The sequence below is a fragment of the Nonomuraea turcica genome (assembly GCF_030718205.1).
In the GTDB taxonomy this organism is placed as follows: domain Bacteria; phylum Actinomycetota; class Actinomycetes; order Streptosporangiales; family Streptosporangiaceae; genus Nonomuraea.
Map to the genome: position 1 here is coordinate 113583 of NZ_JAUZQF010000025.1, position 55367 is coordinate 168949.

General features: G+C 70.3%; 54 protein-coding genes and 2 pseudogenes (2 of these 56 cut by a window edge). 29 read left to right on the forward strand and 27 right to left on the reverse strand.

The window, feature by feature from the left end; genetic code table 11:
- Together Q9G87_RS46645 and Q9G87_RS46650 are read left to right on the forward strand one after the other, a co-directional pair.
- Positions 1-883 carry the 3' portion of an MFS transporter gene (locus Q9G87_RS46645; RefSeq protein WP_305923096.1) on the forward strand. Its footprint begins 152 nt before the window's first position, so 883 of the gene's 1035 nt are visible here — the last part of the coding sequence; the start codon falls outside the window, past its left edge; it ends in the stop codon at positions 881-883.
- A gap of 18 nt (positions 884-901) precedes the next feature.
- Positions 902-1078, forward strand: a complete 177-nt coding sequence (locus Q9G87_RS46650; protein ID WP_305923097.1) for a hypothetical protein — start codon at positions 902-904, stop codon at positions 1076-1078.
- A 68-nt stretch (positions 1079-1146) separates the two neighbouring features.
- Here the strand turns inward: Q9G87_RS46650 and Q9G87_RS46655 are convergent, their stop codons facing one another.
- Both Q9G87_RS46655 and Q9G87_RS46660 read right to left on the reverse strand, forming a co-directional pair.
- Entirely contained in the window at positions 1147-2184 is a 1038-nt protein-coding gene (locus tag Q9G87_RS46655; protein ID WP_305923098.1) for a trypsin-like serine peptidase, read from the reverse strand.
- A 388-nt stretch (positions 2185-2572) separates the two neighbouring features.
- Positions 2573-3232 (reverse strand): class I SAM-dependent methyltransferase, encoded by a 660-nt coding sequence (locus Q9G87_RS46660; RefSeq protein ID WP_305923099.1) that lies wholly within the window; start codon positions 3230-3232, stop codon positions 2573-2575.
- 253 nt (positions 3233-3485) lie between these two features.
- Between Q9G87_RS46660 and Q9G87_RS46665 the strand changes: the two genes are divergently transcribed.
- The gene (locus Q9G87_RS46665; RefSeq protein ID WP_371825931.1) at positions 3486-3746 is read left to right on the forward strand and encodes a MerR family DNA-binding protein; all 261 of its coding nucleotides are present in this window, start codon (positions 3486-3488) and stop codon (positions 3744-3746) included.
- A 4-nt stretch (positions 3747-3750) separates the two neighbouring features.
- Here the strand turns inward: Q9G87_RS46665 and hisD are convergent, their stop codons facing one another.
- The gene (gene hisD, locus Q9G87_RS46670) at positions 3751-5106 is read right to left on the reverse strand and encodes a histidinol dehydrogenase (protein ID WP_305923100.1); all 1356 of its coding nucleotides are present in this window, start codon (positions 5104-5106) and stop codon (positions 3751-3753) included.
- Positions 5107-5207: 101 nt separating this feature from the next.
- On the opposite strand from hisD, the gene Q9G87_RS46675 reads away from it, so the two are divergent.
- Positions 5208-5825, forward strand: coding sequence for a TetR/AcrR family transcriptional regulator (locus Q9G87_RS46675; protein ID WP_305923101.1), 618 nt, complete (start codon positions 5208-5210; stop codon positions 5823-5825).
- Positions 5826-5840: 15 nt separating this feature from the next.
- Here the strand turns inward: Q9G87_RS46675 and Q9G87_RS46680 are convergent, their stop codons facing one another.
- The 5 genes from Q9G87_RS46680 to Q9G87_RS46700 are packed head-to-tail and all read right to left on the reverse strand — an operon-like array spanning position 5841 to position 13866.
- A complete protein-coding gene (locus tag Q9G87_RS46680; protein WP_305923102.1) occupies positions 5841-7172 on the reverse strand; it encodes a UDP-glucose dehydrogenase family protein in 1332 nt (443 codons plus the stop codon).
- Positions 7173-7212: 40 nt separating this feature from the next.
- Positions 7213-8391: a right-handed parallel beta-helix repeat-containing protein gene (locus tag Q9G87_RS46685; RefSeq protein ID WP_305923103.1), complete on the reverse strand. Its 1179-nt coding sequence runs from the start codon at positions 8389-8391 to the stop codon at positions 7213-7215.
- A 3-nt stretch (positions 8392-8394) separates the two neighbouring features.
- Positions 8395-10308 carry a right-handed parallel beta-helix repeat-containing protein gene (locus Q9G87_RS46690; protein ID WP_305923104.1) on the reverse strand — a complete coding sequence of 638 codons (1914 nt, stop codon included), beginning with the start codon at positions 10306-10308 and terminating at the stop codon, positions 8395-8397.
- Positions 10305-12605, reverse strand: a complete 2301-nt coding sequence (locus Q9G87_RS46695; RefSeq protein WP_305923105.1) for a right-handed parallel beta-helix repeat-containing protein — start codon at positions 12603-12605, stop codon at positions 10305-10307. The genes Q9G87_RS46690 and Q9G87_RS46695 overlap by 4 nt, the downstream gene beginning before the upstream one ends.
- A 1-nt stretch (position 12606) precedes the next feature.
- Complete coding sequence (locus tag Q9G87_RS46700; RefSeq protein ID WP_305923106.1) at positions 12607-13866, reverse strand: glycosyltransferase family 2 protein; 1260 nt, start codon at positions 13864-13866, stop codon at positions 12607-12609.
- A gap of 230 nt (positions 13867-14096) precedes the next feature.
- Between Q9G87_RS46700 and Q9G87_RS46705 the strand changes: the two genes are divergently transcribed.
- The 5 genes and pseudogenes from Q9G87_RS46705 (at position 14097) to Q9G87_RS46720 (ending at position 18881) form a co-directional block, all read left to right on the forward strand.
- Complete coding sequence (locus tag Q9G87_RS46705; RefSeq protein ID WP_305923107.1) at positions 14097-15155, forward strand: LLM class flavin-dependent oxidoreductase; 1059 nt, start codon at positions 14097-14099, stop codon at positions 15153-15155.
- Positions 15156-15157: 2 nt separating this feature from the next.
- Positions 15158-16726: an AMP-binding protein gene (locus Q9G87_RS46710; protein ID WP_305923108.1), complete on the forward strand. Its 1569-nt coding sequence runs from the start codon at positions 15158-15160 to the stop codon at positions 16724-16726.
- Positions 16727-16969: 243 nt separating this feature from the next.
- Positions 16970-17593: pseudogene (locus Q9G87_RS60985) on the forward strand (AAA family ATPase); the annotation flags it as partial.
- 71 nt (positions 17594-17664) lie between these two features.
- Entirely contained in the window at positions 17665-18708 is a 1044-nt protein-coding gene (locus tag Q9G87_RS46715; RefSeq protein WP_305923109.1) for a tetratricopeptide repeat protein, read from the forward strand.
- A complete protein-coding gene (locus Q9G87_RS46720) occupies positions 18612-18881 on the forward strand; it encodes a tetratricopeptide repeat protein (protein ID WP_371825930.1) in 270 nt (89 codons plus the stop codon). The genes Q9G87_RS46715 and Q9G87_RS46720 overlap by 97 nt, the downstream gene beginning before the upstream one ends.
- Before the next feature lie 69 nt (positions 18882-18950).
- On the opposite strand, the gene Q9G87_RS46725 is transcribed toward Q9G87_RS46720, so the two are convergent.
- Positions 18951-19535, reverse strand: a complete 585-nt coding sequence (locus tag Q9G87_RS46725; RefSeq protein WP_305923111.1) for a TetR/AcrR family transcriptional regulator — start codon at positions 19533-19535, stop codon at positions 18951-18953.
- A 91-nt stretch (positions 19536-19626) separates the two neighbouring features.
- Between Q9G87_RS46725 and Q9G87_RS46730 the strand changes: the two genes are divergently transcribed.
- Positions 19627-20766, forward strand: a complete 1140-nt coding sequence (locus Q9G87_RS46730) for a cytochrome P450 (RefSeq protein WP_305923112.1) — start codon at positions 19627-19629, stop codon at positions 20764-20766.
- Here the strand turns inward: Q9G87_RS46730 and Q9G87_RS46735 are convergent.
- Together Q9G87_RS46735 and Q9G87_RS46740 are read right to left on the reverse strand one after the other, a co-directional pair.
- On the reverse strand, positions 20753-21904 hold the full coding sequence (locus Q9G87_RS46735) for a phosphatidylinositol-specific phospholipase C1-like protein (protein ID WP_305923113.1): 1152 nt from the start codon (positions 21902-21904) through the stop codon (positions 20753-20755). The genes Q9G87_RS46730 and Q9G87_RS46735 overlap by 14 nt on opposite strands.
- A gap of 74 nt (positions 21905-21978) precedes the next feature.
- The gene (locus tag Q9G87_RS46740) at positions 21979-22887 is read right to left on the reverse strand and encodes a cyclase family protein (protein WP_305923114.1); all 909 of its coding nucleotides are present in this window, start codon (positions 22885-22887) and stop codon (positions 21979-21981) included.
- Positions 22888-22916: 29 nt separating this feature from the next.
- On the opposite strand from Q9G87_RS46740, the gene Q9G87_RS46745 reads away from it, so the two are divergent.
- Positions 22917-24158, forward strand: a complete 1242-nt coding sequence (locus Q9G87_RS46745; RefSeq protein ID WP_305923115.1) for a serine hydrolase domain-containing protein — start codon at positions 22917-22919, stop codon at positions 24156-24158.
- A gap of 5 nt (positions 24159-24163) precedes the next feature.
- Here the strand turns inward: Q9G87_RS46745 and Q9G87_RS46750 are convergent, their stop codons facing one another.
- Positions 24164-24904 carry an SDR family NAD(P)-dependent oxidoreductase gene (locus Q9G87_RS46750; protein ID WP_305923155.1) on the reverse strand — a complete coding sequence of 247 codons (741 nt, stop codon included), beginning with the start codon at positions 24902-24904 and terminating at the stop codon, positions 24164-24166.
- Complete coding sequence (locus Q9G87_RS46755) at positions 24904-25494, reverse strand: isochorismatase family cysteine hydrolase (RefSeq protein WP_305923116.1); 591 nt, start codon at positions 25492-25494, stop codon at positions 24904-24906. The genes Q9G87_RS46750 and Q9G87_RS46755 overlap by 1 nt, the downstream gene beginning before the upstream one ends.
- 168 nt (positions 25495-25662) lie before the next feature.
- Between Q9G87_RS46755 and Q9G87_RS46760 the strand changes: the two genes are divergently transcribed.
- The 7 genes from Q9G87_RS46760 (at position 25663) to Q9G87_RS46790 (ending at position 34697) form a co-directional block, all read left to right on the forward strand.
- On the forward strand, positions 25663-27453 hold the full coding sequence (locus Q9G87_RS46760; RefSeq protein ID WP_305923117.1) for a serine/threonine-protein kinase: 1791 nt from the start codon (positions 25663-25665) through the stop codon (positions 27451-27453).
- Between the two features lie 48 nt (positions 27454-27501).
- A complete protein-coding gene (locus Q9G87_RS46765; RefSeq protein ID WP_305923118.1) occupies positions 27502-27864 on the forward strand; it encodes a Zn-ribbon domain-containing OB-fold protein in 363 nt (120 codons plus the stop codon).
- Positions 27861-28184 (forward strand): VOC family protein, encoded by a 324-nt coding sequence (locus Q9G87_RS46770; RefSeq protein WP_305923119.1) that lies wholly within the window; start codon positions 27861-27863, stop codon positions 28182-28184. Before Q9G87_RS46765 ends, Q9G87_RS46770 begins: the two co-directional genes overlap by 4 nt.
- 18 nt (positions 28185-28202) lie before the next feature.
- Positions 28203-29723 (forward strand): class I adenylate-forming enzyme family protein, encoded by a 1521-nt coding sequence (locus tag Q9G87_RS46775; RefSeq protein WP_305923120.1) that lies wholly within the window; start codon positions 28203-28205, stop codon positions 29721-29723.
- Entirely contained in the window at positions 29720-31816 is a 2097-nt protein-coding gene (locus Q9G87_RS46780) for an acetate--CoA ligase family protein (RefSeq protein WP_305923121.1), read from the forward strand. Before Q9G87_RS46775 ends, Q9G87_RS46780 begins: the two co-directional genes overlap by 4 nt.
- Positions 31803-32552, forward strand: a complete 750-nt coding sequence (locus Q9G87_RS46785; RefSeq protein ID WP_305923122.1) for a glucose 1-dehydrogenase — start codon at positions 31803-31805, stop codon at positions 32550-32552. The genes Q9G87_RS46780 and Q9G87_RS46785 overlap by 14 nt, the downstream gene beginning before the upstream one ends.
- A gap of 261 nt (positions 32553-32813) precedes the next feature.
- On the forward strand, positions 32814-34697 hold the full coding sequence (locus Q9G87_RS46790; protein WP_305923123.1) for a CHAP domain-containing protein: 1884 nt from the start codon (positions 32814-32816) through the stop codon (positions 34695-34697).
- 18 nt (positions 34698-34715) lie between these two features.
- On the opposite strand, the gene Q9G87_RS46795 is transcribed toward Q9G87_RS46790, so the two are convergent.
- The 3 genes from Q9G87_RS46795 to Q9G87_RS46805 all read right to left on the reverse strand — a co-directional run bounded on the left by Q9G87_RS46795 (position 34716) and on the right by Q9G87_RS46805 (position 37667).
- Positions 34716-35537 (reverse strand): TIGR03619 family F420-dependent LLM class oxidoreductase, encoded by an 822-nt coding sequence (locus tag Q9G87_RS46795; protein WP_305923124.1) that lies wholly within the window; start codon positions 35535-35537, stop codon positions 34716-34718.
- Between the two features lie 61 nt (positions 35538-35598).
- The gene (locus Q9G87_RS46800; protein WP_305923125.1) at positions 35599-36567 is read right to left on the reverse strand and encodes an acyl-CoA dehydrogenase family protein; all 969 of its coding nucleotides are present in this window, start codon (positions 36565-36567) and stop codon (positions 35599-35601) included.
- Positions 36564-37667: an acyl-CoA dehydrogenase family protein gene (locus Q9G87_RS46805; RefSeq protein WP_305923126.1), complete on the reverse strand. Its 1104-nt coding sequence runs from the start codon at positions 37665-37667 to the stop codon at positions 36564-36566. The genes Q9G87_RS46800 and Q9G87_RS46805 overlap by 4 nt, the downstream gene beginning before the upstream one ends.
- A 67-nt stretch (positions 37668-37734) precedes the next feature.
- On the opposite strand from Q9G87_RS46805, the gene Q9G87_RS46810 reads away from it, so the two are divergent.
- Positions 37735-38787, forward strand: a complete 1053-nt coding sequence (locus tag Q9G87_RS46810; RefSeq protein WP_305923127.1) for a helix-turn-helix domain-containing protein — start codon at positions 37735-37737, stop codon at positions 38785-38787.
- Here the strand turns inward: Q9G87_RS46810 and Q9G87_RS46815 are convergent.
- Both Q9G87_RS46815 and Q9G87_RS46820 read right to left on the reverse strand, forming a co-directional pair.
- A complete protein-coding gene (locus Q9G87_RS46815; protein ID WP_305923128.1) occupies positions 38765-39739 on the reverse strand; it encodes an alpha/beta hydrolase in 975 nt (324 codons plus the stop codon). The two genes, Q9G87_RS46810 and Q9G87_RS46815, sit on opposite strands and share 23 nt — an antisense overlap.
- A gap of 97 nt (positions 39740-39836) precedes the next feature.
- A complete protein-coding gene (locus Q9G87_RS46820; protein WP_305923129.1) occupies positions 39837-40505 on the reverse strand; it encodes a type 1 glutamine amidotransferase domain-containing protein in 669 nt (222 codons plus the stop codon).
- Positions 40506-40578: 73 nt separating this feature from the next.
- On the opposite strand from Q9G87_RS46820, the gene Q9G87_RS46825 reads away from it, so the two are divergent.
- A complete protein-coding gene (locus Q9G87_RS46825; protein ID WP_305923130.1) occupies positions 40579-41478 on the forward strand; it encodes a LysR family transcriptional regulator in 900 nt (299 codons plus the stop codon).
- A 39-nt stretch (positions 41479-41517) separates the two neighbouring features.
- Here the strand turns inward: Q9G87_RS46825 and Q9G87_RS46830 are convergent, their stop codons facing one another.
- Entirely contained in the window at positions 41518-42264 is a 747-nt protein-coding gene (locus Q9G87_RS46830; RefSeq protein ID WP_305923131.1) for an SAM-dependent methyltransferase, read from the reverse strand.
- Between the two features lie 272 nt (positions 42265-42536).
- Here Q9G87_RS46830 and Q9G87_RS46835 point away from each other — a divergent pair, with 272 nt between their 5' ends.
- The gene (locus Q9G87_RS46835; protein ID WP_305923132.1) at positions 42537-42923 is read left to right on the forward strand and encodes a DoxX family protein; all 387 of its coding nucleotides are present in this window, start codon (positions 42537-42539) and stop codon (positions 42921-42923) included.
- A gap of 53 nt (positions 42924-42976) precedes the next feature.
- Here the strand turns inward: Q9G87_RS46835 and Q9G87_RS46840 are convergent, their stop codons facing one another.
- Entirely contained in the window at positions 42977-43855 is an 879-nt protein-coding gene (locus tag Q9G87_RS46840) for an SDR family oxidoreductase (RefSeq protein WP_305923133.1), read from the reverse strand.
- 85 nt (positions 43856-43940) lie between these two features.
- Between Q9G87_RS46840 and Q9G87_RS46845 the strand changes: the two genes are divergently transcribed.
- Complete coding sequence (locus tag Q9G87_RS46845; protein WP_305923134.1) at positions 43941-44429, forward strand: MarR family winged helix-turn-helix transcriptional regulator; 489 nt, start codon at positions 43941-43943, stop codon at positions 44427-44429.
- 269 nt (positions 44430-44698) lie between these two features.
- Positions 44699-45619: a zinc-dependent alcohol dehydrogenase gene (locus Q9G87_RS46850; protein ID WP_305923135.1), complete on the forward strand. Its 921-nt coding sequence runs from the start codon at positions 44699-44701 to the stop codon at positions 45617-45619.
- A 67-nt stretch (positions 45620-45686) separates the two neighbouring features.
- Here Q9G87_RS46850 and Q9G87_RS46855 read toward each other — a convergent pair whose 3' ends face one another.
- Positions 45687-46733, reverse strand: a complete 1047-nt coding sequence (locus Q9G87_RS46855) for an alcohol dehydrogenase (RefSeq protein ID WP_305923136.1) — start codon at positions 46731-46733, stop codon at positions 45687-45689.
- A 186-nt stretch (positions 46734-46919) separates the two neighbouring features.
- On the opposite strand from Q9G87_RS46855, the gene Q9G87_RS46860 reads away from it, so the two are divergent.
- Positions 46920-47804: a helix-turn-helix transcriptional regulator gene (locus Q9G87_RS46860; RefSeq protein WP_305923137.1), complete on the forward strand. Its 885-nt coding sequence runs from the start codon at positions 46920-46922 to the stop codon at positions 47802-47804.
- A 218-nt stretch (positions 47805-48022) separates the two neighbouring features.
- Here Q9G87_RS46860 and Q9G87_RS46865 read toward each other — a convergent pair whose 3' ends face one another.
- Positions 48023-48826 (reverse strand): SDR family NAD(P)-dependent oxidoreductase, encoded by an 804-nt coding sequence (locus tag Q9G87_RS46865; RefSeq protein ID WP_305923138.1) that lies wholly within the window; start codon positions 48824-48826, stop codon positions 48023-48025.
- Positions 48827-48909: 83 nt separating this feature from the next.
- Here Q9G87_RS46865 and Q9G87_RS46870 point away from each other — a divergent pair, with 83 nt between their 5' ends.
- Positions 48910-49725: a TetR/AcrR family transcriptional regulator gene (locus Q9G87_RS46870; RefSeq protein WP_305923139.1), complete on the forward strand. Its 816-nt coding sequence runs from the start codon at positions 48910-48912 to the stop codon at positions 49723-49725.
- 343 nt (positions 49726-50068) lie between these two features.
- Here Q9G87_RS46870 and Q9G87_RS46875 read toward each other — a convergent pair whose 3' ends face one another.
- The 3 genes from Q9G87_RS46875 to Q9G87_RS46885 form a co-directional block, all read right to left on the reverse strand.
- Positions 50069-50812 (reverse strand): TetR/AcrR family transcriptional regulator, encoded by a 744-nt coding sequence (locus Q9G87_RS46875; RefSeq protein WP_305923140.1) that lies wholly within the window; start codon positions 50810-50812, stop codon positions 50069-50071.
- A 62-nt stretch (positions 50813-50874) separates the two neighbouring features.
- Positions 50875-51276: a Rossmann-fold NAD(P)-binding domain-containing protein gene (locus tag Q9G87_RS46880; RefSeq protein WP_305923141.1), complete on the reverse strand. Its 402-nt coding sequence runs from the start codon at positions 51274-51276 to the stop codon at positions 50875-50877.
- 26 nt (positions 51277-51302) lie between these two features.
- Positions 51303-51884, reverse strand: coding sequence for a TetR/AcrR family transcriptional regulator (locus Q9G87_RS46885; RefSeq protein ID WP_305923142.1), 582 nt, complete (start codon positions 51882-51884; stop codon positions 51303-51305).
- A 101-nt stretch (positions 51885-51985) separates the two neighbouring features.
- Here Q9G87_RS46885 and Q9G87_RS46890 point away from each other — a divergent pair, with 101 nt between their 5' ends.
- Positions 51986-52885, forward strand: a complete 900-nt coding sequence (locus tag Q9G87_RS46890; RefSeq protein ID WP_305923143.1) for an SDR family oxidoreductase — start codon at positions 51986-51988, stop codon at positions 52883-52885.
- 187 nt (positions 52886-53072) lie between these two features.
- Positions 53073-53210, forward strand: a complete 138-nt coding sequence (locus Q9G87_RS46895; protein ID WP_305923144.1) for a hypothetical protein — start codon at positions 53073-53075, stop codon at positions 53208-53210.
- Between the two features lie 83 nt (positions 53211-53293).
- Here Q9G87_RS46895 and Q9G87_RS46900 read toward each other — a convergent pair.
- A pseudogene (locus tag Q9G87_RS46900) lies at positions 53294-53578 on the reverse strand (winged helix-turn-helix transcriptional regulator); the annotation flags it as partial.
- 142 nt (positions 53579-53720) lie between these two features.
- Here Q9G87_RS46900 and Q9G87_RS46905 point away from each other — a divergent pair.
- Together Q9G87_RS46905 and Q9G87_RS46910 are read left to right on the forward strand one after the other, a co-directional pair.
- Entirely contained in the window at positions 53721-54128 is a 408-nt protein-coding gene (locus Q9G87_RS46905; RefSeq protein ID WP_305923156.1) for a RidA family protein, read from the forward strand.
- A gap of 45 nt (positions 54129-54173) precedes the next feature.
- The gene (locus Q9G87_RS46910) at positions 54174-54578 is read left to right on the forward strand and encodes a RidA family protein (RefSeq protein WP_305923145.1); all 405 of its coding nucleotides are present in this window, start codon (positions 54174-54176) and stop codon (positions 54576-54578) included.
- Positions 54579-54599: 21 nt separating this feature from the next.
- On the opposite strand, the gene Q9G87_RS46915 is transcribed toward Q9G87_RS46910, so the two are convergent.
- Positions 54600-55367 carry the 3' portion of a helix-turn-helix transcriptional regulator gene (locus Q9G87_RS46915; RefSeq protein WP_305923146.1) on the reverse strand. 219 nt of this gene lie beyond the right edge of the window, so 768 of the gene's 987 nt are visible here — the last part of the coding sequence; its start codon lies off the right edge, out of view; the stop codon is at positions 54600-54602.

The following is a 55367-nucleotide window of genomic DNA, read 5'->3' on the forward strand; positions in this document are numbered from 1 at the left end:
CGTCGGCATGCCGACAGCCAGCCGCCTGGCATACCGCTTCGGCAGCCGGGCCGCCACCCGCGTCCTGCTCGCGTTGTGGTGCGCTGGACTGGCCTTTCCTGCGCTCGCACCGTCGCCCGCGTGGCTGTTCGTGGTGTTCCTGCTGTTCGGGGCAGCCGCGGGCATGTCGGACGTGGTGATGAACGCTCACGCCGTCGTCCTGGAACGACACCTGGGCCGCTCGATCATGTCCGGCCTGCACGGCATGTGGTCCGTCGGCAGCCTGGCCGCCGGCGGACTCGGCGCTCTCGCCGCCAGCGCGGACATCGACGCCAGAGTGCACCTCGGGGCTGTGTCGATCGTCTTGCTGGCCCTCGGCGCAGCAGCCGGCCACGGCCTCCTTCCCGACCACGCCGGCATTCCTGGCAGCGGGGCACCCGAGCGCAAGCCCGCCGACGCACCGCTGGCGCCGCCACGGCACTTCGCTCTGCCCACGCGCGGGATCCTGGCCATCGGCCTGGTCGGGTTCTGCGCGACCTTCGCCGAGGGGGCCAGTTCCAACTGGTCGGCCGTCTACCTCACGGAAGTCGCCGACGCAGGCCCCGGGATGTCCGCTGCCGGATACACCGTCTTCATGCTCTGCATGGCGGGCATGAGGCTGACGGGCGACCGTCTCATCCGGCGGGTCGGTCCCGTGGCGGCGGTCAGGACAGGCGGAATCGTGGCGGCCGCGGGTGGCATCGTCGTGGTCGCGGCACGTACACCAGCGCTGACCATGGCCGGATTCGCCCTGATCGGGCTGGGCTTGGCGGTGATCGTACCGCTGGTATTCACGGCAGCGGGCACTGTGGGAGCGACCCCGGGCGAGGGGGTGGCGGGCGTGGCCACGATCACGAACCTGTAAGGCATGATCGCCCCGGCCGTGACAGGCTGGCTCGCCGGCACGCTCGGCTACCCGGCGGCATTCGCCCTGATCACCGGCGTGATCGTGCTGCTGCCCCTGCTCGCCCCCGCCTTACGCCGCCCCTCACCAGACGCGCGCGCACCGCTCGCCCCCAAGGACCATGAGGAACCCGTAGACAGATGCCTCCCTGCGTGACTTCGGGCGCACTTCGGCGGATGAGCCACCGCCGCACCCGCCAGGATGGGGGGTGCGGCGTCGGCGGCCTATATGAGGATGGAACCGGACCAGTACTGGGCGGCAGCCTTGTAGATCGCGGCCGTCTCGCCGTCGAAGTACGGCGAGACGCCGGTGTCGTAACGGTTGTCGCCGTCGGTGTCGGAGACGCTGATCGTGATGCCGTTGAGGTAGCCGGCGCGCGCGTCCTTGCTGTAGTGCTCCAGCCAGGGTGAGCCGAGGGAGCCTGTGCCGGGGAACGGGGAGTCGACGCCGATGGGCCGGTCGGCGGGGAGATCGGAGAGCGTCATGGCGAACGTCGGCCCGGCGGACCCTTCGAGGGTCTCGCCCGTATAGGACTTGGTTCCGTCAGGATTGGAGCCTGCCGGGTAACCGAAGACGTCCCTCGAGGAACCTATCGGCTGGTTCCAGGAGAAGCCCTGCCCGCCGACGTTGTCGCCGAGCCTTCCGTTGTTGGTCAGCACGCCGTCAGAGGACAAGACGACGCCGTTGTACACGTTCACGAAGGCGAAGTCGCGGTCGTAGTCCTTGTACACGCCGAAGTCGTAATGGGCGAAGACCTGCTTTCCGACGTACAGGCCCCACGGGGTCGTGCCCTCGGAGTAACCGGGGATGAAGACCCACTTGTCGAACGTGGCATCAGAGCGCTCGATGTCGTGCACGCAGTGACCGGCCGTGGCGACGAGGTTGCGATATTGCGACTGTACGGCGGTACCCGTACACCAGTGCGGCTGACCGTCGGCGCCGACGAAGAACACCTTGCCCAAGGTCGTGGGCAGATTCCCGGACGCCGAGACCGGGCTCGCCACCGGCGAGACCTTGCCGGAGATGCCGTCCTGCACGTTGGACGAGCGCTGTCCCTGGACCACGGTCTGCACGGCGTAGGGCGTGGCATTCTTCAGGTTGGCGGCCCCGTCGGCGAGCCAGAAGTTCGCTACGTCTCGAGCGACCGTCGAAGTGGCGGCCAACGGGGTCGACACAACGTTCGCGGCGTGAGCCGGCGCCGTGACGACGGTTGAGCCCAGCAGACCCAACCCGATGCCTAACGCGATCACTGTGCGCCTCATATTGATCTCCCCATTCAGGCACGGGCGTCCTGCACGACGCCCTCGTCAGCATGAAAACCCGGCCCGAGTGATCAACCCGGCCGATCCGAGGATGATCGTAACTGGCACGGGAAGCGACGTGAAGACATTTCTCGATCACATGTTCGACATGAACATCACCAAGACACTCGTGCGATCAGCGATGGCTGTCGAACCGCTGGTCGTCGACGTGGTGACGCAAGAGTTGACCGGTCGTGCTGGTTCCTGTGAGTTTGCTGGCAATTGCGCCGATGTACTGATAGGTGATCTCCCGCCCTGCGTCCAGCTCTGGACAAGCCCACCCATGAACGGTGGTGCAGCAGCGCGACGTCGTCCCGGGTGGCAACGCGGACATCGGCCGGTCTCGCAGTCAACTGATGCGCGGTCGGCCGCGAACGAGGTCCGGATCGTTGACGGCGGGGACGCAGACGACGGGCGGGCCGAGGTCCAGGATTTCTGTTCTCGTCTTCGTGAAGCCGGCGTCCTGGAGCAGAGTCGTGATGTTGCGGGCGGCCTCGAGTGAGGTACTCCTTGTAGCTCCTGGGCAGCGGGGCTGGGAGGCGATGGCGATGCGTCCGCCGGGCGTCAGCCGCCGGCGCAGGTCGTCGAGCCGCTCAGCCGGCGCCGTCCAGAACCCGAGAGAGTTGACGGCCAGGATGATGTCGAAGGGGCCGTCGAGAGCGGGCGGCAGTTGTTCGACGCTGCCCAGGGTGAGCGTGACGCGTCCGGCCTGGACAGCGGCGGCGTTACGCTTGGTCGCCTGTCGGAGCATCACGTCGGAGCGGTCGACGCCATAGACGTGCCCCGAGGGACCGACGCGGCGGCTCAGCTCGGCGATGGCGAGACCGGGACCGAAGCCGATCTCCAGAACCCGGTCGGTGGGCCGCACGTCGAGCAGAGAGACGACCCAGCTGTTGCGCTGCCGGTTGGAGGCGCGGTGAGCCATAACCCAGCCGGCCACGTTCCCGGCCGTGCCACGGGGGTGACCGAACTGGCGGACAAGGGCGAGGATGGACCGCTTCAGCGTCATGGCGTACTCACCGTTCCCCGGGTTTCTGTCTCCACGGGCGACATCCAACGCCTTCAAGTACGCTTGAAGTCAAGCCGTCCGAGCTCGAGGTGGTGGAGAGCGATTGCTGACCATCGGGGAGTTTGCGGGTCACGCCGGTGTCGCCACCTCGGCGCTGCGCTACTAGGAGGAGCTCGGCCTGCTTCCCGCGCCCGCCAGAATCTCGGGGCAGCGGCGCTACCAGGAATCGGCGGTCGCGCTGGTCGGCATCATCCTGCTCCTGCGTGACGTCGGATCCTCGCTGGCCGAGCAGAAGGCGCTCATGACCACGAGTGGGATCGCGCCGGATGAGTGGCGACGGCTCGCTCAGCACAAGCTGGCCGAACTCGACGACCAGATCGCCAAAGCGCAGTCCGCCCGCGAGGCCATCGAACACGGCCTGCGCTGCCGCCACGAGGACATCGTGCAATGCCCCAACTTCCGCAGCCTCATCACCGCCCGCCTGGCCGGCCAGTCGGAAGCCCACTCGCACTAACAAGCTAGTGGTGCCGCGCCGGGTTGCGTCCCTCGCGGATGGACACCGAATTGGCATGAGCGGGAAAGCCCTCGTGCTCCGCCAACGTGCGGATCGTGGGGGCGAGCCGCCAGAACCCCTCCTCCCCCAGCCTGGCGACCGCGATGCGCGTCAGGTACGTGTGGACGGAGACGCCGCTGACCACTTTCGCGAACCCAGTGGTGGGGAGCGTCGCCGGGGTGCCGATCGCGAAGTTGGAGGCAGCCATCGTGGTCCACTGGCCGAGCAGGACCGTGCCCGCATGCCGTACGAGCGCAAGCCAGGCCTCCGGATCGGCCACGGCCAGCTGAAGGTGCTCGGGTGCGTAGGTGTTGGCGATGTCCATCGCCTCCTGCGGCGACCCGGCGAGCACGATGCCGCCGTTGTCGTGGATCGAGGCCCGCGCGTAGTCACGCCGAGGGGCGGGCAGGGCCGCAATCTGCTTGGCGACCTCCTCGGCGGCCCGTCTGAGCACGCCGAGGTCGGTGCCCACGAGGACCGCGGAGGAGTCGGAGCCGTGCTCGGCCTCGTTGACCAGATCCGCTGCCAGTAGCACAGGATCGGCTTGCGCGTCGCAGACGATCAGCGAGTCTGTCGGGCCGTAACCGACTTCGACCACGCAGCCGAGGCGCTGGACTTCCGTCATGGCGGCGCTCACGGCCGGGCTGCCAGGGCCGACGATCTTCCGGACTGCGGCGATCGTCTCGGTCCCACAGGCGAGGGCGGCGATCCCGGCAGGACCGTTGCAGCGATAGATCTCCGTGATTCCCAAAGCGTCGGCCGCGGCGAGCACAGCAGGATCGACGCGGCCACCGGTGCCAGGAGTCGGTGGTACGACCAGAGCAATGCGCCGCACTCCCGCTACCACCGCGGGCGTCGCCACCATGATCGCCACTGAGGGGAACGATCCCTTGCCCGCCGGCACGTACAGACCGGTGCTTTCCACCGGTTTGACGAGCTCACCGAGTTGGATGCCGCCTACCTCGTCACGCCACCCCGCTCGGGCCAGCGCCGCCTCGTTGAACGCCCGGACCTGCGCGACAGCAACCTTGATCGCCTCGATCGTCCGGGTGGGCAGCGAAGCGACGGCCTGCCGAACCTCCTGCTCGCTCACCCGCAGGCCCGCAGGCTCGACGTCGACGCCGTCGAACCGCGCCAGCGCCTCCACCAGCGCCTTGTCGCCTTCGGACCGCACGCGCTCGACCAGCTCGGCGATGGCCCGGGCCAGTTCCCCATGCGGGCCGAGGCGGTCAGCGACGCCACCCCGGCTGAACAGCCTGTGGCGCTCGGCATCGTCGGCCTCCCGCCAGTCGATGACGGCGGGGGACGTGATGGAGGTCATGGCTGGACTCCCGTCGCTCAACTCATGTTTGAACGAGCGTTCAAACTATCTCGGCTTGTGTCAATCTTCCACACGCGAACGGCATCCGCCATGATGGCTGTGTGAACGCACGCAGCCGATCGGATCACCGCCGCGCGGAGATGGTCGCGGCCGCCCATGAAACGATCTCCGATTTCGGCCTCCCCGCGCTCTCCATCAGGGGGATCGCAGCAAAGATCGGCATGTCACCGGGTTCCGTGCTCTACCATTACCCGGACATCGCCGACCTGTTGTACGACGTGCATCGCACGCTGGTCGACCGCTACGCGACCCGCCGCGTGCACACCACGGCGGCCATCCCAGAGCCGCCGCGAAAGATTGTGCATGCGTTCAGATCCGGACTCCCCTCCGGGCCCGACGACGAGGTGTGCAAGGTCCTTTACGAGCTGCATGACCTCGGCTCCCGCCACGACCGCCACGCCGCCCTGATGACGTCCCTGTGGGATCGGGAGAAGCTGCTCTTCGAGTCGATCGTGGTGGCCGGGATCGCCTCCGGCGATTTTCACCCCCGCAGGTCTCCGGGCGAGCTGGCGGCCTCGTTCCTGGCCATGGAGGACGGGCTTGGCCTGCACATCGTCAGCCAAAACGCCTCCCTGTCCGTCCCGATGGCGCTCGATCTGCTCGTCTCGTTCGCCTCGGCGGAGCTGGGCTTGGATCTGCCCCGCCCCGCGCTGCGATGACCGGTCATGGTCGCATCAGGGACGGCCCAGCGCGCGATACTCCCAGCCCGCCGAACGCCAGACGTCCGCGTCGAGCGCGTGACGGCCGTCCACGATCCGGGTGCGCCGGACCACCTGTGCCAGCACCGTGGGGTCGATCTGGCGGAACTCGGCCCACTCGGTGAGCAGAACCACGACGTCCGCGTCCCTGGCCACGTCCATCGCGCTCGTGCCGTACCTGAGTTCCGGATACATGCGGCGGGCGTTGTCCAGCGCGGCCGGGTCGTACACCCGGACGGTGGCGCCCAGCCCGTGCATGGTTCTGGCCACGTCCAGAGCCGGCGCGTCCCTGATGTCGTCGGAGTTGGGCTTGAAGGCCGCGCCCAGGCAGGCGATGCGCGCGCCGTCGAGACGGCCGCCGAGCAGTTCCCTTACCAGGTCGATGGTCCGGGAACGGCGGCGCCGGTTGATCGCGTCGACCTCGCGGAGGAACGACACGGCCTGTCCGACGCCGATCTCCTCCGCCCGGTGTGCGAAGGCGCGGATGTCCTTGGGCAGGCAGCCGCCGCCGAAGCCCAGACCCGGCTGGAGGAACCGGCCACCGATCCGGTCGTCGTAGGCGAGGGCCTGGGCCAGGTCGCGGACGTCGGCTCCGGTGGCCTCGCAGACCTCCGCCATCGCGTTGATGTACGAGATCTTGGTGGCCAGAAAGGAGTTGGCGGCCATCTTGACCAGCTCGGCGGTGGCCAGGTCGGTGACCACGGTCGGGGTGCCGAGGTCGAGAATCGGCCGGAACGCAGCGGTCAGCCGCTCGCGTGCCCACTCGGAGGTGACGCCGAAGACCAGCCGGTCGGGACGCAGCGTGTCATCGACCGCGAAGCCTTCCCGCAGGAATTCCGGATTCCAGGCCAGCTCCACCTCCACCCCGGCGGGCGCCAGCTCACGCAGGAGGCCGAGCAGGTGGGGGGCGGTGCCGACGGGCACGGTGGACTTGCCGGCCACCAGACAGCGGCGGGTCAGGTGCGGAGCCAGGCCGCGCACGGCCGCCTCGACGTAGCTGAGGTCGCAGGCGTCCAGACCGGGCTGCTGCGGGGTGCCCACGCAGATGAAGTGCACGTCCCCGTGCTCGGCCGCCTCCGCGTAGGAGGTGGTGAAGCGGAGCCGGCCCGACTCCAGGGTCTTGGCCAGCAGCTCGGGCAGGCCCGGCTCGAAGAACGGCACCTCTCCCGACCGCAGTTTCTGGATCTTGCGGTCGTCCACGTCGAGGCCGACCACGTCATAGCCCAGCGAGGCCATGCAGATGGCGTGCGTCGCCCCGAGGTAGCCGGTTCCGATCACGGTCAGCCGGGGGAGTTCGGCCTGGCTCATATCGGTGTCTTTCCTTTCGCGTGTGGCAGGGGTTCCCTGGTCAGGAACAGCCGGCTTTCTTGGTGAGCGGGCCGCCGGTGACCTTGTTGTCGCAGGAGATCGTGTTTCCTCCCGCTGTGTCGTTGACGCCGACGCCGCCCGAGTTGCCGAGGTGAATGACGTTGGCCCGGAACACGTTACGGGTGCCCCAGCCGTCCACGATCTCGTGGGTCTGGAAGCCGTCGGCGTTGGTGTTACTGCCGGTGTTGCCCTCGATGAGGTAGCCGTTGCCTTTGACGTCGACCCATGAGTCGTTGTGTTTGGAGCCCGCCAGGGTGGAGCCGTCGAAGATGTTGCCGATGATGCGGCCGTCGGAGGTGCCCTCCTTGATGTCGATCGCCTCGGCGGTGGCCCGGATGACGTTGCCGCGCACGATGTTGCGGTCGCTGCGGTCCATCTGCCCTCCGGAGAAGCTGTCCCAGTTGCTCTCGGCGGTTCCGAGGTAGACGCCCTCGCCGAACTTCTCCCGGCGCAGCCCGGTCGCGTAGATCATGCAGAACTGCACGGTGTTGTCGCTGCTGAAGTTGCGCAGGTGGACGGCCTCGTCTCCGATGTCGTGGACGGTCAGGCCCTGGATGATCGTGTTGCTGGTCCGGTCGGCCATGACACCCTTCTGGCTGTTGCGCACGGTGAAGCCGACGAGCCGCCAGTGGCTGACCTCCTTCAGGTGGAAGGCATAGCCCTTCTTGACGCCGCCGCCGTCGATGATCGCCTCGGATGGGCCGCAGACGAAGATCGGCTCAGCCTCCGTGCCGGCGGTCGCGGCCACGAACCTGCCCGCGTAGACACCCGGCTCCAGCTTGATCACCGCACCCGGCTCGACACCCTCCAGCGCCGCGGCCAGCTCCCCGGCGTCGCGAACCGTCACCGTGGCCTCGGGACAGTCGATCTTGCCCTCCCCCGTGGGGATCGCGATTGCGGGCGGCTCCTGCGACGGAGTGAACGCCTGAGCCTCCGCCTCTCCGTCGTCCTCCACCTGGGACTGCTGTCCCTCGTCCTCCGACTGGGACGCACCGCGCGAGTCCGACGTGCCCGTGCTCTTCGGCCGGATGTCCTCGATCGCGGTGCCCGGACCGTCGTCGCCGCCGAACAGGCCGCGGAGCAGCACCACGATCACCACCGTGATCGCCGCTCCGGCCACCATCCCCATCAGTGTCTTCCGGTCGATGTTCAGGCGCATCGCTCAACTCCTCCCAGCAGGGGTCTCGGAGCCGGCGGTGCGCAGGATCCAGGTCGGCCGCTCCTCCAACACCATCTGCTTGTCGTACGGGTTGACGAGACGGCGGCCGACCCGCGGACCGTCGCCGCGGAGCGCCCGGAGCGCCGCGATCACGATCAGGAGGATGACTCCGAACCAGATCAGGTTCATCGGCTTGGCGATCCGCTTGACCATCGTCCAGAAGCCGGCTGTGTTCTGCCACCCGACCGTGTTGTTCTGCGTGACGGCCAGTTTTCCCTTGGCCCGTGCGGTGTCGAGCGCGCTACGGCCGGCGCCGCCGAGGGTGTTGCCCGTGATCGCGGTGCCATCGGCCGCGCCGAGCACGGAGACCGCATGCAAAGACGCCGACTGCACCGTGTTGGCCGAAATGGTGGCCTTGGCGTCCCGGACATAGATGGCGGTCTGGGTATCCCGCACGATGTTGCCGCTGACCCGGGCCGACAGCACCCCGTCGCGGAGCGCGATGCCCTGGCTGCGCTGGCCCCTGAGGCGGTTGCCGGAGATCTGGACGTCGGTCGCGTCCTTGCTCACCACGATGCCCATCTCCCCGCCGACGACCTCGGTGGTCTGCACGACAGGTTTGACGCCACCCTGAATCTCCACCCCATAGCGGCCGTTGTCCCGTGCCGTGCTGCTGATCAACGAGCTGCCGCCGAAGCTGCGCAGCGACTCGCCGGACGCCGAGGGCCCCCGGGCCAGCGGCAGGCCGCTGATGGTGAAACCGTTGCCGATGTTGCGCTCGGCCCGCGATCCGGTGATCGTGACGTTCTGCGTGCCCCGGGACAGCACGAACCCGTCGCCCCTGCTGCCGGTTACGGTGGTGTTCTCGACGGAGGCGTTGCGCGCGAAGCGGTGCAGCAGCACGCCGTGGACCAGGCTTTCGGTGACCGACACGCCGGCGATCCTGGTCTCGTCGGAGGCCGTGATGAAGATCCCGTACGCGTTGCCAGTGATCTTGGTGTCGGTGATCACGCCGGTGACCAGGTTCGCCTCGGGGAGCCGATAGGCGACCTTTCTGGCGCCCATACCGTCCGTGATCTCGATCTCGTCGTCCCCGCCCCGGCTGGGCACGAGCAGGCCGTTCGGCAGCAGCATCCGCTGTCTGGTGGGCGCCGCCGACGCCTGCTCGGCGGGGACGACCTGATCCGCGGTCCGCGTCGGACGGTCGCTGCCGGTCAGCGCCACCCCACCGGTCGGGCCGCTCCAGAAGCCGAGGTGCTCCACCAGCGCGTGGCCCATCTTCAGCTCCCCGCCGACGGCGCGCAGGTAGGCCCGCCCGTCGGAGACCCTCGTGTCCGCCGTCCTGGCCTGAGCGTCCCAACTGGTGATCCGCACCGGATTCTGTGCCGAGCCGTTGATCCTGATGCTCGCGCCGAAGCCCACGATCGAGACGAACGCGCCGGGCTCGCTGCGCATCCGGATCACCAGCGGGCCGGTCGCGTTCTGCAGCACGAGTTTCGCGCCAGGACCGAGAAACAGGTTGATGCCGAGCACGTAGGACTCGTCCGACTGCTTCTGGAACTGCTCCTGGCCCAGCCGTTCCAGGTCGGCGATCCGGTACGGCTCGCGACGCTGCGGCAGAACCAGCGTCCGGCCGTTGGCCGAGCTGGAGATGTGCGGCACGCGCGCCTGCGCGGCGGCCGGTCCGCCCCTCGCCAGTGCGGACGACAGGGTCGCGCGGGTCTGCATGATCCGCAGCTCCTCCTGGTCGACCAGCGTCGACTGCTGCTGGGCGTCCGACTGGGATACCTGGTTGACACCCGGGAGCGGGGCGGGGCGATCGGTGAAGGACAGGTACGCCCAGGTGCCGCCGGCGACCAGACACAGCACCAGCACGACCAGGGACGTACGGCTCTTCCGGCGCCGTGAGCCGCTCATGCCCTGCCTCCTGCCGTGGATGTGGGAACCACGTGCGCGGGCAGGGACGACTGACGGTGCCAACCGTTCTGGTCACGCGCCGCGCGGCCCGGCTCGTGCGCGGTGGCCGGGCGCAGTTCCATGACGGGCCGCTGCTCCATCGCCCGCTGGAGGTCGTAGGGATTGTGGATCCCGTTACGGCTTCGCTGCCGTTCGACGGCGGCGCGGGACCGGAGCGCCGACACGATCACCAGGAGGATGACCCCCGCCCAGATCAGGTTCATGGGCTTGACGTAGCGCCTGGCCTTGACCCAGAACGAGGAGGTGTCCCGCCACCGCTCCTCGTCGTTGTTGTGCTTGTTCACCTTGCCGTCGGCCCGCGCGACGCTGATCGCGCTGGTCCCCGCGCCGACGACGGTGTTGCGGGTGATCTCGGTGTCGCCGGCGGCGCCGATCACCGTGATGCCATGGGCGTTGGGCTTCGGCAGTGTCGTGATCTGATTACCGACGATCCTGCCGTTGGAGCCACGCAGGTAAATTCCGGTCAGGGTCCCGGTGATCGTGTTGCCCGCCACATGCGCGCCAGTGGCCCCGTCGCGCAGCGCGATCGCCTGGCGGCGCTGGTTCGCCAGCCTGTTGCCGGAGATCTGCACCCCGCTGGCGCCCCCACGCACCACGATGCCCATGTCACCGCCGACGACCTCGCTGGTGTGCACGGCCAGCCGGGTGCCGCCGAGCACCTCGATGCCGTACCTGCCGTTGTCGCGGGCCACGCTGTCGTTGACCGAGCTGTCGCCGTAGACGGCCAGCGACTCGCCGCTCGCGGACGGACCCTGAGCGAGCGCCCGGCCGTTGAGCGTGAAGCCGTTGCGCCCGTTCCGCTCCGCGACGCACCTGGTGATCCGCACCTTCTCGGTCGCCCTCGACAGGACGAATCCGTCGCCGCCGCTGCCGATCACCTTGGTCCCGTCGATCACCGCGTTCTTCGCGAACCGGTGCATGAACACGCCGTGCACCAGGCTGCCGACGATCCGGTTGCCGATGATCCGCGTCTGGTTGGATCCGGAGACGAACAGCCCGTAGGCGGCGCCGGTGATGACACTGTTCTGGATCGATCCAGACACCAGTTCGTCGGCGAGCACGTGAGTGGCGGTGCCGGGCCCGATCGGGCTGGTCTCAACGTCGCCGAAGTTGTTCCCGCCCCGGTCCGTCCCGACGTCGGCGAGACGTTCCCGCTTGTCGCGGTGGCGCTGTTCCTTGGTCCGGTGGCGATAGACACTGGCCGGCCGCTCGGTGCCGGTGAGCGCGATGCCTCCCGTACGTCCGCTCCAGAATCCCAGGTGGGAGACGCGGGCGTACTCCATCTCGAAGTTGCCGCCGACTGCCCGGATGTAGGCACGGCCGTCGGTCGTGGTCAGGTCGGATTTCCGGGTCCGCACGTCCCAGCTGGTGATCTGCACCGGCTGCTTGGCCGTGCCCTTGATCTTGATGTCGCCGCCGAAGGCGATGATCGAGCTGAACGAGCCGGGCAGGCTGCCCATCCGCAGCGTCAGCGGACCCCGCAACTCCAGGGTGGCCCCGTCGGCCACGTAGACGTGGACACCGAGCAGGTAGGAGCCGTCCTTCAGCTTCCGCAGGTACCGGCCGTTCTCGACGGCCGCCAGGTCCTTGACCGTGTACGGCGCACTGGTGCTGCGCGCGGGCAGCACCAAAGTCCTGCCGTGGGCCGAGACGAAGACCTGGGGTCGCTTGCGCTGCGCGGCCGCCACGCCACCGGCCTGCATCAGGGCCGTGAGGGCGGCCCGGACCTGCACGATCCGCTGGTCCTCGACGTCGACCAGCAGCGCCTGCGCCTCGGCGTCGACCGCCGACATCACGCCGGCCTTCAGGGTCTCGTCGTCCGCCATGACCGCGTCCTCCAGCGGAACCGGGTCGGCGTCCGGCACCTCGCTCGTCTCCGGATCCGGGCCGCCGGTCGGGGTGGGCCGGGCCTTCGGGGTCGCGCTCCTCTTCGGGGTCGCGCTGGGCTTCGGGGTCGCGCTGGGTTTCGCACTGGCCTTCGGCGTCGCCGTGGGCTTGCGCGTGGGAGTGGCCGTCGAGGTCGGTTCCTCCTTCGGAGACTCGCTCTCCGTCGGGGTCGGATCGTCCATAAAGGGGTTGCTCTCCGTCGGGCTCGGGTCGCCCCCGGATTCCGGCGCGGTCGTGGGGTCCACCAGAGACGCCGAGGCCGCCGACGGGGCGGTCACGGCCGCCAGAGCGGTCCCCGCCCCTAACGCCAGTGCCACGGCGGCCAGGAGCAGCCGGATGCCCTTCGTCATGTCAGCCCACGCCTTTGAGGGTGGCGGCGGTCTGGCCCGCACCGCCCATCTGGTCGGCGGAGCGGGTCAGCCAGCCCTGTTTGTTCATCGTCACGAACGCCCACAGCTTGATCGGCAGCGCGATCATGATGACCACCAGGGTGAGCAGCGGCAGCAGGAGTATCTCGCCCGGGTGGCGGCGCAGGTGCGACCAGCCGCGGACGCCCCTGCCGAGGAGCACCCAGCCGACGGCCAGCCCGATGCCCTGCGGGGTGAGCTCCAGTCTGCTGAAGAACAGGTAGGCGAGCGTGATCCCCATGGTCACCGGGGTGAGCAGGATCTGCAGCACGGTCACCTTCGTGACCAGAGGGGTCTTCCACAGCCATCCCTTCCACAGCGCGGTCAGGTAGCAGCGGTAGGAGTTGCGGCTCCACCGGACGCGTTGCTTGACGAAGGCGCGGAAGGAGTCAGGGAACATCGAGATGGCACGGGCCGTGGACTGGTGCACGGTCTTGTACCCCGAGGCGAGAACGAGCCAGGTCAGCCGGCCGTCGTCCCCGGCGACACACCGGCGGCCGAGGAAGAACTCGTTTTCCAGATGGTGGACGACCGGCAGGATGGCAGAGCGCCGATAGGCGGAGGTCCGGCCGGACAGGCAGGCCACTCCGCCCCTGCTGCCCATCGCCGGCACGTAGTCGTAGTAGCGGAGGTTGACCAGCCAGTCCGCGATCCGCCGCCAGACGCTGGTGGTGCGCTGGTACACGTTCTGCTGGGTGCCGACCCCGCCCACCATCGGGTCCTCGAAGGGCATCTGCACGGCCTCCAGCAGACCGGGCTGCCACCATGTGTCGGAGTCGGCGAAGACCACCAGCTCACCGCTGGCGGCCCGGATGCCCACTCCCAAGGCGGAGCGCTTACCCGCGTGCTCGTACACCAGGACGCGCAACCGGCTGTCGGTCACCTCGCGAAGCCTGGCGTGGCATTCGGTGTCACCGATGTCCACGACGATGATCACTTCGTACGGATCCTGGGACAGCCAGCTGGCCAGGCAGCGCACCAGGATCTCGGGATCCTCCCGGTAGGACGGAACGACCACGGACACACTGGCCCGAAAGCCGTTCACCACCGGCTTGGCCAGCCTGGACAACACGACCCGATAGAGCCACAGTCCCCAGACGAGCAGTCCGGCCAAGCCCAGGGGGATCAGATCTCGCCATGAGCCGTTGGCGGTGGAGCGAACGGCCCATTCGTAGACGGCGTCGAACCAGTTGGAATCAGACACGGGGAGCCTCCTGGGCGCGCCTGTGTCTGACCCTTAGTGATCATCTCTCACAGGCGGTAATGCGGTTTCTGCAGGGACATCTGATCGGACCGTTCCAATCGTTACGATTTGGGCGAAACTGTCACGTGGGGTGACTGGGGCAGTTGAGGCGACGCCGGACTGGGGCAGTCCCGGGCGGGCGTGATACGCTCCCAAGCGAGCGCTTGGTTTACCGTCAAAGGGGCCGCCGCATGAAGTTCTCGACCTTCCACCTCTTCCACCGTTTCGACGGGCAGAGCTTCAAGGACGTCTACGACTACCACCTGGAGCTCGTCGAGCTGGCCGAGGAGCTGGGGTTCGACGGGGTACGGCTGGCCGAGCACCACTTCCGCGACTACGGCGTCGTCCCCAACCTGTTCACCATGCTTGCCCACGCCGCCGCCCGGACCTCGCGCATCAGGCTGGGCACCGGCATCGTGGTGTTGCCGCTGCACAATCCGATCCATGTCGCCGAGGAAGCGGCGCAGGTGGATGTGTTGTCCGGCGGGCGGCTGGATCTGGGGATCGGGCGGGGGTATCAGAGTTTCGAGTTCGAGGGGTTCGGGATCGATCTGGCGGAGGCGCGGGATCGGTTCAACGAGGCGCTGGAGGTCATCGTCGGGCTCTGGACGCAGGAGGCGTACCAGCACGAAGGGAAGTTCTACAAGACCGGCGCCGAGGTTTCGCTCGTCCCGCGGCCCTTGCAGACCCCGCACCCGCCGCTGCACGTGGCGGCCGTCTCCCCCGAGACCGTGACCATGTACGCCGAGCGCGGCCTGCCCATCCTCGCCGACCCCGCGGCCACCTTCCGGAAGGTCGTCAAGGCGGCCGAGACCTGGCGGGAGACGGCGGCGCAGGCGGGGCATCCGGACGGGAGCGACCTGGTGGTGGCGCGCAGCGTCTACGTCGCCCCGACCCTGGAGCAGGCTCGCGAGGACCAGGCGCGGTTCGAGGCGTCGTTCGACCGGTCGCGCATCTTCAACGAGAAGAGCGCGCCCATCGATCCCAAGACCGGCCGGGCCGCCCAGGGCTTCGAGTACTACCAGGACCGCTACCTCAAGGGCGGCACGGTGTCGGCCGACTTCCGGTGGGAGCAGCTGGAGGTCATCGGGGACCCGGACCGCGTCGTCGAGCAGATCTCGCTGCTCAAGGACGCCGGCTTCACCAACCTCCTGTGCGACTTCGGCAGCACCAGGCCGATGCCGCTGGAGGAGATGAAGCGGGTCATGCGCTTCTTCGCGACCGAAGTCATGCCGGCCTTTGGAGACTGAAGATGATCCACAGCCTGTCCCTCTCAGACGTCCTCGCCGAGCACGCCCGCAGCCGTCCCGAGGTGAGCGCGGTGGTGGACGGGGACGTTCGGCTCACGTACCCGGAGCTGGACGCCCGGGTGACCCGGCTGGCCTCCGCCCTCGCCAACCAGGGGGTCTCCGCGGGCGATCGGGTTGTGTGGCTCGGGCAGAACGCGCACGCGGTGCTGGAGTTGCTGCTGGCCTGTTCCCGGCTGGGCACGATCTTCTGCCTGGCCAACTGGCGGCAGTCGGAGGACGAGCTGCGGTTCATCCTCACCGACCTGACCCCGGCCGCGGTCATCTGGGAGCCGTCGGACGCCACGACTTCCCTGCACGCTCAGAGCACCGCCGCGCCGGCGTCGTCCGAAGGGAGCGGTGAGGGCCTGGCTCCCTCGGGCGCCGGTGCGGCGGAGGGCGGCACGACGATGTGGGTGCGGGCGGGTGACGACTACGAGGAACTGGTGGCGAGCGGGTCCATCAGGGAGTTCCCGCAGGTCTCCGACACGGAGCCGGTGCTCGCCCTCTACACCGCCGCCTTCGCGGGGCGCCCCAACGCGGCCCTGCTCAGCAGCGCCGCGCTGGTCGCCCACAGCACGTCGCTCCTCGTCGTCCGCCAGATGGAGCCGGGCTTCACCTTCCTCAACAACGGGCCGCTCTTCCACGTCGGCACGATGATGTTCTGCCTGGCCACCCTCCAGATCGGCGGCACGAACGTCTTCATGCCCGCCTTCGACGCCGAAGAGGTCTGCCGGCTGATCGACGCCGAGCGGGTGACGCAGGCGTTCCTGTTCGGGCCGATGATCGACGCACTGGTGAAGGCGAACGCGGGCGGCAAGTACGACCTGTCGTCGCTCAGGTTCGTGTCCCATTCGGCCGAGTGGGACGAGATGATCACGGTGGACGACTCGCCGTGGTGCCGGTCCACGATGGGCGGGTACGGGCAGACCGAGGTGGGCGGCATGCTCACCTTCCTCGGGCTGGCGGAGGGCGGAGCGGGGTTCGCGGGACGGCCGTCGCCGCTGGTCCAGGTACGCATCCTGGGCCCGGACGGCAGCGAAATGCCGCCCGGCGAGGTGGGCGAGATCTGCGCGCGCGGCAAGTCCCTCTTTTCCGGATATTTCGCCCGGCCCGACTTAAATGCGGCCAAATCACGGAGCGGCTGGCATCACACCGGCGACCTCGGCCGCCGCGAGCCCGACGGCACGATCACGTTCATCGGCCCCAAGCTTCGCATGATCAAGTCCGGGGCGGAGAACATCTACCCGGCCGAGGTGGAACGCGCGCTCAAGTCCCACTCCGCCGTCGCCGACGCCGCGGTGATCGGTGTGCCGGACCCGACCTGGCACCAGGCGGTCAAGGCCGTGGTGGCGCTCAAGGCTGACGGCGTCGCGACCGCCGACGAGCTGATCGAGCACGTCACGAAGCAGGTGGCGTCGTACAAGAAGCCACGGGAGGTGGCGTTCGTGGACTCGATTCCCAAGCGCGGGTTCACCCCGGACTACGACGCTCTGGACGCCGACCATGGTGGAGGGAATTACCCCGGCATGTAGGAAGAAGGCGCCGCGCAGTGTGATGCGTCCTGATCATGCGCAGGAGAGGAGCCTCTGAGAGCCTCGACCTGGCGTGGTTCGGCCGACTACGGTCAGCGTCAGACACGGGTCTGCGAGTACGGCGACCCCTTCGGCCCATGCCGGCGCCGAAGAACCGGGCCGGGGCGGGGGGGGCGGCGTGCCACGCTGGGGCAAGGTCACGATCGCCGCGGTTCTGCCGCTCATGGCAGGAGTGGTGGCGTGATGGTTGCCGAGCCCGGATCGCTGCGTGAAAGCGGCTCGCCGCCGGCTTCCGGAGCGTCGGCTTCCCGGGTGATCGGCGAGCTGTCGCACGCGCGGCCGGTGCCGGCGGTGATCGGGGACGTCCCGCGCGAGCCGAAGGCGTTCCAGCCGCGGCCGCCCCTGCGTGAGCGCGTAGAGAGCCTGATGGCGGCAGAGGGCGGCACGGCGGTGTGCGCGCTGGCAGGGGCGCGAGGGGTGGGCAAGACACAGCTGGCCGCCCACTATGCCAGGCGGTGCCTGGATCAGGGCGTGCAGGTGGCCTGGCTGCACGCCGAGACCAGCGAGCAGCTCTCGCGCTCGCTCGACGTGCTGGCGACGGAACTAGGGCTGCGCATCGAGACCGACGACTCCACGGCCCTGGCGCGCAAGGTCCAGAGATGGCTTCAGGACAGGCGTGAGCCTTACCTGGTCGTGTTCGACAACGCGACCGACGTCGACGCGCTGGCCAGGCTGCTGCCCGTGCACGGGCGGGCACGGGTGCTGATCACGACGAACGACTGGGCGTTCGAGCGGGTGGCGACGCTGGTGGAGGTGGAGCGCTTCAGCGACGAGGAGGCTCTGGCCTACCTCGCCGAGCGGGTGGGCCAGAATGCGGCAGCCGGACTGGTGGCCGAGGAACGGATCACCTGCCGCTGGCTCTGTCGATCGCCTCCGCCGTGCTCGTGGGGCCGCCCCGCGTGTCGTACGAGGAGTATCTGGAACGGCTGCGGGCGACGCCGATCAACGTGTTACTGGCCCGACCGCGCGGCGAGCCGTACCCGCTGGGGGTGGCGCAGGCCATCCTGCTGTCGGTCTCGCAGTGCGGGCCACGGGCGGCGCGGCTGCTCGGCGAGTTGTCGGTGCTGTCGTCCTCGGGAGCGCGGCTGGATCTGCTCACGACGAAGCTCGATGATGCTCTGGCCGAGCTGGCGACCCGGTCGCTGGTGTCATTTGATCGCGACGGTTCGACGGCGCTGGTGCACCGCCTGGTACGCCGAGCGGTGCGCGACTCCTTCGAGCGCGAGGGCACGCTCGGGTCTCTGATCGCGGATGTCGCCCGGCGCCTGCACGCTCTCGTCGAGGACATCGCCGACGAGGACACCTGGCGCGAGCTGCCGACCGTCCTCGCGGTCGCGGAGCACGCCGCCGCGCTGTGGCTATGCCTGGAGCAGCTGCCCGACGGGGACGACGGGGCAGGAGAGATCATCCTGGCCGTCCGCCACGGCGTGGCTTCGCACCTGATCAATCTGAACGACGGCGCCAGGGCAGAGCCCATCGCAGAGGCCGTGGTCGAGGGACGGCGGCGGCTGCTGGGTGACGACCATCCCGACACGCTGGCAGCGGTGCATATGCTCGCCCACGCGATCGAGTACACCGACCGCCCTCTCGAAGCGGCCGCCCTCTATAGCCGGGTGGCGGCCGAGCGGGCCCGCGTCCTGGGCGACGAGCATGGCGACATACTGCGGTCGCGAGCGGCGGCGGGCATGGCGTACGCCCTTGCGGAGGCGGATCGCCCTGGCGAGGCGGTGGAGCTGTTCGACGGCCTGGTGAGTGACTACGAGCGGAATGCGGCCTGGTGCATCCCGAGACCCTGGTCGTCCGCGGCCGGCTGGCGTGGGCGCAGGTGGCCGCCGGGCACGCCGCTGCGGCCGCGGAGCTGTACGAGCGTGTCCTGGCGGATCAACGGCAGGTGCTGGGAGTCGACCATCCTGACACGTTGATCACATGGCTCGGACTGGCCCGCGCCCAGGAGGCGGCGGGACAGGAAGCCGCGGCGCTGGCCGGGTTCGAGGAGGTGGCGGCGCGTTTCGAGGCCGTGCTGGGCCCGGAGCAGGGCTTGACGAGGGCCGCGGCCGACGACGCGGCCCGTCTCCGCCGCATGGCACGCCAATAGACGCGGCGCCTCTCCGCCGCGTGGCACCCCGGTCACGGCACGCGCTCATATCCGACAGTTGTGCCGGGGTCATAGGGGCAGACCGGCCTCCAGGTGCTCCATCGCGCGGTCGAACTCGGCCAACACGTCCATGTCCTGGTTCTTCGTCCAGTCGAACCAGAGCGCCATGAGCACCCCGACGATCGCCCCCGCGACGTCGCGGATCTCCGGGTCGCCGGGGTCCCGCCCCTCGCGGGCCGCCAGGACCTCGCGCACTGTCCCGATCATGCCGGTGAGGTTCTCCAAGCTCGCCGCCCACAGCTCAGGCACCGTGAGCACGAGCCTCTCCCGCTCGAGGCTGTCGGCGAACTCCTCCGCCGTCTGATCCTCCAGCGCCGTGCGCACGGCCGCGCGGACGGCCGGCACGGGCCCGACTCCTGCGGGCACCGCCCTGAGCGCCTCCATGACGGCGGGCAATTGGTCGACCACCACCAGGTCTTCTTTGGTGGAGAAGTAGCGGAAGACAGTGCTGGGCGCGACCTCCGCGGCCTCGGCGATCTGCTCGACCGTCGTCGCCGCGTATCCCTGCGCGCGGAAGAGCCGCAGCGCCTCCTTCTGGATCAACGCCCTGGTCTTGGCCTTCTTCCGCTCTCGCAGGCCCGGTCGCTCGCTCATGACATCGCATTTTCCGAGCTCAACAACCCATTCACAAGAGATCACCATATTTTGCTAGTCAACTCCGATTTAGGAGTCTACTCTCAGATTTATGAGACTCCCCATCGAACGAGACCCGAAGTGCCCCTTCGACCCTCCGTCCGCGCTGAGAGCCCTGCCGCCGATGAGCCGCTTGGAGTTCGCCGATGGCCATCTGGGCTGGCTGGCCACGACCATGGAGGCGGCCCGCGCGGTGCTGGGGGATCCGCGGTTCAGCGCGCGCCCGGAGCTCAAGCACGCCGCCGTGCGCTCCACGATGCCCAGCGGGCCCGGACGCCCGGCGCCGCCGGGATTCTTCGCCGCCACCGACCCGCCCGAGCACACGCGCTACCGCCGCCTGCTCACCGGCCAGTTCACTCTGCGTAGGATGCGCGTGCTGGAGCCGCGCATCGAGCGGATCACCGCCAACCACCTCGACGCCATGGCAGCGGCGGGGCCGCCGGCCGATCTTGTGAGCGCGTACGCGCTGCCGATCCCGTCGATGGTCATCTGCGAGCTGCTCGGCGTGCCGTACGAGGACCACGACTTCTTCCAGGACCGCAGCCTCCAGATTGTCAGGGCGGGCGGCGACGTGGCCGGGGCGGGCGCCGACCTGGCCGGCTACCTGGGCGAGCTGGTACACCGTAAAGCGGCTGAGCCCGGTGACGACCTGATCAGCGGCCTCGCCGGCGAGCTCACCGACGAGGAGCTGGTCAACGTCGCGATGATCCTGCTCGTCGCGGGCCACGAGACCACCGCGAACATGTTGGCGCTCGGCGTGTTCGCGCTGCTGGCGGAGGGGCGGCCGTATGAGGAGGGCATGGATGAGGAGCTGCTCCGCTGGCTGTCCATCCTGCACCTCGGCGGGCCCAGCAGGGCCGCGCTGGAGGACGTCGAGGTGGCGGGCACGCCGGTCAGGAAGGGCGAGACGGTGGCACTGTCACTTCCGATGATCAACCGGGACCCGGCGGTGTTCGCGGATCCGGACGTGCTCGACCCCGGCCGCCCGGAGGCGCGGCGGCATCTGTCCTTCGGGCACGGCGTGCACCAGTGCCTCGGGCAGCAGCTGGCCAGGATCGAGCTGCGGATCGGCTACCGGGCGCTGTTCGAGCGCTTCCCCGGGCTGCGGCTGGCCGTCCCCGCCACCGAGGTGCCACTGAAGCACGACGCCGCGGCGTACGGGGTCGGCAGTCTGCCGGTCACTTGGACGTGATTCGCTCAAGGGTGTGGTCCCGGCAGCCGGTGGGCGCGTTCACCGGGTTGCAGCGGACGGTCGCGCCGCCCGGCAGCTCGGCCGTGTAGTCGCTGCCGTGCCTGGCCGACAGCCCGATCACCGGGAAGTCGGTGCTGATCATCTGCGCGCCGCTGTCCAGGGCCGCCTTCAGCCGGCCGGTGCTGCCCGACCTGGCCTCGGTGAAGGGCACATCGGACCGGGTGCGTACGTAGTAGCCCTTCCGTACGAGGTCCTGGATCTGCGCCGTGTTGGCGCCCTCCGGCTCGTTCCAGCCGACGAAGGCGGCGTCGGCGCGGCCGGGGCGGGAGTTCGTGAACAACACGCGGCCTTCCAGGCTGGGCCGGCCCGCCAGGTAGGGCTGCTGGATGGCGGTCGCCTGGTTGTCCATGAAGAACATGATCTTGCCGCGGGACGCGTTCAGCTCCGGCCAGCCGTGCTTGAGCACCGACTGCTCCAGGGTGAGGCCGGGCTTGCGGACGTCGTCCGGCGTGATGAGCCGGTCGTCGGGGAAGACCGAGCGGATCTCGGCGTCCAGGGCGTCCATGAGCGCGGTGTCCCAGGCCGGGCTCTTGGCCCCGCCCATGGCTTCCTTCTTCGGGTCGGTGCTCTTGAACTCGGTGAGGATGGTCAGCGGCACGTGGCCGGGGTTCTTGTCGGACCACTCGCGTACCTGGCGCAGGCAGGTGACCCAGGTCGAGCAGTTGGTGCCGTAGTCGTGGTCGGCCCAGTGCAGCACCTTGAAGCCGGGCTGGGCGAGCGCCGGGTCGTTCAGCGCCGGCAGGCCGGCGTCGCGGCGGACCAGCGGGTTGGTGTACAGGCCGCCCTTGGGGTCGGGGAAGACGTCCAGTTCGATGCCGCGCACGCGCTGGGCGCCGAACTGGTTGGGCAGGGCGGTGTGCGAGTACTGCAGGTTCCACCAGTTGGCGTCGGTCCTGCGCTGCACGTCTTTCTCGGCGTCGGTCAGCTCCCGGTGGTAGCTGTTGTGGGTGGCGATGGTCTGGACGTGGTTGATCCGCAGGGTGCCGGAGCTCGCGCGGCCGGCCGTGGCAGCGTCGGCGGCGGGGACGGCGGCGAGCGCGGCCACAGCGGTGGCGGCGATGAGGGCGAGGGGACGCATGGTACCGACCTTCGAGGAGGTGGTTTACGGATCTTCGCAAAATATCCAAACAGGTCGGGAAAAATGCGCGAATCTCAAAGGATGGCAAGCGGGGTAATCGGGCTCCCCGTGCCGCCCTCGATCCTGAGCGGCGCCGCCACGAACACGAACTCCGTCCGCCCGGCCGCCCCCAGATCCTCCAGCCACAGCATCTCGATCAGGTGGATGCCGTGCCGGTGCAGCAGGAGGAGATGCAGGTCGTCGGCCAGGCTCTCGTCGGCCAGCCCCCGGGCGTTGAGACCGCCGATCGCGGCGTTGTCGCAGGCCACCACGGACACGTCGTGCGCCGCCAGCCAGCGGCCCGCCGCGGCCGACAGGCCGGGCTGGCCTGACCAGTAATCCTCCTTCGAGCGCTCCCACACCAGCGGCCATCCGGTACGGATCACCGCCACGTCCCCCGGGCGCGGCGTGGCGATGTCCTCCAGCACCTCGGGCGGGATGCGGAAATCGGCCGGCAGGTGGTCGAGGCCGAGCCGCCGCGGCACGTCGAACAGCACTCCCCTGGCCACGACGCCGCCCACCTGCTCGATCCCGCACCTGGTGGCACCGTACGAGCGCACCCGGGCCGCGGGGTGGCCGTTGTAGACCTGGTCGCCCGACCACATGTGGCACAACGCGTCCATGTGGGTCGTGGTGCCGTGCGGGGTGACGACCAGCGCGTCGTCGGCCACGCACAGGCCCTCGCCGATGGGCCGCGCCCCGGCCGCGTAGTCGCCGCCGTCCACGGACATGAAGTGTTGCGGCAGCGGGCGGCCACGCAGGTGCGGCACCGTCGTGGGGGCCGGCGAGGAGGTGGCGCCCCTGATGGGCATGGCCAGGCTGAGCACCTCGCCGGTCGCGGCGGCGCGCAGGGCGGCGAGGACCACCTCCGGCGTGAGGAGGTTCAGGGTGCCGCGCTGATCGTCTGGGCCGAATCGTCCCCAGTTGTTAGGCTCGTGAACCAAGTAAGCGCTTCCTTTCTTGCGGAGGTCCGATGCACTGCGATCCTCGGTTCTCCCGCGTACGGGAGGTGTTCGAGCGGCATTTCGCCGACGGCGAGGAGCTGGGTGCGGCCTTCGCCGTCTACCTGAACGGCGAGCTGGTCGTGGACCTGTGGGACGGGATCGCGGACCGGCACACGGGGCGGCGCTGGGAGCACGACACGCCGGCCTTCGCCTACTCCTGCACCAAGGCGATCACCGCTGCCGTCCTGCTGCGGCTGGCGGAGCGGGGACTTGTGGACGTGACTGCGCCGGTCGCGGACGTGTGGCCGGAGTTCGCCGCGCGCGGCAAGGGAGCGATCACGGTAGAGCACCTGCTCACCCACCAGTGCGGGCTGCCGGTGCTGGAGGATCCCGTGCCGGTGGAGGAGTTCGAGGACCAGGCGGCGATCGCGGCCCGCCTCGCCGGTCAGGCGCCGCTGTGGGCGCCGGGGACGGCGCACGGCTACCACGCGCTGACGTACGGGTTCCTGGTGGGCGAGGTGATCAGGCGGGTGACCGGGAAGTCGGTGGGCGACTTGGTGGCCGCGGAGATCGCCGGGCCGCTGGACCTGGAGCTGTGGGTGGGGGCGCCCGACCCGGTGATCGGCCGCGCTGCCCGCCTCAAGGCCGCCGACCGCCCACAACCCCTCACTGCCACCGAGGCCGTCCCGGGCCAGCGCCCCGCCGAGGCCGTCCCGCGCCAGCGCCCCGCCGAGGCCGTCCCGGGCCAGGGCCCCGCCGACGGCAGGACGGCCGGCCGGAGTCCGGATGCGCTGGCCGAGATGGCCAAGGCGGCGCTCGATCCCCAGAGCCTCATGAACCGGGCCCTCGGCAACCCCGGCATGCACCTGCTCAAAGGCGGCGCCAACCACCCGGTCATCCTCCGGGCCGGCTGGCCCGCGGCCGGGGTGGTCGCCACGGCCAGGGGCCTGGCGGGCTTCTACCGCTCGCTGATCGCCGGCGACCTGCTCGACCCCGGCACGCTGCGGGAGGCCATGCGCGCCCGCGTGAACGGGCCGGACCGGGTCTTGTTCCTGGACACCGCGTTCGGGCTCGGCTTCATGCGGCCGTCGCTCACCTTCCTGATGCCGTCGGAGACGGCGTTCGGCCACTCGGGCCTCGGCGGGTCCGTCGGACTGGGCGACCCCGAGCGGCGCCTGGCCGTCGCGTACGTCATGAACAGGATGGCCAACGCGGTCTCCGGCAACCTGCGCGGCATCCGCCTGGTGGAGGCGGTCTACAAGTCGCTCTGAGCCGTTCATCCGTGCATGGTGACGCCGCCGCTCACCGACAACGTCTGGCCGGTGATGTAGGCGGCGCGATCGGTGCACAGGTAGGCGACCAGCCCGGCCACGTCGGCCGGGGTGCCGAGGCGGCGCAGCGGGATGCCCCGTGCGATCTTGTCCACCAGCCCGGGCTCGGCCGCCGACACCCGCCGCAGCATGGGCGTGTCGGTCGGGCCAGGGCAGACCACGTTCGAGGTGACCTGGGCCTTGGCGGCCTCACGGGCGAGCGTCTTGGCCAGCCCGAACAGTCCTGCCTTGGTGGCGGCGTAGGCGCCCTCGCCGCCCGAGCCGGCCCTGGCGCCGTCGGAGGAGATGAACACCAGCCGCCCCCACCGCCTGGCCATCATGCCGGGCAGCAGCAGCTTGGTCAGCAACATCGGCCCGCGCAGGTTGACCTGCCACATGAGGTCCCAGCCCGCCGGATCGCTCGCGGTGAACGGCTCCACGATCGCCACCCCGGCGTTGTGCACCAGCACGTCCACGTCCCCCACGGCGCCGGCGAACGCCTCCACGGACGCCGGCGAGGTCAGGTCCACAGCCGCCGCCCGCGCTCCCGGCAGGCCGGCGGCCACCTTCTCCGCGTTCGGCAGGTCCACATCGGCGAGCACCACCCGCGCGCCGAGCGCGGCCAGATCCGCCGCGATGGCCGCGCCGATCGCGCCCGCTCCCCCGGTGACGACGGCCACGCGCCCGTCCAGGCGCAGCCCGTCCATCATTTCCACGTCTCGATCAGGTCCGCGGCCGTCGCGCGGGTGGCGAGCAGGCTGATCGTGTTTCTCAGTACGGCCCGCGCGTACTCCTCGGGGATGCCCGCCACCGCGTCCGTGACGACCGTAACCCGGTAGCCGAGGTTCACGGCCTCCAGCGCCAGCCCGGGGATGCCGAGGTTGAGCGAGACCCCGGCCGCCACCACGGAGGAGACGCCGAGCGAGCGCAACGTCATGTCGAGTGCGGTGCCGGTGAACGGCGAGAACCCGTGATACCGGCGGCTCTCCAGATCGCCCGGCTCCCGCAGCTCGGGCAGCACCCCGACTGCGGCCGTGCCCTCCAGCATGTGGTCCGGGTCCTTGAGCAGGGAGACGATGAACGGGCAGTTGGCGGTGTGCGAGCCGGCCCGGTCCGGGCGGAAGGCGGCTGTGCAGTGGATCACCGGGAGCCCGGCCGCCCTGGCGGTGTGGAGGAGCCGGGCGGTGTTGGCCACGACGTCGTGTCGCTCGCAGGCGGCCACCAGGTCCGGAAATTTCGTGAGATCACCGACGACGCCCCGCTGCATCTCCATCACGAGCACGGCCACGCCCTCCACCGGCGCCTCCCACCTCATTAGCCGAGCGCTTGCTTGGTACGGGCGAGCATATCATTCACCACACAGGGTCATTCAGGGTTAACACAGGGCGAAATATGTTCACTCGTGACAACCCGAACCCCGGGTGAGACCGTCGAATCGGAAGACGGCTGCCTTTGGGGGTAGGACTTGGTCCCTGGTTACCGTGAAGTACGCCAGCTCGGCGCCGGCCACACCGGCCGCGTGTTCCTCGCCACCTACCAATCGACCGGCGCCTATGTGGCGATCAAGTACCTGAACGCCACCCTGCGCAGGGACACCGAGTTCATGGACCGCTTCCGGTCGGACACCCACCAGCTCGTGGAGATCGACGACCAGAACGTCGTCAGGTTCTACGAGTACGTCGAGACCCCGACCCGGGCGGCCGTGGTCATGGAGCTGGTGGACGGCGTGTCGTTGCGTACCCTGCTGGCCGAACACGGCAGGACCAGCCCCGAAGCCGCCCTGGCCGTGCTCAAGAGCACGCTGCTGGCCCTGGCTGCGGCCCACGAGAAAGACGTGCCGCACCGCGACGTCAAGCCGGACAACGTCCTGGTCCAGGCGGACGGCACCACCAAGCTGGCCGACTTCGGCATCGTGGTGCACGCCGAGGAGCCCGGCGTGCCCGCGGGCACCCCCGCGTACATGTCGCCCGAGCTGTGGACACGGCACCAGGCCGGGCCCTCCGCCGATCTGTACGCGGCCGCCTGCGTGCTGTTCGAGGCCGTCAAAGGACGGCCGCCCTTCCGCGCGTACAAGGAAGGCGAGGAGACGGAGCCCGACGTCCCGGCCATCCGGGACAAGCACCTGGTGGAGCCGGTGCCGTTGGAGGTCGTGCCGGACACGCTGCGCGACCTGCTGAGGCGGGGGATGGCCAAGGACCCGGCGGTCAGGTACGCCTCCGCCCGGCAGTTCGCGGCGGAGCTGGAGGAGGACGCGGTCGCCGGTTACGGCCCCGATTGGGAGAAACGCGGGCGGCGCCACCTGGCTGAGCTGGCCACGTTGCTGGCCCTGCGCTTCCCCCTGGCCAGGACCGATCACGAGAGCGGCACCGCCACGATCACCCTGCGCGAGCGGATCATGAGCATGCCCAGGCTGCCGCCGCACCTGTGGGTGGCGGGCGCGACGGTCGTGGCCGTGGCGATCGCGCTGGTGTTGTCGGGCGGGCGGCTGCCGCCGGGGCCCGGCGCGATCCTGATGCCGCCGCCCGAGGAGCAGAGCGAGCCGGCGCCCTCCCCGGCCGACGCCACCACCACGTCCGACGCCACCACCACGTCCGGCCCCACCAGGACGACGTCCCCCGCGCCACGGCGCACCACGGCCGCACCGCCGACGACCCAGGCGCCCCCGCCTCCCGTCACCACCTCTCCCCCTCCGCCGCCGCCCACCAACGGGCCGGCGGGGACCGGCGTGCCGGAGCTGGTGGCGCCCGCAGTGCAGGCGGCCAGCATCGTGCAATGGAGCGGCACGAACGGCTCGATCAGGGTGGCGGCGAACGGGACGGGGCCGGTGCGGCTGCGGATCACGTACACGCGGCGGGACGGGGACGACGCGCCGGCGCGGACGGTCCGGCAGGAGAGCCGGACGCTGCGCGGCAACACGGTCTACACCAGCAGCGTCACGCACGACCCGGGGGATGTGGCGTGCGGTCGTCGGGCGTATTTCGGGATTCTGGTGATGACGGAGCCGGCGTCGGGGAACGGACCGCAGGTGAGCGAGGCGGCCGTGGACGGCCCCGCCTGCCCTGCGCCCTCCCCGACCCGGTCCGCCACGCCGACGCCCGCGCCGACGGAGGAGCGGAGCACCTCCGCCATCGGCAGCCCCACCCCGTCGGACCCGGAGCCGACGAACGGGCCGGTGGCCCGGCTCTCCACCGACCCCTCGGCGCAGCCGCCGGTGACCGCCACGGAAGAGCTTTCCCCTGACCCGGCCGACCCCTGAGGGACGGACCCTTGCCCGGCAACCAAGCGTGCGCTAGCTTGGCAAGCGATGAGCGCCGACACCTCCGCCTACCTGGCCGCCTGCGCGCGCGGCGAGCTGGTCATCCAGCGCTGTACGGCCTGCGACCGGCGCGTCCACCTTCCCGAGGCGGCGTGTCCTCGGTGTGGCGGCGACGAGCTCGTGTTCGAGCCGGTCTCCGGTGAGGGCGTGGTGCACACGTTCACGGTGGTGCATCGCTCGTTCGCGCCCGCCTACCGGGGACGGGAGCCGTACGTGATGGCCTGGGTGGACCTGCTGGAGGGTGCCCGCACGTTCGGGCACGTGGTGGAGTGCGCGCCGGAGGACGTCCGCATCGGGATGCCGGTGCGGGTGACGTTCGTGGACGAATTACCGCATTGGAGGCCCGCGTGAAGCTCGGCAACGTGCTGATCCCCGTCGCCGACCTGGACGAGGCGATCGCCTTCTACGGGCTGCCGGTGAAGTTCAGGGACGGCGACAGGTTCGCGGCGCTGGACGGTGGCGGGGTCACCGTGGCGCTGGCCGGTCCCGCCGAGCACGTCACTGGGTCGGCGGCGCCGTCGTACAAGGTAGACGACGTGGCGGTGGCCGTGCGGGAAATGTCCGAGCGCGGCGCCGAGGTGGTGCGCGGGCCCGAGGCGGGGCCGCATGAGATGCGGGCCGTGCTGCGCGATCCCTCAGGAAACGTCTTCGTGCTCTATTCGCCCCTCTGAAAACTGGAGGCACCCCCCATGGCGCGATCACCCTACGGCAACTACGGCCACGCGATCTTGACCGCCGGCGCCATGCGCACGCCCGACCGGGTGGCGCTGACGTACTGCGGCGAGCAGAGCTTCACCTACGACGAGCTGAACAGGAACGTCAACCGCCGCGCCAACGCCCTCCTGGCCCAGGGGATCACGCCGGGGCAGCGGGTGGCGGCGCTGCTCAACGAGACGCTGCTGGTGGCCGAGGTCTACCTGGCGCAGGCCAAGATCGGGGCGGTCACGGCGGCGCTGAACCCGTACTGGCCGGTGGAGACGTTGCGTGACGTCGTGGCGGCCTCGGGGTGCACGGCGTTCGTCTATGACGCGACGGTCGAGCAGGTGGTGGAGCAGATCAAGGGGTCGCTGCCGGGTGTGACGAAGTGGATCAACGCGGCGGACCTGACTGGGGCATCCGACGAGGAGCCGCCGACGGCGGGCTTCCACGACGACCCGCTCGCCCTTTACTACACCTCGGGAACGACCGGGCTGCCGAAGGCGGTCGTGCACACGCACGCGTCGTCGCTGGCGACCGCGCAGATCTGGCTGGACGTGCCGCGCGGCCCCGACTCGGTGTTCGGCACGGGCGCGATCATCTGGGGCATCGGCTTCCCCGCGATCGTCGGGCCCGCGCTCTACGCGGGGATGCGGCTGGTGCTGGAGCAGGACTGGGGGCCGGCCAACTTCCTGCGGGTCGTCCCACGCGAACGGGTCACGCATGTGTCCCAGATCCCGTCGTTCTACGCCGCCCTGCTGGGCTCTGCGGAGCACGAGGGCGTGGACCTGTCGTCGATCCAGGTGATCATGCTGGGCGGGGAGCCACTGACCGCCACCATGCTGGACCGGATCAAGGCCAGGCTGCCGCAGGCGGGCGTGTTCTCGTACTACGGGCAGACCGAGGCCCCGTACACCTGCATGGGCCGGGTGGACGACGGCTCGACGCCGTTGGGGTCCTCCGGGCGGGCCCGTACCGGGAACGCCGTGCGGATCACGGACCCGCAGGGGAACCGGGTGGTCGACGAGGTCGGCGAGATCAACCTGGCCGGTCCGCATCGGATGACCGAGTACGACGGCCTCCCGGACAAGACCGCGGAGGTGCTGCGCGGCGAGTGGTACGTGGGCGGCGACCTCGGCACGCTCTCCGCCGACGGCGTGCTGCGCGTGCTGGGCCGGCGGGAGGACTCGATACTCAAAGGCGGCGTGTGGTCGCAGCCGGTCGCGATCGAGGAGGCCGCCTCCGCCCTGGACGGGGTGGCCGAGGCCGGCGCGGTCGGGGTGCCCGAGGGGGCGTCCGAGCAGCGGATCCTGCTGGCCGTCGTGCCGCGAGCCGGACATTCGCTGGACGCCTCCAAGCTGGCCCTCGCCCTGGCCGACTCCCTCCCCGCCCATCAGCGGCCCGATCACATCGTGGTGGCCGAGGAACTGCCGCACTCGCAGGACGCCTCGGGCGGGCCGGGCAAGCTGCTGCGCCGGGAGATCCGCGAGCAGTACGGGCACCTGCCGGCGTGAGCGTCTACGAGCACGAGGTCTACGAATACGAGGTCAAGGCGCTGCTGAGCGAGGCCGGGGTGCCGGTGCCGCGCGGCGTCGTCCTCCGTGGCCTGGACGGCGCGACCGGCGGGGAGCCTGACATCCCGGCCGGCGGGGAATTGGACTTCACGGCGGCTGCGGGGCTCGCCGAGCCGTTGGTGCTGAAGGCGTTCGGTCCTGGGCTGGTGCACAAGTCGGACGCCGGGGCCGTGGTGCTCGGCCTGCGCGCGGCGGACCTGCCGGCGGCGGCCATGGAGATGCGCTCCCGACTGCCCGATGTCGCAGGCTTCCTCGTCGAGGAGCAGGCGGCCGCCGGGGTGGAGCTGATCGTGGGCGTGGTCAGGGACGTCGCGTTCGGCCCGGTGCTGCTGGCGGGGCTCGGCGGGATATGGACGGAGGCGTTGCGGGACACGGCGTTGGGGCTCTGCCCGGTCTCGGAGCGGGACGCGCGGCGCATGCTGGCCTCACTGCGGGGGGCTCCGCTCCTGCGCGGCTTCCGCGGAACGCCGCCCGTGGACGTGGACGCCCTGGTCAAGCTGCTCATGACGGTCGGCGGTCCCGGTGGGCTGTGGGAGCGGCTGGAGCTGGGCGAGTTCGAGCTGAACCCGGTCATCGCGGGCCCGTCGGGCGTGGTGGCGGTCGACGCGCGCTACGTCCCCGCCGAGCCCGGGGAGCCGGCGGCCGGCCGGGACACCGCGGACTTCCTGCCGCTCTTCGAGCCGAAGGCGGTGGCCGTGGTCGGGGCCTCCACCACCAGGCCGAACTTCGGGAACATGTTCCTCGACTTCTACAAGGCCGCCGGAATCCCGCTGGTCGCCGTGCACCCCGAAGCGGATGAGGTGGCCGGGGTGCGGGCGGTGCCGTCGCTGGCGCACGCGGATGTCGATTACGCGCTCGTCGCCGTACCAGCCGAACGGTGCCCCGGCGTGGTGCGGCAGGCCGCAGGCGTGCCGTTCGTGCAGGTGATGAGCGGCGGCTTCGCGGAGGCGGGCCGCGCCGGGCTGGAGGACGAGCTGGTCGAGGCCGCCCGCGCGGCCGGGACACGCCTGCTCGGCCCCAACTGCATGGGCGTCTACTGCCCGCGCGGCCGGCAGACCTTCGTCGGCGGCGGGCTCGGCCCCGCCGGATCGGTCGCGCTGATCTCGCAGAGCGGCGGGCTCGCCGGGGAGGTGATCAAGGTCGGGGAACAGCGCGGGCTGGCGTTCAGCCGGGTCGTCACCGTGGGGAACGCGGCCGACCTCACCCCGGCCGAGCTGCTGCGCTGGCTCGCCACCGACCCGGAGACGGGAGCCGTCGGGCTGTACCTGGAGGACCCGCGCGACGGCAGGGAGTTGTACGACGCGCTGCGCGCGACCGACCTGCCTGTGGTGCTGCTGGTGGGCGGGCGCAGCGGGCAGGGGCAGCAGGCGGCCGCCTCGCACACCGGCGGCCTGGTCAGCGACCGGCGGATCTGGGAGACGGTGGCCGCGCAGGCCGGGGCCGCGCTGGTGTCCAGCCAGGACGACCTGATCGGGACGCTGGCGTTCTTCCAGGCGCACGGCTCCCGCCTCACCGAGGGTGACGGGGTGCTGGTGGTGGGACCGAGCGGGGGCGCGAGCGTGCTGGCGGCGGACGCGTTCGACGCGGCCGGGGTACGGCTCGACCCGCTGCCCGGCGACGTGCTGGAGGAGCTGCGCGGGCTCGGCGTGGCGGCGTCCGGCAACCCTCTGGAGGTGCCCGTGGGGCCGCTCGGGCGAGCCGGGCTGGTGCCGGAGGTGATCGACGCGATCGTCCGGCGACGGCCGTGCCGCGACATCGTGGCCCATGTGAACGTCCAGGCGTTCTTCACGTACGGGAACGCGGCCGAGCCCCTGTACGCCTACACGCGGGCGCTGGCCGGGGCGCAGGACGCGCTGCCGCGCACTCGGGTCACCCTGGTCACCAGGAACGGCGAGTGCGCGCCCGCGGGTGTCGAGGACGAGGTGCGGCGGATCGCGGCGGCGGCCGGGATCCCCGTCTACCGGACCATGGAGGCGGCCTCAGCAGCCATCGCTGGGGCCATCGCGGCTGGAGGTCGTTATGGGGATGCTTGACGGCAAGGTCGCGCTCATCACGGGCGGGGCGCGGGGTATGGGCGCGGCGCACGTGCGCCTGTTCCTCGCGGAAGGCGCGCGGGTGGTCTTCGGGGACGTGCTGGACGAGGAGGGCAAGGCGCTGGCGGAGGAGACCGGCGCCACGTACGTGCACCATGACGTGCGGAGTCCGGCCGAGTGGGAGCGCGCCGTGGCGACGGCGCTCGAGCTGCACGACAAGCTGGACGTGCTGGTCAACAACGCCGGGATCCTGAAATTTCGTCGGATCGCCGATATGTCACTCGAGGACTTCGACCAGATCGTCGACGTCAACCTCAAGGGCACCTGGCTGGGGATCAAGTCGGTGATCGAGCCCATGAAAGCGGCCGGGCGGGGCGCGATCGTGAACATCTCGTCGATCGAGGGCTTCGTCGGCGCCGAGGGGTTGTCGGCGTACGCGGCCTCGAAGTTCGGGATCCGGGGCATCACCAAGTCGGCGGCCCGCGAGCTGGCCCGGTTCAAGATCCGAGTGAACTCGGTGCACCCGGGTGCGATCAACACCGCGATGGCCATGGACCCGGACATGGCAAAGGAAGTGGACGCGGAGGCGTTCGTCAAGTCCATGGTCATCAAGCGCTTCGCCAAGCCGGTGGAGGTGTCGCATGTGGTGGCGTTCCTGGCCTCTGACCGGGCCAGTTACTGCACGGGGAGCGAGTTCACCGTGGACGGCGGCCTGCTGACCGGCGCGGGATACTGAGTTAGCACCTCAAGGTAGATCTTTTTGGGTTAAACCACCCCTGTTTGGACATTTCTGGCAGCATCCTGACCTGGGCTTACGTAGCTGACCAAGACGTGACCATCTCTTGGTGTGTGCTTGACCTGCACTTACGGCACGGTAGCCTCAGCTCATCCCAACAGCGACAAGCCTCCGGTTTTGTCACACGCGTCCCTGGTTGCCCCTTTTACCCAAGGCTGCGTGGATAAAACCGGCATGCCCGGAAGGTTTCCCCACGCTTCCATGACGCCAGAGATGCAGAAGTTCATCGAGTTGCTCGAGGGCCAGCTCGGCTATGCCGAGAGGGCCAGTGGATACACCAAGTTCGGCGAGTGGTACGGCAAGAACGTCGAGTTCGACGCCGATTACAGCGGCGCCCCTTGGTGTGAGATGTACCTTTCGTGGGCCGCGCACAAGCTCGGCTACGAGGAGTGGGTCGGGCAGTTCGCGTGGACGGTGGCGCACGCCAAGTGGTTCAAGGAGCAGGGAGCCTGGGGCAAGAAGCCCAAGCCCGGCGCGTTCGTCTACTACGACTGGAGCGGGTCGAACGACGTCGACAACATCGACCACGTCGGTGTCGTCACCAGGGTCGAGGGCGACACGATCTTCACCATCGAGGGGAACATCGACGGAGGCGTCGCCAAACGCAAGGAACGTGACACCAGCAAGGTCGTCGGCTACGGGTACCCGGAGGAGATCAAGGCCCGCCTGGACGAGGACGCGGCCCGGGAGGCCGCGGAGGCCAAGAAGAAGGCTGAGGAGCAGGCGTCGCTCCCGCCCGGGCCCGGCACCGACGTGGGCGTGCTGCAGCTCCCGGGGGGCTCGCTCACGTCCCACATCCCCCAAGACGAGCGCGAAGAAGCCGCCAAGCCTCCGCTCGCGGCCCGCCCCGAGCCCACCCGGACCTCCGCCGAGAAGACCCAGGAGGCGGCTCCGGCACCTGCTGCGACCACTTCCTCGGCCGCCGCGGGCAAGAGCGTCGCGAAGGGCAAGCACGCCAAGCCGTCCACCGCCGACACCACGTCGGCCACGGCCGAGCCGCTCCCCACGCACGTCGACACCTCCGTCACCAGTTCGCTGCCCACGGTGGACTCCCCGACGCTGATCGGCTCGGCCCTGATCGCCGCACTGGCCCTGCTCGCCGTCGCCAAGACCCGCCATTCCCGGGTACGCCCGGCCACCGCCACAGCCGCCGACGCGGCCGCCCGCCCGGCCGCGAACCATCGACGCCGCCGCCGCAGGCGCCGTGCGAGCTCCGGCGCGCCCGCCGACGCCCCTCTGTGGACCACGCAACTCCGTGACCCGCTCGAGCCCACCCCCGAACGACCTGCCGTCGCCGCCGACGCCGAGTTGATCGCCGGGCTCACCGTCCCAGGCGCCGAAGCACACGTGGCCGGCCGCGTCTCCGTGCCGTCCGGCGCCGGCCAGGCGTCCGAGCAGGTACGGCGGCTGCTCGGCACCCGGCCCTTCGACCCGTTCGCGGACGCCGCACCGCGCCGGACCGCCGATCGCCCCGCCGCCGACACGCGTCCGCTCACGCATGCCTTCGACGCGCCCCTCGACACAGGCCCCTTCGAGCCCTGCTGGGAAACCGGCCCCATGCGGCGCATCCGAGACGCCGATCCTTTCGAGCCCGACTTCGACAGGAGCCGGTTCGAGTTCACCGACGAGACCGGGCCGTTGCAGCGCATCCGCGACGTCGACCCGTTCGCACCGGCTCCTGGCGCCGGCCCGATCGGACGCGACGTGCGGCCCGATCGCGACGTGCGGCCCGATCGCAACGCCGGTCCGGTCATTGTCGACGCCGGGCCGTTCCAGCGGGTCGTCATCCCGGGGGCGACCAGCGCGTTCGACGCCTTCACGCCGGTCGGGAGCGCCGTCCCTGGCGGGGACATCCTCAACTCCTCGGACATCGGCCCGGCGTCCTACCGAGGGCGTCGCCGGCGTCAAGGTCCCTCCGCCGAGGAGCGGTTCACCGCCCTCCCCACCGACCTCCCCCCGCGCGGCCGCCGCCACCGCACGACCGGGTTCCCGCCGGCCTCTCCCCGGCACCACGACCGCGAGCTGGTAGGCGCGATCAGCGCCACCTCCACCGGACGCCCCGGCAGGGGCCGCCACCGCGCCTGAGCCCCGGGGAATGGCATATCAACCTTCGCCGCCGACCCCGTACCGCTCGGCGAAGGTGATCAGGCCGGCCACGGCGTCGCGGCTGCGGGTCCAGGGCCGGACGATGAGGCGTTCGACGCCCAACGCCGCCCAGGCGGGCACCTCATCGGGCGAGGCCAGCGCATAGGCGTGCGCGGTCACGGGGACCCCATCGCCGAGCCGGTCGAGCTGAGGCTTGATCGACTCGAGGGTGTGCGGCATGCTGATCCACCCGTCGCAGAGCCGCGCCGCCCGGCGCAGCGCGGCCGGCGACTCGCCGCCTGCGAGCACGGGCAGCCGCCGCTGCACCGGCTTCGGCTCGAAGGCGACCTCGGGGAAGGAGTAGAACCTTCCGGAGTGGGCGACCACGGGCTCGGTCCAGAGGCGCCTGACCACCTCGATCGCCTCGTCCAGCCGCGCCCCCCGCGTGCCGAAGGGAATCCCGGCCGCCTCCCACTCCCCTCGGTACCAGCCGGCCCCGACCCCGCAGACGGCCCGCCCGCCCGAGACCACGTCCAGGGTCGCGAAGGCGCGCGCGGACACGAACGGGTGGCGCAGGGCGAGCAGTTGCACCGCCGTGCCGAGTCTGACGCGCGAGGTGAACGCGGCCAGCCAGCACAGGTACGCGGGCGCGTCGAACAGCGGCGTCGCGGGCTTGATCGCCGGCGCGGACATGCCCGGGTAGGCGGCCAGCGACAGATCCGTGGCGAAGACGAGATGCTCGGGCAGCCACACCGACTCGAACCCCAGCTCGTCTGCGGCCACCGCGACGTCCTTCCACGCGGCGGGATGCAGCAGCCCGAGCGGCACCCCGAACTTCACCGAAGCCTCCCCGCACCGCCGCCGCGCCTCACAGGCACCTCAGCCCACCGCCGGCCCCGCCTCACGGGTACCTCCGCACATTGCCGTCCAGTACGGCGGCGCGTATGCGCTCGCGGTGAGCGGCCGTGGTGCCGTACGCGGCCGACAGCGACCAGGCCCGGGCGATCCAGAACCGGAGATCCAGCTCCTCGGTGTACCCGATGGCCCCGTGGACCTGCAGCGCCACCCGGGCGGCGAACGTGGCGGCCTCCCCCGCGGCGGCCTTGGCGGCGCTCACGTCCCGCTCGGCGGTGGCGACGGCCCCATCCACCGCCAGCGCGGCCCGGTACACCAGCGGCGCCGCGAACTCCACGGCCACGGCCACATCAGCGAGCTGGTGCTTGACCGCCTGGAACGACCCGATCGCGGCCCCGAACTGCCTCCGCACCCGGGCATAGGCCACCGAGACGGCCAGCAGCTCCCTGGCGACGCCGATGAGCTGCGCGGCGGTCGCCACCGTGGCCCGCCGCAGCGCCGGCCCGGCCGATCCGCCCAGCCGTTCGGAGTCCTCGAAGGCCACCTCGAACAGCGGCCGGCACGGATCGACGCCGGGCCGGGGAGTGAGGCGGGCCGACTCCTTGGTGACCAGCCGCAGGCCGTCGGTCCCGGCCACGACGATCAGGTCGGCGAGATCGGCGTCCGGCGCGTACACCTGCCCGGGCAGCAGCACGCTCACGCACACGGCCCCTGAGGCCAGCTTCGGGGCCCCCGCCACCAGGGACGGGGCCGCGACGGCGGTCTCCACGACAGGTCCGGGAAGGCACGCGCGCCCGGTCTCCTCCAGTGCGGGCACCAGGTCGGCCAGGCCGAGCCCCAGCCCGTCGCTCTCCGGTGGCAGGAGCAGCCCGAAGAACCCCAGCGCGGCCAGCTGCTTCCACCCCGGCCGCCGCTCCGACCGCAACGCGGCCGGCGGGCAGTGCGCCCGGAGCACGTCACGCACGGTGGCGGCGAGCGCGAGCTGTTCGTCGGTGAAGCCGAAGTTCATGGTCATCGCGGCAACCCCAGAACCCGCTCGGCGATGATGTTGCGCTGGATCTCGTTCGTGCCCGCGTAAATGGGCCCGGCGAGCGAGAACAGGAACCCGTCCAGCCACGGCGTCTCCCCCGCCCGCTCCCCCAGCAGCTCCATGGCCAGCGCGTGCATCCGCAGGTCCAGCTCGGACCAGAAGACCTTGCCCATGCTGGCGGCCTCGCCGACCTCCGCCCCCGCCATGATCGTGCGTGCGGTCCCGAAGGTGTGCAGCCGGTACGCCTCCGCCTCCACCCAGCACCGGACGGCCCGATCGGCGAGCGCCGGGTCGCCGGCGTCCCGGGCCAGCGTGACGAGCCGGTCGGCGGTGGCCAGGAAGCGGCCGGGGCTGCGCAGCGTGAGTCCGCGTTCGGAGGAGGTCGTGGCCATCGCGATGCGCCACCCCTCCCCGACCTCGCCCAGCACCATCGACTCGTCGGCGAACACCCCGTCGAAGTGCAGCTCGGCAAAGCCGGGCAGGCCGTCGAGCTGCGCGATCGGCCGGACCGCGACGTCGTCCAGCGGGAACATGAAGTACGTCAGCCCCTTGTGCCGCGTCCCCGATGTGCGGAAGAGGCCGAACCCGTGGCTGGCGTACGCGGCCCGGGAGCTCCACGTCTTGTGCCCGTACAGCCGCCAGCCGCCGGGCACGGGCTCGGCCCGGGACGTCAGCGCGGCGAGGTCGCTGCCCGCCTCCGGCTCGGACCAGGCCTGCGCCCACACGTCGTCGCCCCTGGCCATCCGCGGCAGCCAGCGCGCACGCTGCTCCGGCGTGCCGAACCGCATCAGGCACGGCGCCAGCAGGAAGATCCCGTTCTGGGTGACGCGGGCGGGGGCGCCGGCGGCCCAGTACTCCTCCTCGAAGATCAGCCATTCGATCAGGGAGGCGCCGCGCCCGCCGTACTCTTCGGGCCAGGAGACGACGGACAGCCGCGCGGCGGCCAGCCGCGCCTCCCATGCGCGGTGCGCCGCGAAGCCCTCGGGGGTGTCCATGGACGGGAGCGGTCCTGGCGCGTGCGTGCTCAGCCAGTCGCGAACCTCGGCGCGGAATTCCCGTTCGGCCGGGGAGAAGTCGAGATCCACGACTACCAACCTAGCGCACGCTTGATTCGCTCGCCAGGCCGCCGTTCACCGAACTACTCTGATGGTTGTGCAGGGACTACTGCTGCGGCTGTCCACGCTGGACGCCGACGCGGAGAGCGCGGTGCGGGTCATCGCGTACTTCGACTCGCTGCTGCGCGACCATGTGAGCGTGCCCGTGCTGCTGGCCGCCACGGCGCGGCTGGCGCAGTGCCCGGTCGGGCTGTTCGACGCGGCCACCGGCCGACGCACCCGCACGTCGCCCGGAGGCGCCGTGGACACGCCCGCGACGTCCCCCGCCGAGGTCAGAGAGCTGAGCTCCGGGCTCGGGTCGGTCTGGATGGAACGCGAGGGCGCGGCGCACGGGCTCGACGAGATCGTGCTCGAACGGTACGCGGCCGCCGCCGAGGTCACCTTGGAACGAGCCGCCGCCCTGGCGCAGGCGGGTCAGGATCCGGCGCTGGTCGAGCTGGTGTTGTCGGCCGAGACCGGCGAGGCGGAGCGGGCCAGGGCGCTGCGCCTGCTCGGTTTCAGCCCATCCGCTCCGCTGCAGGCCTTGGCGATCGCACTGCCCTCCGGCACCGGGCTGGCGGCCGGGCTGCGCACGATGGGCCACCAGGTGCGCGAGGCCAGGATCGGCGACACCGAGGCCGTCCTGGTGGCGACCAACCTGGCGGATTCCGCGCTGCCCGACGGGGCGCGGGTGGGCATCGGACCCGCGCTGCCCGGCACGCGGGCGGCCGAGTCGTGGGCCGGCGCGCGTACGGCGCTGCGTTTCACCGGCCCGCACGACCGGGTGATGCGCTGGTCGGAGCTGGGCGCGCTGGCGTTGTTCGCCGACCTGCCGGAGGCGGCGCCGGCCGGGCTGGCCGATGTCCGGGCGATGGAACGGCTCGGCGATGAGGCGACGGCCGCGTTGCGGGCGCTGTGCCTGGCCGGCTCGATCCGCGGCGCGGCCACCGCCATGCACCTGCACCACAGCTCGATGGCCGCCCGCATCGCCCGCGCCGAGGCGGCGCTGGGCTTCTCGCTCGCCGACGCGCCCGGACGCCTGCGCGCCCACCTGGCCCTCGCCCTGGTCCGGCTCCGCGCGAACTCCGCTACAGGCCGTACGCCCGCTTGAGCGCGGCCAGCCTGGCCGCCTTGGCCCGCTTGCTGAGCTCGGCGTCCGGCACCATGCCGTCGAACCCGTGGAAGGCGCCCGGGTAGAGGTGGAACTCGGTGGACACGCCGGCCTGCGACAACCGCAGCGCGTAGTCGAGGTCCTCGTCCCTGAACACCTCCAGCTCACCGACGTCGATGAACGCCGGCGGCAGCCCGGACAGGTCGGTGGCGCGGGCCGGGGCCGCGTACGGGGGCACGTCGTCGGTGCCGATCCGGTCGCCGAGCAGCGCGGTCCAGCCGAAGAGGTTCGCCGATCTGTCCCAGACGACAGCCTCGGCGAACTCGTGGCTGGACGGGGTGATGTTGCGGTCGTCCAGCATCGGGCACACCAGCAGCTGGAACGCCACGCCGGGCCCGCCCCGGTCGCGGGCCAGCAACACGGTAGCCGCGGCGAGCCCGCCGCCCGCGCTGGCGCCGCCGACGGCGATCCTCGCCGGGTCGATGCCCAGCTCGCCCGCTGCCTTGGCGGTCCACACCAGGCCCGCGTAGCAGTCCTCGACCGGGGCGGGATGGGGATGCTCCGGCGCCAGGCGGTAGTCCACCGAGACCACGACGACGCCGAGCTGCTCGACGTAGCCGATCATCATCGCGTCGTCGATCTCCGGCACCCCGATGATCATTCCACCGCCGTGGATCCAGTAGAGTCCCGGCCGGTCGGCCGTATCCCGGCCCTCGCCCGCCGGGCGGTAGATCCGGACCCGGACGTCGGGCGCGCCGTCGGGTCCCGGCACGTGCCGGTCCTCGATCACCACGTCGGCGTCGACCGGCGGGGCGGCGGCCAGGAACGCGTTAATCTGCGCCCGGAACCCGTCGAGCTCCTCGTACGTCATGCTCGGCATGTCGAGCGCCGGCAGCGGCGTCTGCTCGATCGCGGCCCGGATTTCCGGATCCAGGTTGGGGTGGTATGCCATGCGCTGCACCTTTCCACGGGGTCACGGAGCGCTACTCCTCGATAGTCGGAGCCCGTACCCGTGGTTCACAACCGCCATCCGGCGGTGTTTGTTCTCCTCACGCCCGCCGTTCGGCGAGGAGCTCGAGGACCCGCTCGGCGAGCGGGGCGGCGCTGGCGGGGTTCTGGCCGGTGACGAGGCGGTCGTCCACGACGACCTGGGCCTGCCAGTTCGGTCCCGGCTCGTGCCGGGCGCCCCGGTCCACCAGCTCATCCGCCAGCAGGAACGGCACCACGTGCGCCACGCCACGCAGCTCTTCCTCCTCGTTGGTGAAGGCCGCCACCCGCTTGCCCGCCACCAGGTAGGAGCCGTCCGACAGCGTGAGGTTCACCAGCGCGGCGGGACCGTGGCAGACGGCGGCCACCACGCCGCCCTGCTCGTACACCGCCCTCCCGAGGCGGATGACGCCGGGATCTCCGGGGAAGTCCCACATGGTGCCGTGGCCGCCGGCGTAGAGAACGGCGTCGTAACGTGAGGGGTCCACGTCCGCCAGGCGTGCGGTGTCACGTGCTTCCGGCGAGGCGAGAAAGGCCACCTGGGCGGCGTCTTCGGGGTCGAACCCGTCCTGCGGCGGCTCGCCGCCGCGCACGCTGGCGACGTCCACCGCGTATCCGGCCTTACGGAAGATCTCCCAGGGGTGCGCCGCCTCGGGCACGTAGTATCCGGTCTTCTCCACGCCGCCGAGGTCGTCGTGGCTGGTCAATACGATCAGGATGCGCTTGCTCATGCCTGACAGCATCGCTCCCCACGGCCATCAGCCACAAATAACCGGCCATGCGTCGAGCCATCAGAATAGTGATATGTCGCATCTCTCGCTCGACCTGCTCCGCACCTTTCTCGCGGTGCACAGGACCGGCTCCATCACGGCCGCGGCGCAGACGCTCGGCCTGTCGCAGCCGGCGGTGACCGCGCAGGTCAGGGCCCTGGAGTCGGCGCTGGACCGGCCGCTGTTCGACCGGCTGCCGCGCGGCGTCGCGCCCACGCCGGCGGCCGACGAGCTGGCCCGCAGGGTGGCGGCCGCACTCGACGCGCTGGACGAGGTGGTGGGGTCCGAGCTGCCCTCGGGCGAGGCCGTCCATCTGGGCGGCCCCGCCGAGCTCCTGTGCGAGGTGGTCATGCCGATGCTCGCCCCTCTGGTACGGGACGGCCTCCGCCTCCGCACGACCCTCGGCCTGTCCGACGACCTCCTCGCCGACCTGGCCGCCGGGCGCCTGGACCTGGTGGTGTCCACGATCCGCCCCCGGATGCGCGGGGTCCACGCGGATCCCCTCTACGACGAGGAGTTCGTCCTGGTCGCCGCCCCATCCCTGGGGGAGGCGTTGCGGGCGACCGGGAACGAGGTCGGCTCTCGGGCGCTGGCCGGGGTGCCGCTGGTGGCGTATGCGGAGGATCTGCCCATCGTGCGGCGTTACTGGCGGACCGTGTTCGGCAGGCGGCCCACGATGGCCGCCCGGATTGTCATCCCCGACCTGCGCGGCGTGCTCAGCGCGGTCAAGGCAGGCATGGGCGTCTCGGTCCTGCCCGCCTACCTGTGCCGCGGCGACCTGGACGTGGGCACCCTGGTCACGCTCGCCGACCCGGAGGAACCGCCGATCAACACCGGCTACCTCGCCGTCCGCTCAGGCGCCCAGTCCAGGCCCGCCGTGGCCAGGACGCAAGCCCACCTGCTCAAAGCCTTCCGGGCGAACCCGCTCTCCTAAACGCGCGCCGAGCTGCACAGCGGTTGCCCGGCCCTGGCATCAGCGTTTCATGATGGCGAACACGCCCCAGCCGAGCAGGGGCCGCTGGAACCTCGTATAGCGCAGAGGCTCGCGCGACAACTCGGCCCGCATCTCGGGCGCGAGCTCATCGTTGGGGTTGGCGTCCAGCCAGGTCCGGATGTTCAGCCACTGGGCGGCGACGTACCGGTCCCAGCTGTCCTCATCGGCCAGGACCATCTCGACGACGTCGTAGCCCAAGCCGTCGAACAGAGTCACGAGGCCGGGCAACGTCTCGTGGTCCTCCCTCGTCCGCGCGTGGCACGCCTCGATGGCTTCCTGACTGGGCGGCTCCGCGCGCCAGAACGGCTCGCCGATGAGGATCATGCCGCCTGGCCGCAGGCTGCGTTCCAGTTGCGCGACGGTCCCGGCGACGCCCTGGCCGATCCAGGTCGCCCCGACGCATGCCGCGACGTCGACGGGCTCGGCCGCCACGTGAGTGGAGGCGTCGCCGTGCACGAACGTCACCTGGCCGGCGACGCCGAGTTCGGCCGCCCGCTTGCGCGCGGCGGCGAGGAAGACCGTGCTGATGTCCACGCCGGTGCCGGTGATGGCGTGATCGCGGGCCCAGGTGGCCAGCATCTCGCCTTTACCGCAGCACAGATCGAGCACGGAAGCACCCGGGCGCAAGCCGATCGCAGCGCCCAAGGTGGCGAGCTTTTCCGGCGTGTACGGGTCGAGAATCCGGTGGCTGCTCTCCCGGATGGTGAAACTACGTGGCAGATCCAAGGGAATGAGTCCTCACGTGCGATGGTCGAATAACCGAGCTGGGGAGATTACGCACGCGATTGACCCACATATAAAGCAACTCCTCCGTCACGAGATCGTGATCCGCGACCCTAGCTCGCGCTCGAGCGCGTAGTAAACGGATTTATGACACTGAGCGACGTACATCACACCACCGCGGGCGATGTCACACTCCCCGAGATGAGGGCTCTCTCAGAGGAACAACCAGGTGCCGACGAGTCACGCCGCCACCAGACGATTTCCCTGGAGCTCCCATGTCCACCGCCTACGTCGCCACCGCCCTGATGACGATCGCCGCCAACACCTTTTCCGGCTTCGCCGCCATGACCCGCCTCAAGCCGATCATGCGGACCCTCGGTCCCGCGCTCGACCGGGCCGGAGTGCCGGAATCGTGGCTGGTCTTCCCCATCGGCGCGCTGAAGGCCGCGGGCGCCCTCGGGCTGGCGCTCGGTCTTCTCGGCGTGCCCTTGATCGGTACGGCTGCCGCGGCCGGCCTCATTCTCTACTTCGTCTGCGCGCTCTACACCCACCTGCGCGTCTACGACTTCTCACCGCAGTTCTTCCTGGCGATCGTGTTCCTCGGACTGGCCGTGGGCACCCTGGCCCTGGATCCCACCCTGGTGCTGAACGTCGCCGGGTGACGGCGCCCTGTGCCGTCGCCGTGGGAGCGCCGTCCGCCCCCGACTGCGGCATGTCAGGCAGAGAAGGCGCCGGCCTGCTCGGCAGCCCATTGCGCGAAGGTGAGCGCGGGGCGGCCGAGGATGTTCTCGGTCGCCTGGGAGACCAGACCTGCCTGCAGGTAGGAGCTGGCCTGCAGCTTGAGGTAGCCGTCGAGGAGGTGCACCGGGAGGCCTCCCCTCGCCATGGCCTCACGGGCGACCTCGTGCGGGACCTCTTCGAAACGCAGCGGTCGGCCGACGGCCTTGCCGATGGCGTTGACCATGTCGCCTTGGGTCATGATCTCTGGGCCGGTGAGCACGGGTTTCTGCCCGGCCAGATCGTCATGCAGGAGGGCGTGTGCGGCCACGGCCGCGATGTCGCGCTCGTGCAGAGGAGCCCATGCGGCAGCGCCGTACGCACTGCGCACCACGTCGCCGTGACGGATCTGTGCAGCCCAGGACGAGACGGTGTTGGTCGCGAAGTAGCCGGGCCGGACCGCTGTCCACTGAAGGCCGGACTCCTCGGTCGCGGCTTCCACCTCCTTGTTGTATTCGCCGCGCAGTCGAGACGGCTGCTGGTCGAAGGGGTGGTCGACGTTCAGAGCGGACATGACGACGGCCTTGGTCGCCCCGGAGTTCTGGGCGAGCCTGAGCAATTCGCCGGTGGATTCACGGACGAGGCTCGGGTCGTGGCCCTGCCCCATGGCGCGCGGGTGGACGAACACGGCGTGAACGCCCTTCATGGCATCGGCGATGGTTTCCGGGTGGGAGGGGTCGCCTACTGCTCGTTCCACTCCCGCGGGGAGTGTGGCATCTGGCTTGCGCGTGACCGCGCGGATCGGCACGCCGCCGGCGAGGAGCAGCTCGACCAGGTGACGACCGACGAGACCGGTTGCTCCAGTAACGAGAATCATGATCTTCCCTTCATGACGCCTGTCCAGGTAATATGAGTTTCGTAACGTATGGACAGCGTACCATGTGCTTTGTGATGGATAAAATATGAGTCTCATAACAGATGGCGGCGGGCGTCAGCGGCGTCGGCTGGCCAGTGCGGTGAAGGAGGAGCTGCGCGACCTGAACATTCAGTTGTCGCTGCTCAACCGGCGATTCGGGACGTCGGTGGATCTCAAGGACGTCGACTGGGACTGCTTGGACTTGATCAACAGGTCCGGCCCGCTCACCCCCAGCGCGCTGGCGGCCCGTGCCGGCCTGCATCCCGCTACGCTCACCGGAATCCTCGACCGCCTGCAACGCGCCGGCTGGATCACGCGCGAGCGGGACCCGGAAGCTGCCGACCGCCGGGCCGTGACCGTCCGGGCCAACCGTGACCGCAACGCGGAGCTCTTCCGGCTCTTCGCGCCGATGAACGAGCGTATGGACGTCCTGTGCGCTGACTACAGCGAGGCTGAGCTCGAGCTGCTCGCGGATTTCCTCCGGCGGGTCACCGACGCGGGGCGCGAGGCCACGAGGGAGCTCGCCGGGGACTAGGACTGCGTCGATCCGCGTTGTCCACGGCCGGGACGCCGGGCCTTCCCGGGCCCGGCGGGTCGAACGGGAAGCGCCCTACGCCGGTCGGCGAGCACCCGCGGGAAGCCCGGCCGACTCCGGGCGACGTGCAGGGCCTGCCAGGCCGGGCAGGGGCGACGCCGCCGGACTGAAGGCCGTACCGTCAGCAGCGTACGCCTACCCGGGCATCGCGTATCCCGCCTAGATCAAGACGCCGTACTTAACTGGACAGGAGAACAATGCGCGCTGTGATGAACACCGACGACGGCATCCGCACTGTCGAGGTCGAGGAGCCTGGTGGAGCAGGGGTCCGGCTCTCGGTGGCCGCTGTGGGAATCTGCGGCACCGATGTCATGTTCGTTGGCGCCGGCGTGACCGGATTCATCTATGGGCACGAGTTCGCCGGAGTCGACGACACCGGCAACCGCTATTTCGTCGAACCGACCATCCGTGGTGGGGAATGCGCGGAATGCCGCGCCGGTAACCCACAGCGGTGCACTGAAGCCGGCCACGGAACCCTCGGGATTTACCGCGACGGCGGCCTGGCCGAAGCGGTCGTGGTGCCGGAATACACGTTGTTGGCTCTGCCCTCGCAGCTGGACGTGAAGGACGCCTGCTTGATCGAACCTGGCGCCGTCGCCTGGCACGCGGTGCGCCGCGCGCAGGCGCAACCAGGAGAGCGCGTTCTCGTGGTCGGTGGGGGGTCGATCGGGCTGCTGGCAGCCGCAGCGGCCCAGCACCAAGGATTAGACGTCGATGTGGACACCCGGCACAGCCATCAGCTGACCGCGGCCGAGCGACTGGGATTCGGCCGGCCCAGCGGAACCTACGACGTGGTGATCGATGCGGCCGGCAGTGAGTCGAGCCTGGATCGATCCGCGGACGCCGCACGACCGGGAGGCCGGATCATCTCCTTGGGCGTGTACCGGACCACGATGCCGATCCCGGCGACCAAGAGCCTGGTCAAGGAGCTGACCTACATCACCAGCATCGCCTACGGCAGGCACGAAGGGGTCCGCGAAGTCGAGGAGGTCGCCTCCCTGTTGGCCAAGAAACCCGAAATCGCGCAGACGGTCATCACGCACCGGTTCCCGCTCGAAGAGGCACGGGAAGCGTTTCGCGTCGCGGCCGACCGCGGAGCCGGTGTGATCAAAGTGGTCATCGAGCCCTGATCAGGCGCCATGCCGCAGGCCGTCAGCGCGCTGACGGCCTGCGGCTCGAGGGCGGGCCGGCGGACAGTCACCTGCCGGTGGTGAGGACCATGCGGTAGCGGGCGTCGCCGGACAGAATGCGCTTGTAGGCCGCCTCGACCTCGTCCAGGGGGCGGGTCTCGGTCATGGGGCGGACGCCGGTCAGCGCGGCGAAGTGCAGGGTTTCCTCGACATCGCATGCGGTGCCGGACGGGTGGCCGTGCACGGTCCTGCTGGTCGCGATGAGCTGGAACGGGCTGACCTGGATGGGTTCCGGCGTGGCGCCCAGCACGATGAGCTCGCCGTTGTGACGCAGGCCGTCGATGGTGGCGCTCATGGCCTCGGAGCTGGCCGCGGTGGCGAGCACGACCTTCGCGCCGCCCAGGGCCTGCAGCCGGTCGGCCACGTCACCGGCGTTGCCGTCGATGTAGTGGTGGGCGCCGAAGCTCTTGGCCGCCTCGGCCTTGTCCTCGCCCCGCGCAATGGACACGGTCTCGAATCCGAGCTTGGCGGCGAACTGCACGCCCAGGTGGCCGAGGCCGCCCAGGCCGAGCACGGCGACGAGGTCACCCGGCTTGGCCGGGCTGCGCCGCAACGCGTTGAACGTGGTCACCCCGGCGCAGCCCATGGGCGCGGCCTCGACGGCGGTGATCTCATCGGGGATGCGGGCCAGTGCGGACGCGGGAACGACCACGGCCTCGGCGTAGCCGCCCGGGTAGGCCCAGCCGGGAACCTGCATGCGCGTGCAGTGGATGAAGTCGCCTTCGCGGCAGGCCAGGCAGGCTCCGCAGTTGCCGCCGAACCAGCCGACGGCCACCCGGTCGCCGGTACCCCAGCCTTCGACACCGTCACCGACCGCGTCGATGCGTCCGGCGATCTCGTGCCCGGTCACCAGCGGGAACGGCACATGGGGGAAGGCGGCGTTGACGAACGCCGAGTCCGAACGGCAGACGCCACAGGCCTCGACCGTCAGGCGGACGTGGCCCGGGTGTGGCTCGGGCAGCTCGCGCTCGACCACGCTGAACGGACCGCCGGCCTCGGTGACCTGGGCGGCGCGGAAGGTCAGCGGCTTGGCAGAGGTTTCCGTGGACATCATGAACTCCTTCGAAGGAGGTGGATGGTGAAGGGAACCGGCCGCGCCGGACCCATTTCCAGTAAACGTGTCCTGTACCCTCCACAACCGCTCTGAGCAGGCCCTGAACGGGCAGGTACGGTGAAGGCAGGTACTGACAGGGCCACCCTCCTGCGGGCGCGTCGCCCGCAGCCGGATCACACTGGTGCTATGGACCGTAGGAGCGAACTGGCCGGCTTTCTGCGCTCCCGGCGCGCCCGGATCACCCCCGACCGGGCAGGACTGCCGGAGGACGCCCGCGCCCGGCGAGTGCCCGGACTTCGCCGCGACGAGGTCGCCCGCCTCGCCGGCGTGAGCACCGAGTACTACACCCGTCTCGAACAGGGCCGCGCCGGCACCCCGTCCCCGGAGGTCGTCGAGGCCCTCGCCCGCACCCTCCAACTCGATCCCGCCGAGCGGGAGCACCTCGTCGACCTGCTGGCACGGCCCACACCGGCGCGCCGTGCCCCGTCCGCTCCGCAACGGGTCCGCCCGGGGCTGCATCTCACGCTTCAGACCCTGGAGCACGTCCCCGCCTTCATCGTCGGCCGACGCACCGACATGCTGGCCACCAACCGCCTGGCGCGCGAGGTCCTGACCGACTTCGACGCCCTCCCCGCCCCGCAGCGCAACCTCGCCCGCTACTACCTCCTGGACCCCGACGCCCGCGACCGCGTCGGAGACTGGGCGCAGATCGCCGCCGAGACCGTCGCCATGCTCCGCCTCGAAGCCGGCCGCTACCCGAACGACCGGCGGCTCGCCGATCTCGTCGGCGAGCTCACCCTGCGTTGTCCCGAATTCAGCACCTGGTGGAACGACCACCGCGTCCTGCGCCGCACCCACGGCACCAAGTGCTACCACCACCCCGAAGTCGGGGAACTCCACTTCTCCTACGAGAGTTTCCAGCCCCCCGGCGACCCTGACCAAGTGCTGTGCATCTACAACGTCGAACCCGGCTCCCCCACCGCCGACGCGCTACGGCTGCTGAGCAGCTGGGCCGCCCCGGGCGCCCCTCCCCCTCCGCGGAGGCACGGTGACCGCCATGCTGATCGGTGAGTCGGCCTCGATACGCTCCGCGTGACGCAACAGCAGATCGCGCTTCCCGCCCAAGTGGTCCCGGCCAGCAACGTGGCTTGATCTGTGCTGGTTCCGGCACTTGCGCGCCTCTGAGCGGCACACGACGCGATCGTGGTGCACCCCGCTCCATGCATGGCGTCCGGCGTGGGGTGCTTCGACGCTCACCGACTTCTCAGGCATGAATGCACTGTGCACGATCAACGGAATGCGGCCAGCGCGACCGGCTGCCACTTCCGCCATGTGGCAAGCCGTTCCTCGTACTCGGCCGCAACCTCTTCGAACGACTTGCCGAAGAAGATCCGCGCCGGCGGGTCGTCGGTGTCGGCCAACTCCAGGATCGGCCCGCGCGTCGCCTTCGGGTCGCCGAGATCCCACGCGATTTCGGCGGCCGCGCGAACCTCGGCGTAGTCCGGGTGCTCGGCACTGATGCGGAGGCTGCCGCCCCCGAAGTCGGTCGAGTACGGGCCAGGCTCCAGGCAGATCACGTCGATGCCGAAGTGCGCGACCTCCTTGCGCAGCGACTCCGACAGCCCCTCCACCGCCCACTTCGACGCGTGGTAGGCGCCGATGCCGGGGAACGCCCGGACGCCGCCCTCGCTGGTGACCTGAATGATCCGGCCGTGCCCCTGCGCGCGCAGCACGGGCACGACCGCCTGCGTCACCCACAGCGTGCCGAAGAAGTTGGTCTCCATCATGGCGCGGATCTCGGACTCGGTCAGCTCCTCGACCATGCCGAACTGACCGTAGCCCGCGTTGTTGACCACCACGTCCAGTGCGCCGAAGTGCTCGGCCGCCTGCCGCACGGCGGCGAACACGGCTGCGCGGTCGGCGATGTCGAGCCGCAGGGGCAGCACGGCGTCGCCGTACTTCTCGGCGAGGGGACGCAGGTGGTCGAGGTCGCGTGCGGTGGCGGCGACCCGGTCGCCCCGCTCGAGCGCGGCCTCCGCCCACTCGCGGCCGAACCCCTTCGACGTGCCGGTGATGAACCACGTCTTGGACATCGTCTTCGCCTCTCGTCGATCGATACCTTTAATAGCAACAGTAGCATGGACTGCATTAATTGTACGCGTGGTATCCTTGCCGCATGGAGGGCAGGCGAGATCGGAAGAAGCGGCAGACCCGCGAACGGATCCAGACTTCGGCGCTGGAGCTGTTCACGTCGCACGGCTACCGCAACACGACCATCGCGGCGATCGCCGAACACGCCGACGTCGCGACGCGGACCGTCACGCTGCACTTCCCCACGAAGGAAGACCTGCTGTTCGCCGACGACCCGTTCGCCCCGGAGTCATTGGCCGCCCGCCTCGACACCCGGCCCGGCACCGCCCTCGACGCCTTCGGCGATTGGATGCGCGCCACGATGCGCGCGCTCGACGAACGCGACGCCGACCAGGGCCGCAAGCCCGGCGAGACCTGGTCCCTTCGCACCAAGCGCGCCACCCTGATAGCCGAGGACGAGGACCTCCGCGGCCGCGCCCGCGCGAGCTACTACGAGCTGGAACGCCTGATCGCCGCCGCCATCGGCAAGGACCTGGGCCTGCCGCCCAACGCACTCGCCCCGCGCCTGACCGCATACACCGTGGTGGGCGGCCTGCGCGAGCTGTACATGACCCACGAGGCCCGCCACCGCGAGTCCACTACCGAAGAACTGCTTCCCCTGGTCGACCGCGTGCTCGACTTCGCCCGCGCGGGCCTGGCGAAGCTCACGGCCGAACCCCCGCGCGTTCGGCACGAAGTGGCGCACGCAGGCCCCGAAGGTGCATCACATGGTCTCCAGGGCGGCCATCATGAGCAGCACGGAGAACGAGCACCCGCCGAGAAGAAGGACCCCCGAGGCGGCGAGCGCGATCCTGGCCGAGAACAGGCGCCGCAAGATCAGATAGGCCACCACGGTACCTAAGAAGGCGAACACAGGGAGATAGGGGACAAACAGGCAGGTAGCGCCCACAAGGAGGGCGCAGGCCAGAGGAACCACCGCCCTGCTTCCACCCCGTAGATCACGACGCGTGGCCACAAAGGCGACACCCCCGGCGAGTACGGCGCACACCGCGATCATCACGATGACGAAATAGTCCACGAACAGCCTCCGACTCGGCGGACTTCACCACAAGGCATTTGGTCACCACGTCTGATCCCGCCCGGAGCCAAAAGGTTCGATCTTGCGGACGTCGTCGGCTCGTTCCTGAGCGTCGCCCACGAGCACGCGGGTGTCGTCGCGGACGCCACCAGCCTGGATGACGGCCTTACCCGTCGGTGGCCAGGCGGTCGAGCCACTCGTCGAGGAGATGCCGCTCCGCCTCGCTGAGCGTTGTCTGCTGGGGCAGGACGGCGCGGAGTGCCCGGGCGGCGCCGGCGGGGCCCGGGTCCTGCACGGCCGGCTTCTCTGTGGTGACGGCGGTGACCATGGACTCGCGCATGGCGGTCAGCAAGGCCGGGTCGCGCCGGTCCTCGGGGAGTGACAGCCAGGTGAGCACGGCACCGCGCGCCGTGGCGTGGATGAGCGCGGCGGCGAGCGGTTCGTCGACGCGTAGCCTGCCCGCGGCGGCGAGGCGGCGGATGCGCCCGAGGAGGATCTCCATGCCGGTCCTGAACGCGGCCGAGTCCGTGCCGCGCCGGGGCTCGCCGTACATCATCGCGTAGAGCGCGGGGTTGGCGAGCCCGAATTCGACGGCGAGGTCCCAGCCCGCCCGCAGATCCTCCACCGGGTCGTCCGGGACGGGGACGGCGCGCTTGGCCTCGAGGAACTGGGCGTAGCCGTGCTCGGCCACCGCGCCCAGCAGCCCGTCCATGTCGTCGAAGTGACGGTAGATCGCCGGGGGCTGCACCCCGGCCGCGGCTGCGACCGCGCGGGTGGTGACCGCGTCGCGCCCCTCGCGCGCCAGGAGGTCGGCCGCGGCCTCGATCACCCGCTGGCGGGTCAGCTCTCGCCCGCCGGCCGCCCCCTCCGGCATGGAGCCGGAGGTGGTGTCCACCCTTGTTCTAGGCATGGATGCAATGATACGACCGAGACCGGATCGATGTGAGTATCGCTGATATCAGCTGCCAGGGCTCAGGGGCTTACCAGGGCAAGGGCCCCTCCGCGTCGAAGTAGCCTCCCGTGGGGCTCCACCGCGTTGATCCGCAGGTTCGGGAACGCCTTCGCGTACTGCACGGTGATCATGTTGACCGCGGTCTTCGACGCCGGGTACGCGACGCCGGGGTAGGCGTGGGTCGGGGTGCCGACGGCGGAGGCGTCGTCGGTGACATCGAGCTGTACGGTCCGCGCGCCCAGCCGTTCGGCGGCCAGACGGCCGCGCTCGGTGTCCCGGCTGCCGGTGTAGACCGTGTGGCCCGCGGCAACGAGGCGGCGGGCGGTTGGGACCGGCAGTACCAGGCAGGCCGTATCCGGCACACCGCCGGCGGCCATCTGCGTGTCAGGTGAGCGGTGCGATGCCCGCTCCGCCGTCCCCATCGGGGATCGACAACGTCAACGCCGGGTCACACGATCTCGGCATGTGTCAGGTCGCTGATCGCGGCGAGTCCTTCGTGTTGCAGTTCGACCAGACCACGGGTCTCACTGGGAGCGTCGACCCACCGGACGAAGGCCGTTTTGAACACCAGAACGACCAGTTCACCGGCCAGGCAAGCGGTCTCCTCGGCGACGCCGCGTGCGACGAGCGCGGCGGTCACGGCGTGGGAGAGCTTGGCCAGCTTGAGCAGCTCGCGCTCGCGCAACTGCTCGTTCGCCGTGATGATCTCGTTCCGCACGCGGGCGAAGTCGCGGCCCCGCACGTCCTGCAGGGCCCCGCCCCCGGCATCGAGTGCCGCGACGAGCAGGCCGCCCACGGACGCGTCCGGCGGCGCGTCGGCGATCGCATCCACGAAGACCGCCTCGAGCTGCTCCTCGCCGGCGAACAGCACCTCGCGCTTGTCCGCGAAATGCCGGAAGAACGTCCGCTCGGTCACCCCGGCCCGCTCGGCGATCCCGGCCACGGTCGTCGCCTCGAAGCCGTCCTCGGCGAACAGCTCCATCGCCGCCCGCTGCAGGCGATCTGACGCCCCAGGTGCCCAACGTGCCATGTCCGGATCGTAACCGGAAAGAGAGTGATGACATAGCCTGACATCAGCAGTAGGCTAAGTGATGTCAGCGCCTGACATCACTTAGTGGAAGCGAGCACACCATGCACGTCTTCGTCACCGGAGCGTCCGGATTCATCGGCCGCGCCGTCGTCGCCGAGCTCATCGCCGCCGGTCACGAGGTGACCGGCCTGGCCCGTTCCGAGGCATCGGCATCCGTCGTCAAGGAACTCGGGGCGGACGTCCACCGCGGCGACCTCGACGACCTCGAGCAGATCCGCCAAGGCGCGAACGCGGCCGACGGCGTCGTCCACCTCGCTAACAAGCACGACTGGGCCGACATCGAGGTCTCCAACCGCGCCGAACGGGCTGCCGTCCAGACCATCAGCGACACGCTCGCCGGGTCCGATCGGCCGTTCGTGCTCGCGTCCGGCCTCGCCATGGCGACCGGCCTCGGACGGCCGTTGACAGAGCAGGATCCCAATCCCGCCGTCGGCCCGGACTCACCGCGCGGCGGCGCCGAGAACCTCGCGCTGACCTACGCCGACCGTGGCGTACGCGTCATCCCCGTCCGCTTCGCCCCGACCGTCCACGGCGAAGGCGACCACGGCTTCATCTCCATCGTCGCCCAAGCCGCGCGGCAACGCGGAGCCTCCCTCTACCCCGGCGAGGGAGGCAATCGCTGGCCCGCCGTCCACCGGTCCGACGCCGCACGCCTGGTCCGGCTCGGGCTCGAGAACGCCCCCGCAGGCACGATCCTGCACGCCGCCGCCGAAGAGGGCGTGCCCATCCGGCGGATCGCCGAAGCACTCGCCGGCCGTCTCGGCGTGCCGGCGACGTCCGCCCCGGCAGAGCAGATCGCCGACGAGATCCCGTTCGTCGGCTGGTTCCTGGGCGCCGACATCGTCGCTACGAGCAAGATCACGCAGGACCTGCTCGGCTGGCGACCCACCGGCCCCACTCTTGTGGAGGACATCGCCGCGGGCCACTACGACCAACCCTGAACCGCCATCGTTTCGGCAACACATCTCAGCGGGATCCACCATGAGCAAGTACGACGGTAAGAGCGCCGTGATCACCGGAGGCAGCAATGGGTTCGGCCTGACCACCGCGGCTTCTGGCCGACGCAGGCGCGCGTCCTGATCACCGGCCGCGACCGGACCAGGCTGGACGCCGCCCGCGAGCAGCTCGGTGACAACGCGATCGCCGTTCGAGGCGACCAGCGAGGAGCTGTACGACCAACTGCTGACCACCAGCGCCAAGCTCCCACACTTCACGGTGCAAAAGCTCGCACCGCTGCTGGCCGACGGCGGGGCCTCGCAGCTCTGACACCGGCGGGCGCCCTCGACGTGACCGAAGTATTGGTGGGTCCAGCCGCAGATCAGGTCGACCGTTGCGCGCAGGGCTTGGCCCGGCTCGGTCAGGGTGTACTCGACCCGCGGCGGCACGGTGGGGTGCACCTTTCGCTCGGCCAGGCCGTTGCGCTCCAGCATGCGCAGGTTCTGGGTGAGCATCTTGTGGCTGATGCCCTCGACCTCGTTCCGCAACTCGCTGAAGCGCAGGGTGCGCTCACCGAGAGCCTCGATGATCAGCAAGGCCCACTTGTTGGCGACATCCGAGAAGATCTCCCGCGCCAAGGAGTCCGCGCGCCTCAGGTCCGCTTCGTCGGCTGATCCCCTGAACTGCTTGGTCACCATCAGGTTCCCCAGTCACTAAAAAGTGCGTTCTTCCACGTCAGCGAACACTCTCCTATGGTTTCTGAGTAACTACAAGAGAGCACGGGTGTCGTGGTTCAGCAGGACGCGGGCCCGCAGCTACCCGGACAAGGAGGTACGCGGCATGGCCATCACCTTGGTGAACCCCAGCGGATTGCCGGAAATCGAGGTCTACCGCCAGGTGTCGATCGCATCGGGATCGCGGCTGGTCTTCATCGCCGGGCAGGTCGCCTGGGACACCAAGGGGGTCACGGTCGGCGAAGGCGACCTCGCCGCGCAGGTCGAGCAGTGCTATCTCAACATCGGCACCGCCCTGGACGAGGTCGGCGGTTCCTTCGACGATGTGGCGAAACTGACCGTCCACGTCGTCGACTGGACCCCCGGCAAGATGCCCTCGCTCCTGGAGGGGATCTCCCGGGCGGCCGCCAAGCTGGGGATCACTCCGGTCCCCCCGGCCACGCTGCTCGGTGTTGCGGCACTGGACGTCCCCGACCACCTGGTCGAGATCGAAGCCATCGCGATCCTCGACTGAACAGAGCGCCCACCCATCCAGACGGAAGACTGATCAGGAAATCTCATGGCTGTTTCGCTCATCAACCCTGACGGGCATGTCCGAGTCCCGATCTACCACCACGTCGCGGTGGCGACGGGGAGCAGACAGGTCCACATCGCGGGACAAGTCGCCTGGGACGAGAACGGCGACCTCGTGGCACCGGGCGACCTCGCCGGACAGGTTGCCCAGGTCTACCGCAACGTCGCCAAAGCACTCGACGCGGCAGGAGCGACGTTCCACGACGTCGTCCGCTTCACCTGGTACGCCGCGGGCTGGAAGAGAGAAATGTACGACGCCTTCAACGCGGGCATTGAACAGGCGGCACGCGAGTTCGATATCGCTACGCCGCCGCTCGCGCTGATCGGGGTCGACATCCTCTTTGAGCCCGGCATCCTCATTGAGGCCGAGGTCACCGCAATCATCGATTGAGGCCTGGCGTCGGCGGGTGCGTCAGCCCGCGGCTTTGGCGTAGCGGCGGGCCAGGTGCGCGAAGGCGTCCTTGAGCTCGGCCGGCCCGACGACCTCGATGTCGGCGTCGAACCTGCCGATGCCGGCGGCCAGAGCAGGCCATGACCAGGAGCCCAGGAGGAGCCGGCAGCGGTTCGGCCCGAGTTCCTCGACGACTCCGTCGCGGGTGTGGTGGGACACGACGGCGGCGGGGAGGTCGAGGATCACCTCGCCGCGGCAGGGCCAGTCTCCAGAGTCGTGGGAGCCGCGGAACCTGCCGGCCACGAAGGCGGCCACGTCGCCGCCGGGCAGTTCGCGCGGGGTGAAGCGGGGCCCGTTGGGGGTGCGCGGGGTGATCCGGTCGGCACGGAAGGTGCGCCAGTCCTCGCGGTCGAGGTCCCAGGCGACGAGGTACCAGCGCCCTCCCCAGGTGACGAGGTGGTGGGGCTGCACCCGGCGGGGCGGGGTCCGCACGCCGTGGTCGTCCGCCTCTGGCGGGGAGGCGGGGGTGTAGTCGAAGCGCAGCACTTCGCGGGCGTGGACGGCGGCGCTGACGGCCACGAGCACGTTGCTGTCGACCGGTGGATCGGGCCGGGTCGCGGGCGGCTCGACGGCGGTGACCTGGAGGGTGTCGATGCGGCGGCGCAGCCGCGCGGGCATGACCTGCCGGACGGTGGACAGCGCGCGTGCCGCGGCTTCCTCGATCCCGGCGCCGGTGGTGGTGGCTATCTGGAGCGCGACGGCCAGGGCGACGGCCTGCTCGTCGTCGAA

Bases quoted from the DNA above. Each gene is read 5' to 3' on its own strand.
- Q9G87_RS46655 (WP_305923098.1), bottom strand. From the start codon at position 2,184: ATGAGGCGCACAGTGATCGCGTTAGGCATCGGGTTGGGTCTGCTGGGC.
- Q9G87_RS46660 (WP_305923099.1), bottom strand. From the start codon at position 3,232: ATGACGCTGAAGCGGTCCATCCTCGCCCTTGTCCGCCAGTTCGGTCAC.
- hisD (WP_305923100.1), bottom strand. From the start codon at position 5,106: ATGACCTCCATCACGTCCCCCGCCGTCATCGACTGGCGGGAGGCCGAC.
- Q9G87_RS46680 (WP_305923102.1), bottom strand. From the start codon at position 7,172: ATGAGCCAGGCCGAACTCCCCCGGCTGACCGTGATCGGAACCGGCTAC.
- Q9G87_RS46685 (WP_305923103.1), bottom strand. From the start codon at position 8,391: ATGCGCCTGAACATCGACCGGAAGACACTGATGGGGATGGTGGCCGGA.
- Q9G87_RS46690 (WP_305923104.1), bottom strand. From the start codon at position 10,308: ATGAGCGGCTCACGGCGCCGGAAGAGCCGTACGTCCCTGGTCGTGCTG.
- Q9G87_RS46695 (WP_305923105.1), bottom strand. From the start codon at position 12,605: ATGACGAAGGGCATCCGGCTGCTCCTGGCCGCCGTGGCACTGGCGTTA.
- Q9G87_RS46705 (WP_305923107.1), top strand. From the start codon at position 14,097: ATGAAGTTCTCGACCTTCCACCTCTTCCACCGTTTCGACGGGCAGAGC.
- Q9G87_RS46710 (WP_305923108.1), top strand. From the start codon at position 15,158: ATGATCCACAGCCTGTCCCTCTCAGACGTCCTCGCCGAGCACGCCCGC.
- Q9G87_RS46725 (WP_305923111.1), bottom strand. From the start codon at position 19,535: ATGAGCGAGCGACCGGGCCTGCGAGAGCGGAAGAAGGCCAAGACCAGG.
- Q9G87_RS46730 (WP_305923112.1), top strand. From the start codon at position 19,627: ATGAGACTCCCCATCGAACGAGACCCGAAGTGCCCCTTCGACCCTCCG.
- Q9G87_RS46735 (WP_305923113.1), bottom strand. From the start codon at position 21,904: ATGCGTCCCCTCGCCCTCATCGCCGCCACCGCTGTGGCCGCGCTCGCC.
- Q9G87_RS46745 (WP_305923115.1), top strand. From the start codon at position 22,917: ATGCACTGCGATCCTCGGTTCTCCCGCGTACGGGAGGTGTTCGAGCGG.
- Q9G87_RS46750 (WP_305923155.1), bottom strand. From the start codon at position 24,904: ATGGACGGGCTGCGCCTGGACGGGCGCGTGGCCGTCGTCACCGGGGGA.
- Q9G87_RS46765 (WP_305923118.1), top strand. From the start codon at position 27,502: ATGAGCGCCGACACCTCCGCCTACCTGGCCGCCTGCGCGCGCGGCGAG.
- Q9G87_RS46775 (WP_305923120.1), top strand. From the start codon at position 28,203: ATGGCGCGATCACCCTACGGCAACTACGGCCACGCGATCTTGACCGCC.
- Q9G87_RS46785 (WP_305923122.1), top strand. From the start codon at position 31,803: ATGGGGATGCTTGACGGCAAGGTCGCGCTCATCACGGGCGGGGCGCGG.
- Q9G87_RS46790 (WP_305923123.1), top strand. From the start codon at position 32,814: ATGACGCCAGAGATGCAGAAGTTCATCGAGTTGCTCGAGGGCCAGCTC.
- Q9G87_RS46800 (WP_305923125.1), bottom strand. From the start codon at position 36,567: ATGACCATGAACTTCGGCTTCACCGACGAACAGCTCGCGCTCGCCGCC.
- Q9G87_RS46815 (WP_305923128.1), bottom strand. From the start codon at position 39,739: ATGGCATACCACCCCAACCTGGATCCGGAAATCCGGGCCGCGATCGAG.
- Q9G87_RS46820 (WP_305923129.1), bottom strand. From the start codon at position 40,505: ATGAGCAAGCGCATCCTGATCGTATTGACCAGCCACGACGACCTCGGC.
- Q9G87_RS46825 (WP_305923130.1), top strand. From the start codon at position 40,579: ATGTCGCATCTCTCGCTCGACCTGCTCCGCACCTTTCTCGCGGTGCAC.
- Q9G87_RS46835 (WP_305923132.1), top strand. From the start codon at position 42,537: ATGTCCACCGCCTACGTCGCCACCGCCCTGATGACGATCGCCGCCAAC.
- Q9G87_RS46840 (WP_305923133.1), bottom strand. From the start codon at position 43,855: ATGATTCTCGTTACTGGAGCAACCGGTCTCGTCGGTCGTCACCTGGTC.
- Q9G87_RS46845 (WP_305923134.1), top strand. From the start codon at position 43,941: ATGAGTCTCATAACAGATGGCGGCGGGCGTCAGCGGCGTCGGCTGGCC.
- Q9G87_RS46850 (WP_305923135.1), top strand. From the start codon at position 44,699: ATGAACACCGACGACGGCATCCGCACTGTCGAGGTCGAGGAGCCTGGT.
- Q9G87_RS46855 (WP_305923136.1), bottom strand. From the start codon at position 46,733: ATGATGTCCACGGAAACCTCTGCCAAGCCGCTGACCTTCCGCGCCGCC.
- Q9G87_RS46860 (WP_305923137.1), top strand. From the start codon at position 46,920: ATGGACCGTAGGAGCGAACTGGCCGGCTTTCTGCGCTCCCGGCGCGCC.
- Q9G87_RS46865 (WP_305923138.1), bottom strand. From the start codon at position 48,826: ATGTCCAAGACGTGGTTCATCACCGGCACGTCGAAGGGGTTCGGCCGC.
- Q9G87_RS46870 (WP_305923139.1), top strand. From the start codon at position 48,910: ATGGAGGGCAGGCGAGATCGGAAGAAGCGGCAGACCCGCGAACGGATC.
- Q9G87_RS46875 (WP_305923140.1), bottom strand. From the start codon at position 50,812: ATGCCTAGAACAAGGGTGGACACCACCTCCGGCTCCATGCCGGAGGGG.
- Q9G87_RS46880 (WP_305923141.1), bottom strand. From the start codon at position 51,276: ATGGGGACGGCGGAGCGGGCATCGCACCGCTCACCTGACACGCAGATG.
- Q9G87_RS46885 (WP_305923142.1), bottom strand. From the start codon at position 51,884: ATGGCACGTTGGGCACCTGGGGCGTCAGATCGCCTGCAGCGGGCGGCG.
- Q9G87_RS46890 (WP_305923143.1), top strand. From the start codon at position 51,986: ATGCACGTCTTCGTCACCGGAGCGTCCGGATTCATCGGCCGCGCCGTC.
- Q9G87_RS46905 (WP_305923156.1), top strand. From the start codon at position 53,721: ATGGCCATCACCTTGGTGAACCCCAGCGGATTGCCGGAAATCGAGGTC.
- Q9G87_RS46910 (WP_305923145.1), top strand. From the start codon at position 54,174: ATGGCTGTTTCGCTCATCAACCCTGACGGGCATGTCCGAGTCCCGATC.